Below are 55,984 nucleotides of genomic sequence, written 5' to 3'. Positions count from 1 at the left end.
TCTTCACCAGCGACTCGGGGAGCATCGTCGTCCTGGCGCTGGGGATCGCGGGCATCACCTACGGCGCCCTGCTGGGCGCCTTTGCCCTCGGCATCGTCAACAAGCGCGCCCGGGCCGCGGACGCGAACGTCGCCTTCGTCTGCGCCGCCGCCACGACCACGACCATGTTCGTGCTGGAGAAGTGGGTGCTCGCCGTCGACGGTGTCCCGCAGGTGATCGTGGCCTGGCAGTGGTACCCGCTGGTCGGGGTGGTCGTCACCCTGGTCGTCGGCGGGCTGCTCTCGCTGCGCCACGCCGGTGACGCGCCGCTGGCCTCGAACCCCACGTCGGACGAGCGCTCACGCGTGTGAGGTCCCCACGACCGACGACACGCAGCCCATCGACCGAGACCACCCACCGCGAAAGGACGCACCGACCATGGAGATCGTGATCCTCGACGACCCCGGGGCGATCGCACGACTCGCGGCCGACACCATCGCCGCGCTCCTCCACGAGAAGCCCGCCGCCGTGCTCGGGCTGGCGACCGGCTCGTCACCGCTGTCGCTCTACGACGAGGTCGCAGCCCGCTGTGCGCGGGGCGAGCTGAGCCTCGCCGAGGCGCGGGGGTTCACCCTCGACGAGTACGTCGGCCTGGGCGCCGAGCACCCGGAGCGGTACCGCAACGTCATCGACCGCGAGTTCACCTCACGCGTGGACATCGCCCGCGATGCCGTGCACGGGCCGGACGGCCTGGCCGAGGACGTCCCGGCGGCCTGCGCGGCCTACGAGGAGGCCATCGCGGATGCCGGCGGGGTGGACCTGCAGATCCTCGGGATCGGCACCGACGGGCACATCGGCTTCAACGAGCCGGGATCGTCGTTGGCCTCGCGCACCAGGATCAAGACCCTGACCCGGCAGACCAGGCTCGACAACGCGCGGTTCTTCGGCGGCGACCTCGACGCGGTGCCCACCCACTGCCTCACCCAGGGGTTGGGCACGATCATGGCCGCACGGCACATCGTGCTCATCGCCACCGGGGAGGAGAAGGCCCGGGCCGTGCACGAGCTGGCCGAGGGGCCGGTCAGCGCGTCGTGGCCGGCCACGGTCCTGCAGCACCACCCGCACGTGAGCGTGCTGCTCGACGACGGGGCCGCCAGTCACCTCCGGATGGCCGGCTACTACCGGGAGACGTACGCGGCCAAACCGGGGTGGCAGGGACTGTGACACGGGCACCCCAGATGATCTCCGCCGACTGCATCGTCACCGGGGAACAGGTCCTGAGGCCCGGGTGGGTCGAGGTCGCCGACCACCGGGTCGTCGCCCTCGGCGCCGGCCTCCCACCCCGGGCCGCGGACACCCCGCTCGGCGCCGTGACCGTCGTCCCCGGGTTCGTCGACACCCACGTGCACGGCGGTGGTGGCGGGGCCTTCTCCGACGCCACGCGCGAGGCGACACGTGCGGCCGTCGACCTGCACCGCCACCACGGCACCACCTCGATGGTCGCGTCGTTGGTGGCTGCTCCGCCGGAGGCGCTGCTGCGTCAGGTCGACAGGCTCGCCGGGCACGTGGAGGACGGGCTCGTCCGCGGGGTCCACCTCGAGGGGCCGTGGTTGTCGCCGCAGCGATGTGGTGCGCACGAGCCGTCGGCCCTGCGCGACCCCGACCCCGACGAGCTCGCCGCGCTGCTGGCCGCCGGACGCGGGACCATCCGCATGGTCACCCTCGCCCCGGAGCTGGACGGCGCCACGGCCGCCATCAGGCAGGTCGTCGACGCCGGCGCCGTGGCCGCGGTGGGGCACACCGAGGCCACCTACGACCAGACCCGCCTCGCCGTCGCGGCCGGTGCCACCGTCGCGACCCACCTCTTCAACGCGATGCGCCCGGTGCACCACCGGGAGCCGGGCCCGGTCGTCGCCCTGCTCGAGGACGACAGGGTGACGGTCGAGCTGATCACCGACGGCATCCACCTGCACCCCGCGCTCTACCGCGAGGTGCTGGGCCGAGCCGGCGGCGACCGCGTCTCCCTCGTCACCGACGCCATGGCGGCCTCCGGCATGCCGGACGGTGCCTACGAGCTGGGTGGTCTCGCGGTGCACGTCGTCGAGGGGGCGGCCCGGCTGGTCGGCAGCGACACCCTCGCCGGCAGCACCGCCACGATGGACGCCCTGTTCCGCTTCGCGGTGTCGCAGGCCGGCCCGGACCTCGACACGGCCCTGCTCGCCGCCGTGCGGCAGACCTCCATCGTCCCGTCGAGGGCGCTGCACCTGCCCGAGGCCGGCCTCCGCGTGGGTGCGAGCGCGGACGCCGTCGTCCTCGACGACGGGCTCGCCGTCACCGGCGTCCTGTCCCGGGGGGCGTGGGTCCGCGACCCTGCCGGAGCCGGCTGATCGCGACCGCCACCCTCGGGGGGTGGGCACCGGTCGCCGAACTGGCTATACACGAGGGGACGGCGTCGACCGGCGCCGCGTGACCGGGCCCGCGCGGCCCTGACGTGCAAGGGAGACGACATGAGCCAGTCCGAGACCGAGGGCCCGGCCGACGGCGGTGCCGAGGGCACCCCGGGCGTGCACGACGGCGGCGCCGACGGCGGTGCCGACTCGGGTGCCGAGGGCCCCGCTGACGGCGGCGCCGAGGGCACCCCGGGCGTCCAGGACGGGGGCGCGGACGGTGGGGCCGAGGGTCCCGCCGACGGTGGCGCCGATGGCACCCCGGGCGTCCAGGACGGCGGCGCCGACGGTGGGGCGGACAGCTCCGCCTGATGTCGCACCAGCCCCAGGACGGCAGGCCCCCCACCGCGGGGCCTGCCGTCCCCGCCCGTCCGGCACTGGCCCGCCTGGTCGGTGACGTCGACCGGTTCGCCGAGGCGTCGTGGGCCCGCGAGCCGGTGCTGCGCCACACCGCCGAGGTGGCGGCGGGGGCGGCCGGCTTCGACGACCTGCTCACCACGGGGGCGGTCGACGAGCTGGTCTCCGAGCGCGGCCTGCGCACCCCGTTCCTGCGGGTCGCCAAGGCGGGTTCGACGCTCCCCCACAGCGCCTTCACCGCACCCGGTGGCCTGGGCGCCGGCATCGGCGACCAGGTCAGCGACGACAAGCTGAGCGCGCTCTTCGCCGCCGGCTCCACCCTCGTCCTGCAGGGGCTGCACCGGGTCTGGCCGCCGGTCATCGACTTCTGCCAGCAGCTGGCCGCCGACCTCGGCCACCCGGTGCAGGCCAACGCCTACGTCACGCCACCGCAGAACCAGGGCTTCGACGACCACTACGACGTGCACGACGTCTTCGTGCTGCAGGTCGCGGGGCGCAAGAAGTGGTCGATCCACGCGCCGGTGCTGCCCTCGCCGCTGCGCGACCAGCCGTGGACCGACCACCGCGACGCCGTACGACGCGCCGCCGAGCGGGAGCCGGTCATCGAGGCCGTCCTCGAGCCGGGCGACGTCCTCTACCTGCCCCGCGGCTACCTGCACTCGGCCACCGCGCTGGGCGGCGTCACCGTCCACCTCACCCTCGGCGTGCACAGCTGGACCAGGTACGCCGTCGCGGAGGAGCTCGTGGCCCTGGCCCTGCAGCGGCTCGGCGACGACGAGGAGGCACGCGCCTCCCTGGGGCTGGGCACCTCGCTGACCGGCGAGGAGCTCGACCTCGACCTGGTCGGCAAGCGGCTGCGCGACGCGCTCGAGTCGATCGACGCCGACGAGGTCGCCGAGCGCCTGCGCTCGCGGCGCCGCGACGCCCAGCGCGCGGCCCCCGTCGGCCCCCTCGCCCAGCACGCGCTGGCCACGTCGCTGACCGACGACACCCCGCTGCGGCTGCGTGCCCACCTCGAGGCCACGCACGAGGAAGGCGCCCTGACCACCCGCGCCGGCAGCGTGCCGGTGGCCGGCGTGCCCGACGCCACGCTCGAGAGGCTCGTGGCCGGTGGGGCCGTCACCGCCGCGGACCTGGGCCTCGACCGCGCCCGTCGACTGGTCGAGGCGGGACTGGTCGTCGCCGGATGACGAGCCGTTGCTCCGACGAGGCCGCGGCACGCCACGACCCGATGCTCGGGACCGCGCCCCCGCAGCACGACTGGCTGCTGGTCGAGCACCCCGGGCCGTGGCCGGTCACCGCCCCCTTCGGCGCCGACCTGCCCACCCCGCTGCTGCAGGAGCTGGGGCACCCGCAGCTGCGCACCCTCTTCATCCGACGCCACGGCCGCGACGGCGCCGCGGACCGGCTGACCGGGCCGCGGCGCTGGTACCGGTGCGACGCCGGTGGTCTGCGCACCGGGCTCTGGCAGCGGCCCGAGGACCTGCTGGTCAGCCTGCGCCCGGATGCCGGCGAGACGTACGACGCTCCCCTGCTCCTGGTCTGCACCCACGGGGTCCACGACCTGTGCTGCGCGGTCAAGGGTCGCCCGGTCGCGCGGGCGCTGGCCGAGCGGTGGCCCGAGGCGACGTACGAGTGCAGCCACGTGGGGGGCGACCGCTTCGCCCCCAACCTGCTGCTGCTCCCCGACCTCGCCTGCTACGGCGGCCTGGGCCCCGACGAGGCCGTCACCACCGTCGGGTCGCACCTCGCCGGGCGGGTCGACGCGACCCGGCTGCGCGGCGTCGCCGGCCTGCACCCCGCCGAGCAGGTGGCGCTCGGCACCGTGCTCGAGAGGTGGGGCCCGGCCCCGGTCGGGGCCCCGGCTCCTCGTCTGGTCGAGCAGGTCGGCACCTTCGACGCGGGCCGCTGGACCGTCGACGTCGCCGGGCGGCCCCCGCTCCCGTCACGGGTGCGCGTGGTCGTGGACAGCACCCGCCGCCCGGAGGCTCGCCTGACCTGCCGGGCCGTCCGCCCGACCCGGGCGCTGCAGTGGGACGTCGTGTCGGTGGAGCCCGACCGCGGGTGACGACCGGGTCCGGACGCCCGGGCTACACCACCTGGTCGATGCGCGGCCTCGTCCTGGCTGCCTAGCCTGCGAAGGAGGTGACAGTGACACGAGGAGGGTGAGAAGGATGGAGACCGGCACGACGACCGCGCCGGGGAGCACGCAGCCCGATGCCGACCGCGTCGAGGCGGTCGCGGGCGAGCTGTTCGCCACGCTGACGGCAGGCGCCACCGCGCTCATGCTGAGCCTCGGGCACCGCACGGGCCTCTTCGACACGATGGCGTCGCTGCCGGCCTCGACGAGCGGTCGGGTCGCCGAGGCCGCAGGCCTGCACGAGCGCTACGTGCGCGAGTGGCTCGGCGCGATGACCACCGCGGGGATCGTCGAGCACGACCCGGCCGCGGACACCTACCGTCTCCCCCTCGAGCAGGCCGCACTGCTCACCCGGGCCGCGGGACCGCACAACATGGCTTCCCTCATGCAGTTCATCCCGCTGCTCGCCCAGGTCGAGGACGCCGTGGTCGGCAGCTTCGTCCACGGCGGCGGGGTCGGCTACGAGTCCTACCACCGGTTCCACCAGCTGATGGCCGAGCAGAGCGCGCAGACCAACGACGCCTCCCTCGTCGACACGATCCTGCCCCTGGTGCCCGGGCTGACCGAGCGCCTGGAGTCCGGCATCCGCGTGGCCGACATCGGCTGCGGCCAGGGACACGCCGTCAACCTGATCGCCCGGGCGTTCCCCGACAGCGAGGTCGTCGGCTACGACTTCTCCACCGACGCGGTCGCGGTCGGCCGCGCGGAGGCGGCGTCCTGGGGGCTGACCAACGCGCACTTCGAGGTGCGCGACGTCGCCGACCTCAGCGGCACCGGGACGTTCGACGCGGTCACCGCCTTCGACGCCGTCCACGACCAGGCCCACCCCGGCCGGGTGCTGCGCCAGGTCGCCGAGCACCTCGCCCCCGACGGGGTCTTCCTGATGGTCGACATCCGCGCCTCGAGCGACGTCGACGACAACGTCGAGATCCCGTGGGCGCCGTTCCTCTACGCCGTCTCCACGATGCACTGCATGCCGGTCTCCCTGGCGCTGGGCGGCGACGGGCTGGGCACCGTGTGGGGCACCCAGCTGGCCCAGCAGATGCTCGCGGAGGCCGGGTTCACCGACGTCCGGGTGGAGTCCGTCCCCACGGACTTCATCAACGCCTACTACGTCGCGCGACGCTGACGGGCGCTGGACGACGCTGCACGACGCTGGACGACCGAGCCCGTCAGTGACGGTCCGGCGGGTCATCGGGCCCCGCCTCCGCCTCGGGGCCCGGCCCACGGCGCTCGGCGGCCTGGTCGCGCAGGTCGCGCTCGATGCGCCGCGCCCGGGGCCGCTCGAACAGCAGGATCGCCAGGGCCACGCCCAGCAGCACCACGATGGTCAGCACCAGCTCGAACACGCTCTCCTCCTCGGTGTCGTGCTCCGTCCCCGGTGGGCACCGACCAGCCTAGGCGGCACCACTGCCCCGTCCCCGTGCGAACGGGCTGCGTAGGGTCTGCGCGTGGAGCACGGGGCGCAGGACGCATGAGGACAGCACGACGCCCGCGGGGCGGCGCACGCCCACCGATCCCCAGCGAGATCTGGGTGCTGATCGGTGCAGCGTTCGTGATCGCGATCGGCTTCGGCCTGATCGCGCCGGTGCTGCCGGCGTACGCGCGCACCTTCGACGTCGGCGTGGCAGCCGCGTCGGTGGTCGTCTCGGCGTTCGCGTTCTTCCGGCTGGTCTTCGCCCCGGCCGGCGGCGCGCTGGTCTCGCGGCTGGGCGAGCGCCCGGTCTACCTGACGGGCCTGCTGGTGGTCGCCGCGTCGTCGCTCGCGACCGCCTTCGCCCAGTCCTACTGGCAGCTGCTGGTCTTCCGCGGGCTGGGCGGGCTCGGCTCGACCATGTTCACCGTCTCGGCGATGGCGCTGCTGGTGCGCCTCGCACCGCCCAGCATCCGTGGCCGGGTGTCGTCGGCGTACGCCAGCGCGTTCCTGGTCGGCGGCATGCTCGGCCCGGTCCTCGGCGGGCTGCTGGCCTCGCTCGGGCTGCGCGTGCCCTTCGTGGTGTACGCCGGCGCGCTGGTCGTCGCCGTCGTCGTGGTCGGCACCCGGCTCAGCGGGGCCCGGCTGCGGCCCGCCGCCGACCAGCCGCAGCGCCCGCCGATGCCGGTGCGCGAGGCGATGGCCCACCCCGCCTACCGCGCGGCGCTGGCCTCGGGCTTCGCCAACGGCTGGTGCAACTTCGGGGTGCGGGTGGCGGTGCTCCCCCAGTTCGCGATCACCGTCTACGACCGGCCCTGGGTCGCCGGGGCGGCCCTCGGCGTCGCCGCCGTCGGCACCGCGCTGAGCCTGCAGGTCGCCGGCCGGGTCGCCGACAGCCTGGGCCGCCGACCGCTGGTCATCTTCGGGCTCGCGGTGACCGCGCTGGGCTTCGGCCTCCTCGGCCTGGCCGACGACCTGGTGGTGCTGCTGGTGCTCTCCGCCGTCTCCGGGCTCGGCGCCGGCCTGGTGAACCCCGGGCAGCAGGCGGCCGTGGCCGACGTCGTCGGCAACGAGCGCGGCGGGGGCAAGGTGCTGGCGGCCTTCCAGATGGCGCAGGACTCGGGAGCGATCGTCGGGCCGATCCTGGTCGGGGTGATCGCCGACCAGGCCGGCTTCGGGTGGGCGCTGGCGACCACCGCCCTGGTCAGCCTGGTCGCGCTCCTGCCGTGGCTCGGGGCACCCGAGACGCTGCCGGAGCCGGCGGACGAACCGGCTCGCTGACGCCGCCCGGGGCGTCCTGCTCGACCGGCGCGCGCCCTGTGGACGTCGAGGCGACGGCCTGGACAGGAGGGGCTCAACGCCCGGGGTGCACCTCGTGGGCATGGCGGTGGGGCGCGAGGTAGCGGGCGGGGTCGGGCCGCTCCAGGCCTCCGTCGGCGATCCAGGCGGCGGCGTCGGCGTGACCGTGCTCGATGAGCTCGGCCGCGCGGCTGAAGTCGCCGGGCGAGACCGAGAGCGGGCACGGGGGCGGCAGCAGCCCGACGTCCACGCCCTCGACCGGCTGGGACACCTCGATCACGAGCTGCTGCTCGATCAGCAGCGACAGCGCGTGCACGGCCATCCCGATCGCCGAGCGTGGCGGCTCGTCGATCGCGCAGGGCACCCCGGCCGGCAGCACCACCACGCGGGTGGCGCCGAGCTCGACCGCGTGCGAGACCCCGGCCCGGGTGGCGATGGCCCCGTCGACGAGCCACCGGCCGTCGAGGTGCACCGGGGGCAGCACCCCCGGGATCGCGGCCGTGGCGCGGGCCGCCGCGCGCACCGGGCCCGACGAGAGCAGCACGTCGGAGCCGGTGAGCAGGTCGGTGGCCAGCAGGTGCACGGGGATCCGTGCCTGGCCGAGGTCCTCGATGCCGGCCCGCTCCTCGACCAGGTCGCCCAGCGCCTCGCCGGGGAACAGTCCGCGACGTCGCCCCAGCAGCGCCCCGAGCACCTGCAGCGGGCGGAACGGGAAGACGTCGCGCCGGTGCAGCCCGGTCCACACCCGGGCCAGCTCGTCCAGGGACTCCGGCGACGTGCCCCGCGCACCCACCCAGGTGGCGTTGAGACCACCGGCCGAGGTGCCGATCAGCAGGTCCGGCTCGATCCCGGCAGCGGCCAGCGCCTGGAGCATCCCGACCTGGACCGCGCCCAGGCTGCCGCCGCCCGAGAGCACGAACGCGGTGGTGTGGACGGGCGGGGCGTCGCCGGAGGTCATGCGTCGAGCATGCCCGCCGGGCCGCCCGGCCACACCGCGCTCAGCCCACGGTCCGGATCAGCTTCTTGTTGACGAACTCCTCCATGCCGTAGCGACCCAGCTCGCGTCCGAACCCGGACCGCTTCACGCCACCGAACGGCAGCTCGGCGGCGTCGAGCCCGACCCCGTTGACGAAGACCATGCCCGCCTCGATCCGGTCCGCGACCCGCTGCGCCTGGTCCGGGTCGTCGGAGAACACGTAGGAGCCCAGCCCGTACGGGGTGTCGTTGGCCAGGCGGACCGCGTCGTCCTCGTCGGCGGCCCGGAAGACCATCGCCACCGGGCCGAAGAGCTCCTCCCGGTACGCCGGGTTGTCGGGGGCCACCTCGGTGAGGACCCCCGCCGGGTGGAACGCCCCGGCGCGCTCGCCGGCGCTCGACAGGACGGCCCCGCCGTCGACCGCGGCGCCCACCTGCTGGGCCAGGCGCTCCGCGGCGGTCTCGGAGGACAGCGGCGCGTCGGGCGAGGCCGCGAGCAGCGCCTCGCCGAAGCGGGCGACGAAGTCGTCGTAGAGCTCGTCGACCACGATGAACCGCTTGCCGGCGTTGCACGCCTGGCCGGTGTTCTCCAGCCGGGCCGCCACCGCGGCCTCGACGGTGGCATCGAGGTCGGCGGAGCCGAGCACCACGAACGGGTCGGAGCCCCCGAGCTCGAGGACCACCTTCTTCAGGTGCCGGCCGGCGAGCTCCGCGACCGCCGCACCGGCCCGCTCGGAGCCGGTCAGGGAGACGCCCTGGACCCGCGGGTCGGCGATGATCCCCTCCACCTGCTCGTGGGTGGCGTACACGTTGACGTAGGCGCCGTCGGGGAAACCGGCGTCGCGGAAGACCTGCTGCAGCAGCGCGGCCGAGCGCGGGCACTGGGGTGCGTGCTTGAGCACGATGGTGTTGCCCAGGGCGAGGTTGGGGGCGACGAAGCGGGCGACCTGGTAGGCCGGGAAGTTCCACGGCATGATCCCGAGCAGCACCCCGACGGGCCCGCGGCGCACCAGGGCGGTGCCCTCGCCGGCGCCCAGCTCGATCACCTCGTCCTCGAGGAAGTCCGCAGCGTGGGTGGCGTAGTAGTCGTAGATGTCGGCGGCGAAGTCCACCTCGCCGTCGGCGTCGGCCTGCGGCTTGCCCATCTCCTCGATCATGGTCCGCGCCAGCTCGTCGCGGCGCTCGCGGTGCAGCGTCGCCACCCGGTGCAGCAGTGCTGTCCGGTCGGCCACCGTGGAGGCCCTCCCCCACGACGCGTACGCCGCGGCAGCGGCGTCGACCGCGGCCGCGACCTCGCTGTCGGTGGCTGCCTCGAAGGTCTCCACCAGCTCACCGGTGGCGGGGTTGCGGACGGCGTACTCGATCATGGCTCTCTCCTCGGGGACGGTGCGGTGTGGGGTCGACGGTGGGGTCGACGGTGGGGTCAGCGGCTGGGGTCGACGTCGTTCGACAGCCGCTGGGCGAACCAGACAGGGACGATGGAGACCACGATCAGGACCACGGCCACGACGTTGACCACCGGCGCCTGGTTGGGCCGGAACATGTTGTTGAGGATCCAGATCGGCAGGGTGTTGGCACCGCCACCGGCGGTGAACGTGGTCACGATGATCTCGTCGAAGCTCAGGGCGAAGGCGAGCATCCCGCCGGCCAGCAGCGCCGAGCGCATCTGCGGCAGCGTCACCAGGCGGAAGGTGGTGAAGACGCCGGCGCCGAGGTCGGCGGAGGCCTCCTCGAGGCTGGTGCCCAACCGGCGCAGGCGGGCCTGCACGTTGTTGAAGACGGTGACGATGCAGAAGGTGGCGTGCGCGACCACGATGGTCCACAGCGACAGGTCGATGCCGAGGATCCCCCGGAAGCCGTTGTTGAGCGCGATGCCCGTCACCACGCCCGGGAGGGCGATCGGCAGGATCACCAGCAGGTTGACGGAGTGCTTGCCGAAGAAGGAGTAGCGCTGCAGCGCCATGGCCAGCAGGGTGCCGAGCACCAGGGCGATGGCCGTCGCGATGAGCGCCACCTGCACGCTGGTCAGCAGCGCCTCGCGCGCCCCGGCGCTCTGGCCCGCACGACGCCACCACTCGAAGGTCACCCCGCTCGGCGGCCAGGTCATGGTCTGGCTCGGGTTCACCGAGTTCACCAGCACCACGAACAGCGGCAGGTAGATCAGGGCGAGGACGCCCACGGTGACCCCGGCCAGGGTGCGGCGGGCGGCGAGGCTCAAGTTCATCAGAGGTTCTCCAGGGCACCCGTGCGGCGGATGGCGGCCAGCAGGACCAGCGTCACCACGATGGGGATCATCGCGATGGCGGCCGCCAGGGGCAGGTTGTTGGCGGCGCCCGCGTTGACGAAGACGAGGTTGCCGAGCATCTGGCTGGCCCCGCCCACGATGTTGACGGTGATGTAGTCGCCCATGGTCAGCGAGAAGCTGAAGATGGCCCCGGCCACGATGCCCGGCACGAGCAGCGGCAGCACGATCGTGCGCAGGACCATCCCGGTGGGGGCACCGAGGTCCCCCGCCGCCTCGAGCATGGAGTCGGGCACCCGGTCGAGGGCGGCGAAGACCGGGAGGATGACGTAGGGCAGCCAGATGTAGGACTGGGTGATCACGACGGCGGTCAGCCCGTAGCCCGGCGAGCCGATGCCGCTCCACTCGGCCAGCCCGCCCTCGGACAGCACCACGCGCCAGGAGAAGGCCTTGACCAGGTAGCTGGCCCACAGCGGGGTGAGGACGGCGACGACGAGCATGTTGCGCACCCGCGGTGTCGCGACCTTGGCCATGTAGAAGGCGATGGGCAGCGCGATCGTGACGTCGACGACCGTGACCGCCAGGGCCACGCCCAGGGTGCGGAGGGTGACGTTGCGGTAGACCTCGTTCTCCACCAGGGTCCGGAAGTTCTCCAACGTCCACGACCGGTCGATCTCGCTGGTCAGGCTGTCCACCGACCAGAGCGAGGTGATCAGCAGCGCCGCCAGTGCCAGCACGTAGACCAGCAGCATCCACGCGAGCGGGGCCGAGAGCAGCAGCGCCAGGCGCAGCCAGGGGCGACGGTGCAGGAGCCGGGACCGGTCTCGGTGACGTGGGAGGTGGCGGCCATGCTCAGCCCTTGATCTCCGTCCAGGCCTGGGTCCAGTCGGCGTAGTCGGTGCACTCGACGTCGCGGCCGTCGAGGCAGTCCTTGATCGGCGTGCGCCAGAACCACAGCTGCTCGGCGTACTCCTCGTCACCGGCGTGGAAGATGTCGCAGTGCTCGGGGTTGGTCGTCTCTTCGCAGGCGGCCGGGCTGTTCGGCGCCTCCCCGAAGTACTCGGTCGCCTGGGCGTTGGCCTCGGGGCTGAGGATGTAGTCCATCCAGGCGTAGGAGCAGTTCGGGTTCTCGGCCTGCGAGGACAGCATCCAGGTGTCGTTCCAGGCGGTGGCGCCCTCCTCGGGCAGCGTGACGGCGACGTCCTTGTTCGAGATGTTGTTCTTGATGACCTGCCACGTGGTGCCGACCACCGAGTTGCCGGTCTCGAAGGCCTGGATCTCCTTGAGGTAGTCCGACCAGTACTCCCCGACGTACTCACGCTGCTGCTTGAGCAGCTCCACCGAGGCGTCGAGCTGCTCCTGGTCGAGCGCGTAGGGGTTCTCGATCCCCAGCTCGGGCTGGGTCTTCATCAGGTACAGCGCGGCGTCGGCGATGTAGATCGGCGAGTCGTAGGCGGTCACCTTGCCCGCGTTGCGCTCGAGCTCCTCCTCCTCGAAGACGGCCCCCCACGAGGTCGGGGCGGTGTCGAAGCTCTTCTCGTTGTACATGAGCAGGTTGGCGCCGTAGCCGTGCGGGACCCCGTAGTTGACCCCGTCGAGGGTGTTCCACTCGCTGTCCTTGAGGAAGTCGAAGACCTGGTCGTAGTTGGGCACCAGGTCGGTGTTGACCTCCTGCGCCTCGCCGGAGCTGATGAGGCGCAGCGACAGGTCGCCCGAGGCCGCGATGACGTCGTACTCACCGGACTTGGCGAGGTTCAGCGCCTCGTCGGAGGTGCCGTAGACCTTGCTGGTCACCTGGCACCCGGTCTCCTCCTCGAAGGCCGAGACCCAGTCGACGTCGGGATCGTTGCTCCCGTCCTCGACGTAGCCCGGCCAGGCCAGGATGGAGACCTGCCCCTCCATCTCGCCGAGCTCCTCGACCGCCTCGGTCGTCTTGTCGTCGTCACCGGCACCGCAGGCGGTCAGGACCGTGACCGCCATGAGGGACAGACAGGTCGCGGCGAGACGGCCGCGTCGGAAGTGGGAGTTCATGTGGGGTGTCGCTCTCTGTGAGGGGGTGGGGTGGGGCTCCGCTGCGCGGTCGCAGCGGTGGAGGTCGGGGTCAGGTGGACGTGGAGAGGGGCACGACGTCGGCGCGGGCGAACCGCACGGTCACGGTGTCGCCCCGGTGGCCGCGGGTGTCGAGCGCTCCGGCGGCCTGCTCGAGGACGACGAGCTCGAGGCCCTCCTCGGTGCGCAGGTGCACGCGGTGCCCGGTCCCGAGGTAGATGCTCTCGACCACCGCGGCCTCGAGGCGGACCTCGTCTGCCGAGACGTCGGTGTGCTCGCCCACGGGCGAGAGGTGCAGCCGCTCGGGTCGCACGGCGTGGTCACCACGCACCCCGAGGAGGCGCTGCGAGGTCTCCGTGTCGAGCAGGTTGGTGGTCCCGACGAAGCCCGCGACGTACGCCGACGTGGGGTGCTCGTAGATCTCGCGCGGCGTGCCCAGCTGCTGGATCCGGCCCTGGTCGAAGACCGCGATCCGGTCGCTCAGCGTCAGGGCCTCCTCCTGGTCGTGGGTGACGAAGACGAAGGTGATGCCGAGGTCGCGCTGCAGCTGCTTGAGCTCGACCTGCATCTGCTCGCGCAGCTTCAGGTCGAGGGCGCCGAGCGGCTCGTCGAGCAGCAGCACCCGCGGCTGCAGGACCACGGCCCGCGCGAGGGCGACGCGCTGGCGCTGGCCCCCCGACAGCTGGGCCGGGCTGCGGTCGCCGAGGTGGTCGAGCCGCACGGTCTCCAGCGCCTGCCGGGCCCGCTCCCGTCGGTCGCGCTTGCCCATCTTGCGCACCCGCAGGCCGTAGGCGACGTTGTCGAGCACGCTCATGTGCGGGAAGAGCGCGTAGTCCTGGAAGACCGTGTGCACCTCGCGCTCGAAGGGCGCCGCCCGGGTCACGTCGACGCCGTCGAGCTCCACCGTCCCGGCCGTGACGGACTCGAAGCCCGCGATCAGGCGCAGCACCGTGGTCTTGCCCGAGCCCGACGGCCCGAGCATCGAGAAGAACTCGCCGTCGTCGATGTCGAGGTCGACCCCGTCGACGGCGGCGACCTCACCGAAGGTCTTGCGCAGGCCGCGCAGCGAGATCGCGGGCTGCGTGCCGGCTGCGGACCGCACCTCCGCGGGAGCGCTGGTGGGGACGGTCATCGCAGCTGCCTTTCGTCGAACGCCGAGGAGTTCTCGAAACATATGACTTCATAGTTCATAGTTACAAGAGTTCGGGCAGGATGGACCCGAAATGTCATCGGGCGGAAACACGAGAGGGAGTGCTCGACGTGGCGGTGCCGTTCTACGGGCGTGCGTCGGCGGCGGTCTTCTCGCCGCTGGAGTCGATGAGCCGCTCCGCGCTCGTCGTGCGCCGGCTCACCGACGCCATCGCCCTGGGGCTCCTCCCCGACGCCGAGCAGCTGCCCGGGGAGACCGACCTCGCGAGCATCTTCGGGGTCTCGACCGTCACGGTCCGCGAGGCCCTCTCGGTGCTGCGCGGCGAGGGGCTGATCGAGACGCGGAGGGGGCGCGGGGGCGGCAGCTTCGTCCGGACCCCCGAGGACGGCATCGTCCAGCTCGCCCGGCGACGGCTCGACGGCTTCGCGCTCAGCGAGCTGCGCGACCTCGGTGACGTGTACGCCGCCATCAGCGGCGCGAGCGCAGCCCTCGCCGCCCGGCGCTCGAGCAGCGAGGACGTCGACCGGCTGAGCCGGGTCGCGGAGGTCCTGGCCAGCGCCGAGACCCCCGACGCCCGGCGCCGCGCCGACGCGCAGTTCCACATCGAGATGGCGGCCGCCTCGCAGTCCCCGGGGCTCTACCACGAGGAGGTGCGGCTGCAGGCGGAGTTCGGCACCCTGCTGTGGATCGCCCTCGGCGACGACACCAGCCACGCCCAGCTCGTCGACAGCTGCCGTGCCGTCGTCTCCGCGATCGAGCGTCGCGACCCCCCGGCGGCCCGCGAGGCCGCGGAGGGGCGGGTCGCCGACTCGACCGCGCGCCTGATCGACTACCGACTCCGGGAGCACCGCCCATGACCCAGCAGCCCTCCGCCGCCGAGCTCGCCCAGGTGCGCGCCGCCGTCCAGGACCTCGCCCGGCACGCCTTCGAGCTGACCGGTCGCGTCGCCGCCGAGCTCACCACCGCCCTCGAGACCGAGGCGACCCCGCGCCGCAGCCACCTCGGTGCCGTCGAGCGGCTGGTGCAGCCGGTCCTCGGCGACCCGGCGCACCCGGTGCAGGGCGCCGGCTTCGTCGCGGCCGTCGGCCTGCTCGAGGACGCCGCCTACTGGTTGGAGTGGTTCGCGGCCGACGCCGAGGGGCGGGTCCAGCGGCTGGTCACGCACTCGGAGCCGCAGGGCATCGGTTTCTACGACTACGAGTCGCTCCCCTGGTACGTCGTGCCGCGCGACTCGGGCCACCCGCACGTGACCGGCCCCTACGTCGACTACCTGTGCACCGAGGAGTACACCCTCACCTTCACCACCCCGATCACGACCGGCGGCCGGTTCGCCGGCGTCGTCGGCGCCGACATCGCCGTGCCTCGCGCCGAGCAGCTGCTGCTCCCCCCGCTGTGCGCCGCGCGGGCCCGGCTCGCCGTGGTCAACGACGACGGCCGCATCCTGTCCAGCAACAGCGGCCACCACGTGTGCGGCGACCTGCTGCCCGAGGGCTGGCGGACCTCCGGGTCGGCCCACGCCATCGAGGGCCTCCCGCTGTCGGTCGTCACGATGGCCGACTGAGGCCGCGATCGGCCCTCCCGGCGGCGGACCGGGGCCTCAGGCGTCGCTCGCGGCGCTCCCCCGGGCCGTGGCGGCGTCGGTGATCGGGGTGATCCACGCCTGGTGCGTGGTCGCGTTCTTGGTGATGGCGAGCAGCTCGTCCATGTGCGGCTCGAGACCGGTGACCTTGTCGAGCGGCACGCCGATCACCAGCTGGAAGCCCAGGCCCTTCCAGGCCCGCACCGCCCTCCCGGCGAACTCCGAGTCTGCCTTGACGAAGCCCTCGTCGAGGAAGACCGGCGCGAAGCGCGGCCGCGAGCGCATCTCGTCACCGAGGCGGAAGCGCAGCGCGGAGCCGACGATGAAGGCCACCAGCTCCTGGCTCTCGCCGCCGCTCTTCTCCCCCAGCGTCCGGTACGTCGCGCGCAGCTCGCCGCTGAGGTGGTCGTAGCGCTCGGCGCTGACCTCGACGTGGCGGCGTACGTCGAGCAGCCGGTCGCGGTCGGTGGGGGCCCCGCCGGGGGCCTGCGGGCGCAGCTGCTCCATGAAGCGGCTCAGCTCGGCGAAGCGGCGCTCGAGGTCGGCCTCCTCGAGCGGGGCCGTGGACCCGCTGCCCGCCGACAGCGCCCGCAGGTCCTTCATGAACGACTGCACGTGCACCGGCGAGAGGCGTCGCAGCTTGATCCGCAGCCGGTCGCCGGCGCCGCCGAACTCCAGCCGGCGCAGGATCGCGTTGATCGGCACCAGCCGGTCCTCGATCTCCTCGACCGAGGCGGCCATCGCGCCCACCAGCGGCACCAGGTCCTGCCCGCTCCACTCGGTCAGGCGTCGCCGCCACTCCGAGCGGCGGTCGGCCAGGCCCTTGCCCCGGATCTCCTCGAGGATGCGCTCGTAGTCGGGGTAGGAGTCGGCAGTGGCGCCGAGGTTGGGCGAGTCCCAGCGCGACTTGTACTGGCGGAACACGGCCGCCAGGTCGTCCTCGACCCGCTGCACCTCGGCGGTCGCGTCGGCGACGGCGGCGTGCAGGCGGGCCTCGAGCCGCTTGGCGTTCTCGGCGAACCGGTCGAGGTCGTCGGGGTCGGCGGGGGCGGCGGCCGCGGCGAGCTCGGCGCCCAGCGCGACCTCCTGCTCGTCGGTGAGCCCGGTGCTGCCCGGGCCCTCGGGCCGCGGGGTGGCGTCGAGGCGGTCGTTGACGTGGTCCTCGGCCTCGACGAGCTCGCCGTGCCGCGAGCCCAGCGCCCGCTGCTGCTGCTCGAGGGCGAAGCGCTGCTGGCGGGTGGTGTCGAGGCGCGCGGTCAGGTCGTCGATCTGCTCCTGCAGCACCTGCAGCCGGTCGTCGGCGGTCAGGATCGCCTCGCGGCGCTGCTCGAGCTCGGCGATGCGCCGGTCGCAGCCGGTCACGTCGACGTCGTCGTGGCGCACCATCGCCACGGCGTCGTACGCCGAGCGCTGCTGCTCCAGCACTCCGGCGCGGCGGTCCAGCGCGGCGAGCCGGTCGTCGACCTCGAGCATCTGCCGCTCGAGGCGGGCCAGCTGGGCGTCGACCTCCTCGACGGCCTCCTCGCCGGAGAAGCCGATGATGCTGCGCTGCTCGCCGCGGCCGTGGGCGCCGCGGCGGCCGTTGCGGGTCTGCCCGGCCTCGGTGACCCGGAAGCCGGGGCCGTCGAGCCCCGCCGCGGTCTCCACGCAGTAGGCGTTGCGGGACGGCTCCGCGACGTGCTGCTGCACCCAGCCCGAGAACGGCGAGTCCTTGAAGAGCAGCTTGCCCGCGACCCGCTCGGGGTCGGAGGGGCCCGTGCCGGGCAGGTCGAGCTCGACGCCCTGGAAGGTGAAGCGGGTGCGCAGGCGCAGCCCGTCGATCGCCGAGGAGAAGTGCGCGAGCCGGTCGAGGGGCACCAGCATCGTGCGGGCGGTGCCGCCCAGCACGGTCTCGATGGCGGTGCGCCAGCGCGACTCCTCGGGCGCCACGTCGAGCAGCTCGGCGACGTAGGGCAGCTCCTCGGGCGACATGCCCGCGGCCCGGGCGACCTCGGCGCGCAGCTCGTGCAGGTACGACGGCACCCGGCCGGCGCGGCTCTCGAGCGAGGCCCGCTCGCGCCGCAGCGCGGCCTGCTCCTCCTTCAGCGGCACCAGCTGGTCGCGCACCTCGTCACGCTCGGCGCGCAGCCGGGCACGGGCGTCGTCGCCGGCGGCGAGCTGCTTGCGGGCGTGCAGCTGCAGCGCTGCGAAGCCCTCGGCCGAGTCGAGGGCCGAGTCGAGGTCGGGCGCGTCGTCCTGCCCGACCAGCGGGTAGACCCGCTCCTCGAGCTCGGCCAGCCGCGCGGCCCGCTCCTCGCGGATGGCCCGCTCGTGCTCGACCTGCGCGGCCAGCGCCTGGAGGTCCCCGCCGCCGGCGTCGCGGTGGGCGTCCTTGGCGGCCTCGAGGTCCGCGACCAGCGCGGCCTCGGCCGACCGGGCGCCGGCCAGCGCCTCGGAGGTGGCGGCCCGCTCGTCGCGGTTGCGCTCGACCGCGGCCTCGATCAGGCGCCGGTGGGTGCGCAGCAGCCACAGCCGCAGCGGGGTGTCGCCCGGCGCGGTGACGCCGTAGGAGTCCAGCTGCGCGAGCCGGTGCGCCGCGGCCACGCGGCGCTCCTGCAGGCCGGTGACCGGCTCGAGGAGCGCCAGCTTCTCCTCCTCTGTGCGCATCGCGGCGTGCGCGGCGTCGAGGTCGTCGAAGTGCTCGATGGCGCGGTCGGCGGCGGCGTACGTCGCGGGGCGCTCGAGCACCATGTCCTTGTAGAGCTCGTCGACGCTGCGCACCTGGTTGCCCGCCTGGATGCGCGCCAGCAGCCGCAGCGCCTTGGCGCCGTCGCCACCGGCCCCGATGCCGAGCCGGGCGTGCAGCACCTCGGCGTACTCGGCGTAGGTGCGGTGCACCCGCACCCCGGGGTAGAGCTTCTTGAGGGTGTTGGCGTGGAAGCGCTCCGCGACCGCGACCTCGAGGGAGGCCAGGTCGAGCGGCCCCTCGTGGCTGACCAGCTGCATCTGGACCTCGCTGGAGCGGGTCGCGCGACGCGGCACGTAGTAGGTGCGCAGCGCGGTGAAGGAGCCGCCGCGGTCGTTGACGAACGTCATCGCGACCGCGCCCCAGGTGTCGACGCCGCGCCCGCGCAGCAGCTTCTCGACCGGCCGGCCGGTGCGCGGGTCGTCGACCACGTCGACGGCGCCGCGCAGGTAGGACAGCAGGTTGCGCTGGCCCACGCCGCGCGCGCGGCCGCTGACCGCGTCGTTGGAGGCGCCGTTGAACTTGGTGTCCGAGGGCATCATCAGCGCGGTGTAGGCGTCGAGGATGGTGGACTTCCCGACGCCGGAGGCACCCGAGATCATCGTCGCGTCGCCGCCCAGCGGCACCGTGGTCAGGCCGGCGAAGCCGCCCCAGTTGACCATCTGCAGCAGCCCGGCGCGCCACTGCATCGTGTCGTCGCCGGGGGTGGCGACCAGCTGGTGCTCGAACAGGCCACCGGTGCTCTCGTCGAGCTGCTCGGTCTCGTCGATGGACATGCTCACTGGCCTCCGGTGGTGGCGTTGCTCGGGGCGTCGGGCTCGAAGAGGTCGGAGTCGGGGGTCTCGTCGTCGGCGGCCTGCTCGCCGCTGTTGGCGCGCTGCAGCGACTCGAGCAGCTGCTGGAGCACCTCGAGCGGCAGCAGCGGCTCGACGGCCTCGCTGACCTCGTAGCGGTCGTCGCCGACCGCGCCGATCAGCAGGCCCGCCTTGACGATGCTGGCGACCGCGTTGCGGGCCCGCTTCTCGTCGCCGGACTCGTCGGTGGCGTGGGCGGGGCGGAAGCTGGCGACGTAGTCGACGACGTCCTCGCGGTCCACGTGCACCCGGGTCTCGCCGCCGGCCAGGCCGCTGCGCAGCCGGTCGCGCAGGTGGATCAGCACCAGCGTCTCCTCGCGCGACCAGGCGGCGTCGTAGAGCAGCGTCGGGAAGCGGCTGCCGGTCTCGGAGATCGCCTGGCGCTTCCAGGCCACCTCGCGGGAGCGGTCGACGGCCAGGTCGAGGAACAGGTCGTTGAGGCGCGAGCGCAGCAGCCGCTCGTGCTCCACCAGCACCGCCCAGTCGCGCGGGTGGGTGCGGGCCGAGATGAAGCGCTGCTTGAGCAGGGTCACCAGGGCGTGGCGCTGGCCGAGGTCGAGACCGCCCTCGTCGCCCTCGAAGAGGGAGACCGAGCCTGCCTCGAGGTCCTCCTCGCCCAGCGCCTCGACGTCGCCCGGGTCGTGCTCGAGGTAGGTGCTCATCGGTGGTGCTCGCTCTCGAGGTCGGGGTCGGGCAGCGGGGTGCGCGGCACCGTGAAGGTGCGCGTCGAGCCGTCGGGGCGCACGGCGGCGTACGCCTCGAGGCCCTGGTCGCTGTGCCAGCCGCGGTTGGCGGCCAGGTGCAGCAGGCCGAAGATCTCCACGGGCCGGCGCAGGGCGGGGTCGAGGGAGTCGAAGACCTCGCCCAGCGAGCCCGCCGGCACCAGGTCGGCCAGCGCCTCGTCGAGGCGCCCGCGCAGCACCGAGAGCTGCGGGCCGCCCTGGGCGAGCAGCTCGTCGAGCGAGACCGGGGGCGCGTCGTCGGGGTCGGCGGTGGTGATGCGGTCGGGCAGCACGTCGTCTGCCTGGTCGTGGAAGCGCTCGCGCAGGTGGTCGAGGGTGACCCGGGCCGGCAGCAGGGGCACGTCGTGGGTGGCGCGCGGCCCCGTGGCCGCCATCCAGGTCATCAGCTCGGACTCGACCTGGCGCAGCGTCTGCTCGAGCTGGCGGTCGCGCACGGCGTCGTGGGAGACGATGTACTCCTTGAGGGTCGCGGTGACCCGCGAGCGCTGCGAGAGCACCCGGTCGAGGCCCTCGCGGACCAGGCGCACGGTGCCGCGCAGCTCGGCGCGCTCGGCCTCCCCCAGCAGCCGGTCGGAGAGAGGGTGGTCGAGCAGCGCGCCCAGGTCCTCGCGCAGCCGGGTGACCAGCGCGTCGTCGCGCAGCAGGGCGAAGGCACCCTCGAACGCCCGGCCCTCCTGGGTGGCGGTCATCAGCGCGTCGGCGCGGGCCAGGTAGTCGTCGATCACCTCGCCGGCCGGACGGTCCTCGGCCCGGAAGGCGGCCAGGATCTCGCCACGGATCTGGGTGAAGCGCTCCTCGACGCGCGCGAAGTCGCTGGGCAGCGCCGAGACCAGCGAGAGCAGCTCGGTGAAGCCCTCGAGCATGTAGTCCTCGGTCGGGCTGGGCATCTCGGCGCCGTCGACGAGCCGGTCGCGCTCGGCCTGCAACCGCGCGATCTCGCCGTTGAGGATGCTCACGCGCGCGGTGCGGTCGGGGTTGGCCTCGGCGTTGAAGCGGCGCACCGTGCCCAGGAGGGTGGCGATGCGGTGCTCGCTGAGCGTCGCGCGGTCGCGGGTGAGGTTCTTGACCAGCTGGAGCGCCTGCTGGGCGTGCGAGGTCAGCGTGTAGACCTCCTGGCCGCGCTCGTCGAGCGAGCGCACCAGCCACTGCCCGCGCATCCAGCGGTGGCACAGGTCGCGCACGCTGCCGTTGGGCACCTCGACCTCGCCGGCCTGGCGGATCTGGGCGAGCTGCTCCTCGACCTGCGCGTGCAGCCGGGCGGTGGGCACCGGCCGGTTGTCGCGGCCGAAGACGGCCCGGAAGATCGTGATGACCACCGGCGCCTGGCGCTGGTGCAGCAGGGTCAGCGTGGGCTGGGCGAAGGCGCCCTTGACCCGGGCGAGCTCGCTCGCGATCTCGCTCACTGCCTCGTCCTCCTCGACCTGCCCCGGCCCCGCTCCGGCCCGCTCTAGCCTGCGCACACGACGGGCAAGCATCCCAGAGAGGGGGCCCGGGCGGATCCGGCAGGGTGCCGGGGCGCGGGTACGCGCCGGGTCGGCGCGAAGTTCGCGCCGGGTCGGTGGGAGATATGTGCCGGGTCAGCGGGTGAGGCGGCGTCCGGTGACCTCGTCGGGGTGGATGCGCACCAGGGCGGCGTGCGAGCGGTCGGGCCACGGGTCGGGCCAAGGATCGGGGGCGTGCGAGTCGCTCGCGTGGCGGTCGGCGGCGTACGACACCTCGGCGCGCCCGCGCACCAGCACGCTCCAGCCGGTGCGGGTCCCCGGGTCGCTGCCGTCGACCTCGTAGGCGACCGGGCTGTCGTCGACGTGGGTCACCAACGAGGTCCAGGGGGCGGTGCGCAGCAGCAGGACGCCGTCGGCCACGGCGTGGTTGACCGGGATCAGCACCGGCCCGTCGGCCTCGCACCACGCCAGCCGGCCGACCGCGGCCTCGCCCAGCAGCCGCCAGCACTCCCCCGCGTCCAGCTCCTCCACGCCCGTCCTCCCCAGGTGCCTGGTCGTCCTCAGAAGTCGAACTCGCCCGCGTGCTCCTGCAGCAGCCTCGTGGTCGCCTCCATGTCGATCTCCGCGCCGTACGACGCCCCCTCGACCGCCAGCTCGGCGGGGTCCTCGACCGGGTGGGTCATCATCCAGCGGAAGAGCTGCTCGAAGCCGCCCGGCGAGATCAGCTCGAGCACGCGCGCCTCCTCGTCGCCGGGGTTCCAGAACGTGTGCCACTGCCCGCGCGGCTTGTGCACCAGGTCGCCGGCCTCGGCGAGCACCTCGCGGCCGTCGGTGATCGCGCCGATCCGGCCCCGCACGACGTAGGTGTACTCGTCCTCGCGGGAGTGCCGGTGCATCGGCGCGGCCAACGAGTGCGGCTCGAAGCGGTGCTCCACGAGCGCGAAGCGGCCGCCGGTCTGGTGCGCCTCCAGCAGGAAGCGGTCCCGGACCCGGCCCTCGGGTGAGATGTCGCCGTCCTCGGGGCCGAGCACGACGGGTGCTGCGCCGTCCATGACCGCACGCTACGCCCGGAGGCACCGCCCGGCCATGCCCCATCCGGGGCATCTGCGGCCAGCCCCGGCCAGTGGCCGTCCGCACGTCCCGGGGAGACTCACGGGGTGAGCGAGACGCAGGAGACCGACGTCGTGGTGGTCGGAGCAGGCATCAGCGGGCTGGCCGCCGCCGAGACGCTGGCCGGCGCCGGGTCCGACGTGGTGGTCCTCGAGGCCCGCTCCCGCACCGGTGGCCGGCTGCTGAGCACGCCCGAGGGCCTGGACCTGGGGGCATCGTGGGGCTGGGACGGCGAGGCGCGCGTGCTGGCGCTGGCCCGCCGCCTCGGCGTGGCGACGTACGCCCAGCACCTGGCCGGCGACACGGTCGTGGAGGACCGGGGCGGGGTGCTGCGCCACCCCGGCAACCTCATCGACGTGCCCGCGCACCGCTACGTCGGCGGTGCGGCCGGTCTCACCGACGCCCTGGCCCGTCGGCTGCCGGCCGGCAGCCTGCTGCTCGAGCACCCCGTCGACCGCGTCGTCGTGGGTGCCGAGGGCCGGCTCGAGGTCGGCGCGCGCGGCCGGAGGTGGCGGGCCCGCCACGTGGTGCTCGCGCTGCCCCCGTCGGTCGCGGTCGACACCGTGGACCTGCCCGACCTGCCCGGGGCGGTGGCGCGCCTGGCGGCGACGGTGCCGGTGTGGATGGGCCAGGTCGCGAAGGTCGTGGCTGTCTACGACGAGCCGTTCTGGCGCCACGCCGGGCTGGCCGGCGCCGCGGCCAGCCGGCTCGGGCCGCTCCAGGAGGTGCACGACCTGTCCGGCCCCGGTGGCGACCCCGCGGCGATCTTCGGGTTCGCCCCCGCGGCGCTGCTGGGTCCCGACGCCGAGGCGCAGGTGCGGGCCCAGCTCGGGCGTCTCTTCGGCCCGCGCGGCGCCGAGCCCCGCAGCCTCACCATCGCCGACTGGAGCCGCGAACGGTGGACCAGCCCGGCCGACGCGGCCGCACGGCCGGCCGACCACTCCCGCTACGGCCACCCGCTGCTGAGCGCGCCGGCGCTGGACGGCCGCCTGCACTGGGCCTCGACCGAGACCGCGACGTCGTACGCCGGGCACGTCGAGGGGGCGCTGGCCGCTGCCGGGCGCGCCGTCGACGCCATCACCGGCTGATCAGTCGTCGCCGGCGACGTCGCGGCCGTCGGGGGTGTGCGGGTCCTCGTCGATCGCCTCGACCGCCGGGGTGCGCTCGGGCTCGAGGCCGGGGCGACGGCGGTCGAGGTGGACCCCCGCGATCATGCAGCGCACCGAGCCGCCGGCCAGCTCGATCGTCGGGATCTCCACCGCGACGATCTCGCACGACTCCTCGATGGCCGCGACCTGGTCGGCGCGCAGGCTGCGCCGGGCCCGCGCCGACATCACCATGATGTAGCGGCGCCGGCCGTCGGGCGTGCGGCCGCACAGCTCGACGGCGTTGCCGGCGAACTCGCGCACCTGCTCCTCGGTCAGCTCCACGACCCGGCGCCCGTTGACCGTCAGCCGCTCGCGCACCGCCTCGCGGCGCACCTCGTCGGGGATCATCTCGAGGGCGAAGAGGGCCACGTCGGTGCCGATGCAGGCCATCACGTTGGTGTGGTAGACCGGCACGCCGGCGGAGTCGACGGCGTCGAAGGCCATCGGCTCGTAGCCGAAGTCGGTGCAGAAGCGCTCGAGCACGTGGGTGTCGGCGCGGTGCGAGACCGCGGTGTAGGCGACCCGCGAGACGTGGTCGAGCACCATCGCGCCGGTGCCCTCGAGGAAGATGCCGTCGGGCTCGAGCCCGGAGTAGTCGACGATCGTCTGCACCCGGTAGGACGACTTGAGCATCTCCAGGACGTCGGAGCGCCGCTCGTGGCGCCGGTTGGAGGCGTACATCGGGTAGACCGCGACCTGGCCGCCGGCGTGGGTGGAGAGCCAGTTGTTGGGGAAGACGCTGTCGGGGCGGGTGTGGTCGCTGTCGGCGAAGACGTGCACGCGCACCCCGGCCTCGCGCAGCGTCTCGGCGACCGCGTCCATCTCGGCCAGCGCCGCCGCCGAGGTCTCGGCGTCGCTCTGGCCCGGCGGCACGTCGGCCTGGAAGGCGTTGTCGGCCGCGGTGGCGGGGTTGGGGACGAACTTCTCGGCTCGGACCAGGATGACGGCGGAGGGGGCCTGTGCGCTCACACCCCGGAACCTAGACGACGACGGCGCCGGACACGGAGCCGACGTCCGGAACTCGCGCCGGGTCGGCGGGGAACTCGCGCCGGCTGGGCGGGGAACTCGCGCCGGGTCGGCGGGGAACTCGCGCCGGCTCGGCGGGGAACTGGCGCCGGCTCGCGCTCAGGCCAGCGCCTTGGCGAGGGCCACGACGCCCGTGACGACCAGCCCGGCCAGCACCAGCACCCGGAACCGTTGCGGCGAGAGCCGCTGGAAGACCGCGTCGCCCAGGCGCCAGCCCAGCGGCATCCCGAGCACCCCGGCCCCGGCCGCCACCAGCACCGGCGCCCCGACCTGTCCCAGGGCCACGAAGGCGACCACCGCGACCGCGTCCTGCAGGCAGAAGGTGGCCTGCAGGGTGGCCCGGAAGCGGTGCGGAGGCTCGTCGCGCAGCACCAGCACCAGCGGCGGGCCGTTCATGCCCGTCGAGGTCAGCAGCGCGCCGCTGGTCACGCCTGCGCCCCACTGGGCCCGGCGGCCGGTCGGCAGCCGCACCCCCGCGGCCAGCAGCGCGACGGTGAGCAGCAGCACCACCGCGATCACCGTGGTCAGCACCCGCTCGGAGGCCAGCAGCAGCACCGCCAGCCCGGCCGGCATCCCCAGGGCCCCCGCCGCGGTCAGCCGTCGTACGACGGGCGCGTCGGTGTGGCCGTGCTCGCGGCGCCAGGCACCGCCGGTGAGGACCAGCCCGGCGAGGGTCGCGGCCACGAGTGCGTCGCCGGGGCCGACGACGAAGCTGAGCAGGGGCACCGCGACCAGCGCCGAGCCGAAGCCGCTGGCGGCCTGGGCCAGGGCTGCCAGCGCGAAGATCGCCACGGCCGCGATTGCGACGACGACCAGGGTGCCCACGGGGGCGATCCTGCCCTGGTGGGGGCCCGGCACCGCACTCGACCCGGCGACAGGCGTGCTGCCGCCGGGCCGTGGGTGCGGTCCCCCGTGTCCGGTTGCGGTCCGCTGCTGCGTGGGACCGCGCCCGCTTCCCATCAAGCCACCGGGCACCGGGGCCCGACCACCACCCTCAGGAAGGGTTCTGGCTGGTCAGCGCCGAGCCGGCTCGCCGCCGACGTACGCCGCGAGGTGCCGGCCGGTGAGCGTGCCGGAGTCGGCGACCAGCTGGGCGGGGGAGCCCTCGAAGACGACCCGGCCGCCGTCGTGACCGGCTCCGGGCCCGAGGTCGACGATCCAGTCGGCGTGGGCCATCACGGCCTGGTGGTGCTCGACGACCACGACCGAGCGTCCGTCGTCGACGAGCCGGTCGAGCAGCGCCAGCAGCTGCTCGACGTCGGCCAGGTGCAGGCCGCTGGTGGGCTCGTCGAGCACCAGCACGCCGCTGCTGTCCTTGAGGTGGGTCGCGAGCTTGAGGCGCTGCCGCTCGCCGCCCGAGAGCGTGGGGAGCGGCTGGCCCAGGCGCACGTAGCCGAGCCCGACGTCGACCAGGCGCTGGAGCACGGCGAGGGCCGCCGGGGTGCGCGCCGGCCCCTCGGCGAAGAAGCCGGCCGCCTCGTCGACCGACATCGCCAGGACCTCGGCGATGTCGCGGCCGCCCAGGGTGTGCTCGAGCACCGCGCGGTCGAAGCGGCGGCCCTCGCACTCCTCGCAGGTGGACTCGACGGTCTCCATGATGCCGAGCTCGGTGTAGATCACCCCGGCGCCGTTGCAGGCCCCGCACGCCCCCTCGGAGTTGGAGCTGAACAGCGCCGGCTTGACGCCGTTGGCCTTGGCGAAAGCCTTGCGGACCGGGTCGAGCAGGCCCGTGTACGTCGCCGGGTTGCTGCGCCGCGACCCGCTGATCGGGCCCTGGTCGACGACCACCACGTCGTCGCGCACCGCGACCGAGCCGTGCACCAGCGAGGTCTTGCCGGAGCCCGCCACCCCGGTGACCACGCACAGCACCCCGAGCGGGATGTCGACGTCGACGTCGCGCAGGTTGTGGGTCGCGGCCCCGCGCACCTCGATGACGCCGGTCGCGGTCCGCACGGTGTCCTTGAGCCGGGCCCGGTCGTCGAGGTGGCGCCCGGTGACGGTGCCGCTGGACCGCAGCCCCTCGACGCTGCCCTCGAAGCAGATGGTGCCGCCCTGCGAGCCGGCACCGGGCCCCAGGTCGACGACGTGGTCGGCGACCACGATCGCCTCGGGCTTGTGCTCGACGACCAGCACCGTGTTGCCCTTGTCGCGCAGGCGCAGCAGCAGCCGGTTCATCCGTTCGACGTCGTGGGCGTGCAGGCCGATCGTCGGCTCGTCGAAGACGTAGGTGACGTCGGTCAGCGACGAGCCGAGGTGGCGGATCATCTTGGTGCGCTGGGCCTCCCCGCCCGACAGGGTCCCGGAGGGGCGGTCGAGGGAGAGGTAGCCCAGCCCGATCTCCTCGAAGGAGTCGACGAGGTGGCGCAGGCTGCCGACGAGCGGCGCGACGCCGGGCTCGTCGAGGTCGCGCAGCCACGTGGCCAGGTCGCTGATCTGCATCGCGCAGAGCTCGGCGATGTTGCGGCCGCGGATCCGCGACGACAGCGCCTCGCGGCGCAGCCGGGTGCCGCCGCACTCCGGGCAGGTCTGCTGGGTGGCGGCGCGCTCCACGAAGCGGCGCACGTGGGGCTGCAGCGCCTCGCGGTCCTTGGAGAGCATCGACTTCTGGATCTTGGGGATGAGCCCCTCGAACGTGAGGTTGACCCCGTCGACCTTGATCTTGGTCGGCGGCGCGTGCAGGAGCATGTCGAGCTCCTCGTCGCTGAACCTGGCGATCGGCTTGTCCATCGGCAGGCCCGCCCCGCTGAAGATCCGGCCGTACCAGCCGTCCATGCTGAAGCCGGGCACCGTCAGGGCGCCCTCGGCCAGCGAGCGGGAGTCGTCGTACAGCGCGGTCAGGTCGATGTCGCTGACCCGCCCGGTGCCGTCGCAGCGCGGGCACATGCCGCCCTGGTAGACCGCCTCGCGGACCACGGTGCGCTGCTCGCTCCCGCCCTTCTGCGACTTCATCACACCGCTGGCGGTGCGGGTGGGGACGTTGAACGCGAAGGCCGCCGGCGGGCCGACGTGCGGCTCGCCGATGCGGCTGAAGAGGATGCGCAGCATGGCGTTGGCGTCGGTGACGGTGCCGACTGTCGAGCGCGGGTTGGCGCCCATCCGCTCCTGGTCGACGACGATCGCCGTGGTGAGCCCCTCGAGGACGTCGACGTCGGGGCGCGCCAGGCTCGGCATGAAGCCCTGGAGGAAGGCGCTGTAGGTCTCGTTGATCATCCGCTGCGACTCCGCGGCGATGGTGCCGTGCACCAGCGAGCTCTTGCCCGACCCGGACACGCCGGTGAAGACCGTCAGCCGCCGCTTGGGCACTTCGACGTCGATGTCGCGCAGGTTGTTGACCCGCGCCCCCTGCACCCGGATCAGGTCGTGCCGGTCGGCGGGGTGCTCACCCCCGCGGTCGGTTTGCGCAGCCACCATGGTGGTCACGATAGATCTCGTGAGCACCAACACCAGGGAGATCTCCGCACCGCCGCACGACGTGTGGGCGGTGCTGGCCGACGGCTGGCTCTACCCGCTGTGGGTCGTGGGCGCCTCGCGCATGCGCGAGGTCGACGACGACTGGCCCGCCGTGGGCGCCCGCCTGCACCACTCGGTGGGCAGCTGGCCGCTGCTGCTCGACGACGAGACCGAGGTCGTGGAGTGCCGCCCCGTGGAGCTGCTGCGGGTGCACGCCAAGGCGTGGCCCAGCGGCGAGGCCGGCGTGACGCTGCGCCTCGAGCCGCTCGACGGCGGCACCCGCACCCGGGTCACCATCGAGGAGGACGCCCGCAGCGGCCCGGGCAGGCTGGTGCCCAAGCCGCTGCGCGACGTGCCGCTGGCCTGGCGCAACACCGAGACGCTGCGCCGCCTGGCGTTCATCGCCGAGCGTCGCCACTGACCCGAGCCGAGATCCGACCGCGAGCCGGCGCCACTTCCTCGGCGAGCCGGCGCCACTTCCCCAGCGAGCCGGCGCCACTTCCTCAGCGACCCGGGTGGGCGGTGCGTCAGCAACCGGGCGCGGGCGCCGGACGGTTGCTGGGTCACCGCTGACCCGAGCAGACCCGGGTGCCCGCGCGGCGGAGCTTGCACCGCGGCGACGCCTGGGCGTGGCCCCGCCGCTGCTGAGCCGTCTCACCTCGTGGCCGGGCTCAGCCCAGTGCGACCTCGAGGTCGGCGTCGGTGTGCTCGCGCACCTCGTCCTCGCTCACGCCGGGCGCGAGCTCGACGAGCCGGAAGCCGGTGCCGGTCACGTCGAGGACGCCGAGGTCGGTGATGACCCGGTGCACCACTGCCTTGCCGGTCAGCGGCAGCGAGCACTCGCGCACCAGCTTGGCCGAGCCGTCGCGGGCGGTGTGCTCCATCAGCACGATGACCCGGCGGGCGCCGTGCACCAGGTCCATCGCGCCGCCCATGCCCTTGACCATCGCGCCCGGGACCATCCAGTTGGCCAGGTCGCCGTTGCCGGCGACCTGCATGCCGCCCAGGATCGCGGCGTCGACCTTGCCGCCGCGGATCATCGCGAACGACGTGGCGGAGTCGAAGTACGACGCCCCGCGGCGCAGCGTGACGGTCTCCTTGCCGGCGTTGATCAGGTCGGGGTCCTCGGTGCCGGCCACCGGGTAGGGCCCGACGCCCAGGATCCCGTTCTCCGACTGCAGCACCAGCTCGACGCCGTCGGGCACGTGGTCGGGCACCTTGGTGGGCAGCCCGATGCCGAGGTTGACGTAGGAGCCGTCCTCCAGCTCGGCCGCGGCACGCGCGGCCATGTCGTCCCTGCTCCAGCCCATCAGCTGGCCTCCTTCACGGTGCGCTTCTCGATCCGCTTGTCGGCGGCCTGCTCGGGGGTCAGCTCGACCACCCGCTGCACGAACACGCCGGGGGTGTGCACGTCGGCCGGGTCGATCTCGCCGGGCTCGACGAGGTGCTCGACCTCCGCGATGGTGGTGCGCCCGCACATGGCGGCCGGCGGGTTGAAGTTGCGCGCCGCGTCCTTGTAGACGAGGTTGCCGTGCCGGTCGCCCTTCCAGGCGCGCACCAGCCCGAAGTCGGCGTGGATCGCGTGCTCGAGCACGTGCTCCTGCGGGCCGTCGGGGGTGGGCAGGACCTGGGTCTGCTTGGCCGGCGAGGCGATCGCGACGCTGCCGTCGGCGGCGTAGCGCCAGGGCAGCCCGCCCTCGGCGACCTGGGTGCCGACGCCGGTGCGGGTGAAGAACGCACCGATGCCCGCTCCCCCGGCCCGCATCCGCTCGGCGAGCGTGCCCTGCGGGGTCAGCTCGACCTCGAGCTCGCCCGAGAGGTACTGGCGGGCGAACTCCTTGTTCTCCCCCACGTAGGAGGCGACCATGCGGCGCACGCGCCCGGCGCCGAGCAGGAGCCCCAGGCCCCAGTCGTCGACACCGGCGTTGTTCGAGACCAGCTCGAGCTCGTCGGTGCCTGCCTCGAGGACGGCCTGGATCAGCACCGAGGGGATGCCGCAGAGGCCGAAGCCACCGACCACGAGTGTGGAGCCGGAGGCGATGCCGGCGACGGCCTCCGCCGCCGACCCGAACGTCTTGTCGATCATCTGCTGTTCACCGACCTGTCTGGTTGGAGGGGCGGAGCCAGGGTACGGGCGCGGGGCGGCTCACGTCGCCGTCCACCCGCCGTCCATGACGTGGGAGGTGCCGGTGACCGAGGCGGCGTGCGGGCCGCACAGCCAGGTCACCAGCCCGGCGACCTCCTCGGGCTCGACGAGGCGCTTGACGGGGGTCCGGGCCAGCAGCACCTCGTCGACGACCCGGTCCTCGGGCAGGTCGTGCACCCGCGCCTGGTCGGCGATCTGGCCCTCGACGAGGGGCGTGCGCACGTAGCCGGGGCACACGGTGTTGGAGGTGACGCCCTTGCCGGCGCCCTCGACCGCCAGGACCTTCGACAGGCCCTCGAGGCCGTGCTTGGCCGAGACGTAGGCCGACTTGTAGGCGGAGGCGCGCAGGCCGTGGACGCTGGAGACGTGCACCAGCCGGCCCCAGCCGCGCTCGTACATGCCGGGCAGGGCGCGGCGGGCCAGCAGGAAGGGGGCCCGCAGCATCAGGTCGTGGACCTGCTGGAACTTGGCGGGGTCGAGCTCGTGCACGGGCGCGACGTGCTGGACGCCGGCGTTGTTGACCAGGATGTCGACGTCGAGGTCGAGGCCCTCGATCGCCGCGGGGTCGGTCAGGTCGACGCCGACGGCGCTGCCGCCGACGCGGGCGGCGACCTTGGCTGCGGCGTCCTCGTCGCGGTCGACCACCACGACGTGGGCGCCCTGGGCGGCGAGGGCCTCGACGACGGCGGCGCCGATGCCGCCGGCGCCGCCGGTGACGAGGGCGCGGCGACCCTCCAGGGGCGCGGGCGTGGTGGCGGTCACAGAGCTCATGGCGACACGGTAGGACGACCGGGCCCGTCGGACCATGTGCGAGTCACCCACCGTGCTGCGGTCGGGGTGTGCCTGTCGCACACAGCGGTGGGTGTGGGGCCCGGCGGGCTCAGTCCTGGTCCTGCGGCGAGCGCAGGCGGGCGACCCGGAGCGCCAGCTGCAGGTCGAGAGCCGCGTCGGGCTCGCGCCAGCGCGGCCCCAGGAGGTCGGTGACGCGGTCGAGGCGTTGGGCGACGGTGTTGGGGTGCACGTGCAGCCGCTCGGCGGTGGCCCGCGACCGCCCGCCCTCGGCGAACCAGGCCTCCAGGGTGGCCACCAGCTCGGTGCCGCGACGCTGGTCGTGCTCGAGGACCGGGCCCAGGGAGCGGGTCACGAAGTCCTCCAGGTCGCCGGGTCCGCTGGTGCCGAGCAGCAGCCGGGTCACCCCCAGGGCGGCCGGGTCGGCGCACTCCCCCGTGCGGCCCAGGGCCAGGAGCGCCTCGAGGCAGCGGCGCGCCTCGTCGTACGCCGCCGGCAGGGCGCCGTCGGTGGGGTGCGCCGGGCCCGCTGCGACCCCCAGCGTGACCGGTTCGCCGCAGGTCTCGGCCAGGGCGGCGCGCAGCCGCTGCCCGGTGGTCAGCGGGTCGTCGTGGGCGGGCACCAGCAGGACCGGCCGGCCACGGTGCTCCACGGCCAGCCCGTCGACGGCGCGGGCCAGGCGCGCCGCGGCGCGCACCGCGCGGTGCCGCTCCCCCGCGGGCACCTCGGCCACCGCCACCACGCAGCCGGCGTCGAGGCGCAGCCGCTGGCCCCGCGCGCGCTGGCGCAGACGGGCCGGGTCGGCGTCGCTGCCCTCGAGCAGGTCGGTGAGAAGGGCGCCGCCCAGGCGCTCCTCGGCCTCGTCGACGGACCGGGCGAAGAGCAGCACCAGCCCGGCGACGATCGCGCCGCGTTCCAGGGTGCGGCGCCCGGCCCGGTCGAGGTCGGGGCCGCCGTGCACCAGCACCGTGGCCAGGTGCTCCTGACCGGCCAGCGCCGGCGCCAGGTAGCCGCCGGCCACCGCCACCGAGTGCCCCGAGGCGACCGCCTCGGCGAGGGCGGCGCGGCTGGGCCCCGGCCCCGGAGCGGGGTCGCCGGCCAGCACGTGGCCGTCGGCGTCGAGCACCGCGACCCGGCCACCGCCGAGCACCTCCCCGAGCACGGCGACGACCTCGGCGAGGCTGCTGCGGTGCAGCAGCAGACCGGTGAGCTGGTCGTGCACGCGGGCCGCCTCCTCGACCGCGTCGGCCTGCTCGCGCAGCCGGGTGTTGGCCTCGTCGAGGTCGGCGAAGAGCCGCGCGTTCTCGAGCGCCACAGAGGCGTGGGCGGCGAACGAGGTCAGCAGCGAGACCTCCTCGGGCGGGAACGGGCGCACCGTGCGGTGGGTGGCCATCAGCGCCCCGATCACCCGGCCCTCGAGCACCAGCGGCACCCCCAGGATCGCCCGGATGCCCTCGTTCCCCACCGCGTCGTCGACGAAGCGGCGGTGCACGAAGCGCTCGTCGTGCTGGTAGTCGGAGGTGAAGTAGGGGGCGCCGGTCTGGGCGACCAGGCCCAGCAGACCGGTGCCCAGCGGGAGACGCAGGGTGCGGAACTCGGCCGACAGCGCCCCGTCGGTGACCTTCATGAACGAGGCCCCCTCCGCCTCGTCGTTGAGGGACAGGTAGGTCATGTCGGCCTTGAGCAGCTGGCGCGCGCGCCGCACGATCGCGGCCAGGATGGTGTCGACGTCGCGGATCGCGGTGAGGTCGCCGGCGGTGTCGTAGAGGGCCGAGAGCTCGGCCTCGCGGGAGCGCTGGCGCGCGATCAGCTCGCGCAGGCGCAGCGCGACGTCGTACGCACGCCGGGTCTCGGGGTCGTTGCCGCCCGCCTCGACGAGGCGGTCGAACTCCTCGCGCGGCGCCTCGTCGTAGAGCAGGTCGAGCAGGGTGCGGGCCACCCGTGCATCATGCCGGAGGTTTGACCCCTCGCGGTGGCTGGGTAAAGGACGACTGGGCCTCGGGCCCAGCCTCCACTCGCGCAGCCCGCATCTCGGGCGCGGGCTGCGTCAGAGCCAGGGTCAGAGCCAGGGTCAGGGTCAGCGTCAGAGGACCCCGCCGCCGTTGCCGTTCTTGTCGCAGGTCAGGGTCCGCACCGTCGCAGCGCTGGTCCAGGTCGAGCCCGGCGGACGAACCGTCGTCGCCAGCGTCCAGGTGGTGTCCTCCTTCGCCACCCGCGTGGCGTCGAGCAGCACCACCGGGCCGGTCGCCGTGACCGTCGCGACGCCGGTCGCGCTCAGCGTCCACCCGTAGGTGGGCACGCCGGCTGCGAGGCCCGCGGACGGCGTGGCGGTCGCCGTGATCGTGATGCGCGGACCCTCACCTCCGACCAGGGACCTGCTGCACTGCCAGGTCCCCGTCACGTTCGGTTGCGGCACGGTCCCCGTGGACACCTCCATCGAGCCCCCGACGGTCCGCGAGAACCCCGCGTGGGCGACCTGGGGCGCCACCAGCAGGGTGGCGGCCACGAGCAGCACCGTGACGACGCGCCGTACGCGGTCGAACGCGGACATATCTGCTCTCCTGTCGGGTACTTGTCGGGTGTGCACCGGAACAGGTCCTACTCTGTCGTCACCGGCTCAAGCCCCGACGTGCTTGACCGCAAGGTTTCCGCAAGCCCGTCGAGCCGCCCCCACGGCTCGAAGCCCAGGAGGAACGCGCCATGACCCAGGACGCCCCCGAGCGCCGAGCCCTGGTCGTCGAGGACGACGAGGACATCCGCTCGCTGATCGAGTTCACCCTCGGCACGCAGGGCTTCGCGGTGACCGCGGTCGACTCGGGGCCCAAGGCGATCGAGGTGGTGCGGGCGCAGGAGCCCGACCTGATCACCCTCGACCTGGGCCTGCCCGGCATCGACGGCATCGAGACCTGCCGGCGCCTGCGCGAGCTCACCGACGCCTACGTCGTGATGATCACCGGGCGCGACGACGAGATCGACCGGCTGCTGGGGCTCGAGACCGGCGCCGACGACTTCCTGACCAAGCCGTTCTCGGTGCGCGAGCTCAAGGCCCGCGTGAACGCGCTCTTCCGCCGTCCGCGCCGGGTCGAGCCGCGCGGGCTCGCCGCACCTGCGCTCGCCGCGCCTGGCGACCCCGTCGACGGGGCGACCCCGCCCGAGCCGCCCCCGGCCCCCGCGCCGGCGCTGCCCGACCACGAGCTCCTCGAGCACGGCGTGCTGCGCGTCGACGTCGACGGGCGCCGGGCCTTCCACGGCGACACCGAGCTCACGCTCACCCGCACCGAGTTCGACCTGCTCACCGAGCTGATGCGCACCCCCGCGCGGGTCTGGACCCGCGAGGCGCTGCTGCGCTCGGTCTGGGGCACCGACTGGGCCACCGACACGCACCTGGTCGAGGTGCACGTGGGCAACCTGCGCCGCAAGATCGAGAACGGCCAGAAGGGCCTCAAGCTGATCCGCACGGTGCGGGGCGTCGGCTACCGGATGGAGACGTTGCCCGCCTAGGCCGACGGCCTCACTATCAGAGCGTCCCGGTCAGCGTGCCTCGGCGGCGCGCTGGGTCGCGTCGAAGGTGAGGTTGAGGGTGCCGCTGGCGCCCTGGAGGTTGTTGCCGGCCTCGCCCGGCAGCGTCAGGGTGAGCCGCAGGTTGGCGGAGGCACCGGTGCCGTTGAGGGCGCTCAGCACACCTGCCGGCAGCACCTGACCCGTCATCGTGACGGCACGCTGGCTCAGGACCGTGGTGCTGGTGCCCGAGCAGGTCATCGCCGAGGCGGCTGAGCCGGTGCCGGACTTGACCCAGGGCACGGTGCACTGGTCGACGGTGAGCTTGAGCCCGTTGGCGTCGCTCGCCAGCACCCCACCGCCGCTCACGCTGAGCGTGACCGACCCGAAGGCCTCGCTGCCCGACGCGCGGGTGAGCTGGACGGCGCGCTGGGCGGTGTCGCCCGGGAGCATGCCGCTCGCAGCGACGGCCAGGCCCTGGTTCTGGTCGGCCAGCCCGACAACGATCCGACCCGCTGAGACCGACTCGGTCGCGGAGGTCGTGGAGGTGAAGGAGCCGTAGGTGCCGAGCCCGGCGACCGCCGCCGCTCCGGCCACCAGCGCCACCGAGGCCGCGAGCCGGCTGCCGGCGCCGCTGCGGGCGCGGGTGGCGCGGCGGCGGGGGCTGGGGCGGCGGTGCGATCCGGGGCGGGTCATGAGGTGGCTCCAGGCGAGAGGCGGGGGGGCTGGTGGGAGGAACTCTGCCGCCGCGGCTTCAAGCCGGGCGCAGGGAAGGCCGCGCACGGGCGGTGGGTTTGCTCAAGGAAGACGCAAGGGGCATCGGCGGCGGGCGGTCAGCTGGCGGTGAGTGCCAGGGCCTGGCAGGTCTGCCGCGCGGTGCCGGGCAGGCGTCGTACGGCGCGACGGGCCGCGACGGTGTCGGCGAGGCGCACGTGCTGCTCGACGTCGCCGGCCAGCGACGCGAGGGCGGTGGCGCCCATCGTGGTGGCGGAGGTGCGCAGGCTGAGCACGGCGTCCATCAGGTCGTCGTGGTCGTCGGCCTCGAGGGCTGCGACGACCCGCTCGACCCGGCCGGGGAGCATCCGTCGGTAGGTCCCGACGAGGCGCTGCACGAAGGCGGGGTCACCGAGGTCGGTGCCCAGCTGGGTGATCACAGCGGCGTCGAGGATGCTCATCGGTGGGGCTCCTTCGGCGGTCGCTGGCTGGGTGCTGGGGTGAGGACGTGGGAGGTGTCGTGTGGCCGCCGCTCCCTCCGCGGCGGCCACACGCTGCTCGGCCCTGGTGTCCCCCCTGGGCCGGGCGCTGGGGGTCAGCGGGCCTCGGCGGCGCGCTGGGTGGCGTCGAAGACGAACTTCACGGTGTCGGTCTTGAGCTGGAAGTCGTTGTTCGCGGCCTGGGGCAGGGCCAGGGTGATGCGCAGGTTGGAGACCTTGGTCTCGCCGTTGAGGGTCTCGGTGACCTTGGCCAGGTCGCGGTTCGCAGCGACGACCGGCACCGAGGACAGCACCGAGGTCACCGGCCCGGCGCAGGTCATCCGCTTGGAGTCGGCGGCCTTGACCCACGGGGTGGCGCACTGGTCGATGCTCAGCTGCAGACCGTCCTTGGCGTTCGTGGTCAGGATCGAGGGGGTCGCGGCCGCCGAGGTCGTGCTCAGCGCCACCGACCCGAAGCCCTCGGTGGTGCCGGCACGGGTCAGCTGCACCGCACGCTCCACGGTGTCACCGGGGACCAGGTTGACCGCCGCCATGTCCAGGCCCTGCGCGCCCTGGCCGGCCAGCTCGATCTTCGTCTCGCCCGAGGAGACCGCCTCGGCGGCGTCGGTCGAGGAGGTGAACGAACCGAACGTGCCCAGGCCGGCGACCGCGGTCGCACCGGCGACCAGGGCGACCGAGGCAGCGACGCGGGTCAGGGACTTGCGGGAGGAGGTGTTCGAGGCCATGAGGGGAGTCCTTGTCTGGAGCCGGCCAGCGGGCCGGTCGGGGTGATGAGCAGAACTCTGCGCCCCCCACCTCAAGCCACCACCCGGTAAAGACCCGACGTTGCCTCAAGCAATCCGCAAGACCCCCCACCCACCCACAAGACCCCCCGACCCGGCGCCACTTCCCCACCCACCCGGCGCCACTTCCCCACCGAGCCGGCGCCACTTCCCGCGACCCGGCCCGTTCAATCCAACCGACCCGCCACCCACCACGCCGTACGCCACCCACACCAGGAACTCACGACGGCTCGCGGAGGAACTCACGACGGCTCGCGGGACGGCCCACCGCGAGCCGGCGCCACTTCCCCACCGAGCCGGCGCCACTTCCCGCGAGCCGGCCCGTTCGAACCAACCGACTCGACACCCACCACGCCGTACGCCGCCCGAGCCAGGAACTCACGACGGCTCGCGCAGGAACTCACGCCGACTCGCGGCACAGCCGACCCCGACCCGGCGCCAGTTCCCCACCGAGCCGGCGCCACTTCCCGCGAGCCGGCCCGTTCGAACCAGCCGACTCGCGGCTCACCACGCCGATTCGCGCGGGTGCTCACCGGGTCACGACAGACAGCACCGCCCGGGACCTGGTCGGTCCCGGGCGGTGCTGTGTCGTGGGCGTTCGGCGGGTGCCGCTCAGGCCTCGCCGGCGGGCTCGTCCTCGTCGTCGCTGGACCAGATGCGGCCCAGGCCGAGGAGGAGGACGGCGCCCAGGGCGCCGTACAGGATGACGTCGTTGACCACCGGGGTGCGCAGGGCGCGGATGACCGAGCCGACCTGGGGGATGACGGCCTGCACCTCCCACACGCTGTCGCCCTCGAGGGTCGCGACCCAGGGGTCGACGTTGGGGTTGTTGTCACCCTTGGTGCGGACGGCGACCGAGCCGTCGTCGCCGCGGATGACCTCGGTGACGCGGTGCGTCTCGACGCGGTGGTCCTCGACCGGGATGTGGTAGGTGATCACGTCGCCGACCTCGACCTCGGCGGCGGGCCGCTCGGCGGTCACGACGACGTCGCCGACCATGATGCCGGGCTCCATCGACCCGGTGAGCATGGTGGCGGTGCGGTAGCCCAGCACGTGCGGGCCGACGGCGAAGAACAGGAAGAAGGCCAGGGCGACGACGACCAGCAGGGAGGTCACGACCCGGCCGAGGCCGCGCAGCACCCGCGCCGTACGACGTACGGGCCGCTGCGGCGCCGGGGCCGGGGCCGGGGCGCCGCGGGTGACGCCCGACGTGGCGCCGCGGTGCGGAGCGGGAACGCGCACCGTGGGGCCGGTGGCGCGGTGGCGACCGACGACCAGGGGGACGGCGGGGCTGCTCATCGATCCGGCTCCTGCGAGTGGTGGGGCGGGCGGTGGGGTGAGGGAGGTGGTGCCGTGCGGCCGCCGCTCCCTCCGCGGCGGCCACACGTGGCCGGGCCGGCGAACCGGTCCGACCGATGAGCAGAACTCTGCTCCCCCCACCTCAAGCCACCCGTCAGGAGAACCCCGACGTTGCCTCAAGGAACTCGCAAGACGCGGCCCCTCAGCTCGTGGCGAACCACTGCGACAGCGCCGGGACCCGCCGCAGCACCACCTGGTCGAGGACCAGGACGGCGAGCAGCGAGAGCCCGAAGAGCGGCAGCAGCACCCCGAGGGCCACGACACCGACCAGCAGCGCCGGCGTGGCCCTGAGCGGCATCCGCCCCCGCGGCGCGCCCAGCGCGGCGGCGCCGCGCGGGCGACGGCGCCACCACATCACCGGCCCGGTCACGCTCATGAAGACCACCGCCAGGCACATCGCCGCCGCGCCCCAGAAGGACACCAGGCCCAGGCTGCGGCCCTCGTGCAGCCCGATGCCCTGCGAGACGACCTTCGCCAGCACCGGGTAGTCGTCGTAGCCGTACGCCGCGACCACCTCACCGTCGTACCGGTCGACGTGCAGGGTGCGCTCGTCGGACGGCGCGTCGAAGGCGTAGCCGATCACCGAGTAGACCCCCGGCTCGCTCGGGTCGGCGGCCGGGAGCGCGACGGTGAAGGGGTGGCGCAGCCCCTCGCGGTCGGCCTGGACGACAGCGGTGTCGAGGTTCGCGACCGAGCCCTCACCGTCCCCGGTCGAGGTCGGGACCTCCGAGCCGCCCAGCGCCCACGGGACGTCGGTGGCGTGGCTGTGCGGCAGCGACTCGTCGAGGCGCGAGGTCGGCTCGGAGACCGCTCCCGGGTCGGTCGACCACAGCGACGTGCCCCGGTCGGTGGCCAGCTCCTGCACCTTCGCGCCCCAGAAGCCGGTCCACGGCAGCCCCGAGACGAGCAGGAAGAGCAGCCCGACCCCGGCGACCAGGCCGACGCTCGCGTGCCGCGAGCGCAGCCGGGACCCCGGCTGGCCCTTCTCCCGGGAGCGGCGCCGGGCCTTGCGCCCCTTGACCACCAGGTAGTAGCCGGTCAGCGCCATCACCACCGCCCAGCAGGCGGCCAGCTCGATGAACAGGTCGCCGAGGCTGCCCGTCATCAGCTCGCCGTGCAGGCGCACCGCGACCCCCGAGAGTTTCGTGTCGGGGTCGAGCGCCCCGAGCACCTCGCCGGTGTAGGGGTCGACGTAGGCGTCGCGGGTGCTGCCGTCGTCGAGCGACATCGAGAAGCGGCTGCTGTGGTCGGCCTCGGCTGGCTCGGTCATCGAGACGACCGCGGCGTCGGGGTACGACGCCCGCACCGCCTCCAGCTGGGTCTCCCAGGTCTTGGTGGTGGCCGCCGCCTGGGCGTCGGCCGGCACCTCGACCCGCATCAGGTCGGCGTGCAGCAGCGGCTCGAGCTGGAAGCGGAACAGGTAGATCAGCCCCGTGCCGGCCAGCAGCAGCAGGACGGGGGCGACCAGGAAGCTGGCGAAGAAGTGCCAGCGCCAGGCGGCGCGGAACAGGCCGGTCGCGCGGGCCGGACGGCGCTGCTGCTCAGGTCGTGCGGGGTCGCGCTCGGGCGCGTGGACATCGGTCATGCGGGTGCTCCTCGGGACAGCGCGCACCCTGGGTGCGCGCAGGACGGCCCGACCGGACGGGACCGGTCGGGCGGGGACGTCGTCTCCTGACCGCGTCGGGTCAGGCGAGGAGCGCGGGCGGTCCGCGTCGGGCCAGGGCCCGGGCGAGCACCTGGTGGAACCGCGGCCGGGGCGGCAGCGGCGTACGACGCACGCGAGCGGCGCGGGCCACCGGTCGCGGCACCAGGAGGCCGACGAGGTCACCGAGCCGGGCCGCGACCGCGCGGCAGGCGAGCGCGACGAGGGTCCACAGGGCCCGCTCCCCCACCGCCAGCCAGAGGCCGACGAGCGCGGCGGCGGCCATGTGGGCCACCATCATCGGCGCGTGCGCGGCCAGGTCGTCGAGCAGGCCGCCGAGGGGCAGGCCGAGTGCGAGGTCGTGGCCGGCGGGGACGTGGTCGACGTAGGAGTCCATCAACGAGCCGGTACGACGGCCCTCGACGCTCGGTAGCGCCGAGGACGGCGCGGTGACGGGGCCGGGCGGCGCAGCGCTGGCCCCGGTCTCGCCGTGGTGGCCGCCGGCGAGGCTGAGCACGAGGTGCACCAGTCCCTGGCCGGCGACCAGGAGGGTGACGAGCCGGGTGGTGCTGGCGGGTCGGACCAGGAGCGCCAGGCTCGACGCGGTCGTGGCGACGACCAGCACGGCGAGCGCCGAGATCCCCGGCAGCAGGCCACCGCCGGTCACGTGACCGGCGACCCCCAGGAAGAGCGTGACCGCAGACAGCAGCGCGCCGCGCAGGAGCAGCAGCGCGGGGTCGGTCCCCGGCGGTTCCTGGCGGCGCACGAGCGAATGATGACAGAGCCAGGCCCCGTGCGAGCACGGAACCTGGCTGTGGTGTCCCCCCGGGCCGGATGTCGGCGCCCCGGCCCGGGAGGAGCTCGGGTGGTGGCCCGGGTCAGCGGGCCTCGGCGGCGCGCTGGGTGGCGTCGAAGACGAACTTCACGGTGTCGGTCTTGAGCTGGAAGTCGTTGTTCGCGGCCTGGGGCAGGGCCAGGGTGATGCGCAGGTTGGAGACCTTGGTCTCGCCGTTGAGGGTCTCGGTGACCTTGGCCAGGTCGCGGTTCGCAGCGATCACCGGCACCGAGGACAACACCGAGGTCACCGGCCCGGCGCAGGTCATCCGCTTGGAGTCGGCAGCCTTGACCCACGGGGTGGCGCACTGGTCGATGCTCAGCTGCAGACCGTCCTTGGCGTTCGTGGTCAGGATCGAGGGGGCCGCAGCCGCCGAGGTCGTGCTCAGCGCCACCGACCCGAAGCCCTCGGTGGTCCCGGCCCGGGTCAGCTGCACCGCACGCTCCACGGTGTCACCGGGAACCAGGTTGACCGCCGCCACGTCCAGGCCCTGCGCGCCCTGGCCGGCCAGCTCGATCTTCGTCTCGCCCGAGGAGACCGCCTCGGCGGCGTCGGTCGAGGAGGTGAACGAACCGAACGTGCCCAGACCGGCGACCGCGGTCGCACCGGCGACCAGGGCCACCGAGGCAGCAACGCGGGTCAGGGACTTGCGGGAGGAGGTGTTCGAGGCCATGAGGGGAGTCCTTGTCTGGAGCCGGCCAGCGGGCCGGTCGGGGTGATGAGCAGAACTCTGCGCCCCCCACCTCAAGCCACCACCCGGCAAAGACCCGACGTTGCCTCAAGCAATCCGCAAGACCCCCCACCCACCCACAAGACCCACCGACCCGGCGCCACTTCCCCACCGACCCGGCGCCAGTTCCCCACCCACCCGGCGCCACTTCCCGCGACCCGGCCCGTTCGAACCAACCGACTCGACACCCACCACGCCGTACGCCGCACACACCAGGAACTCACGCCAGCTCGCGGAGGAACTCACGCCGACTCGCGCAGGAACTCACGACGGCTCGCGAGCCGGCCCGTCCGAACCAGCCGGGTGGCGTCAGTTCAGGGGGCGCATGGAGTCGGGTACACCGCCGCCGCGGTGCACCTCCTCGACCAGCTCCTGCAGGGCGGTGAGGGCGACGCGCTGGGGCATCGGGCCGTAGGAGACACGGGCGACGCCGAGCTCCTCGAGGCGGTCGAGGGAGGGGTTGCCGGGCACGCCGATCATGGTCAGGCGCTGGGGGCCGAAGGCGTCGACGAGGGCGACGACCTCCTCCTCGCTCAGCCGGCCGGGCACGAACACGGCCGGCGCGCCCACGTCGAGGAAGGCCTTCCCGCGCTCGATCGCGTCACCGAGCACCGCGCCGCGGTCGCGGTCGCCGGCGCGCAGGAAGGCGTCGGTGCGGGCGTTGAGCACGAAGTCGATGCCCTCGTCGTCGGCGGCGGCCATCACGTCCTCCATCATCGTGGCGGCGTCGACGAGGGGGCGCATCTGGTCCTCGAGGTTGGCGCCGACGATGCCGACCCCGATCGCCTTGCGCACGGTCTCGACGGGGTGGCCGTAGCCGGCCTCGAGGTCGGCGCTGACCGGCAGGTCGGTGGCCGCGGCGATGCGACCGCACGCCTCGATCATCAGGTCCACCGGGATGTGCTCGCCGTCCTCGTAGCCGTAGGAGGCGGCGATCGAGTGGCTGGCCGTGGCCAGCGCGGTGGTGCCGATCCCGTCGGCGACGACGCGGGCGCTGATCACGTCCCACACGTTGACGACGGTGAGCAGCGTCGGGTCACGGTGCAGCCCGAGCAGGTGCGTGGCCTTGTCCTGGAGTGCGCTCATCACGACACCCTAGGGCGCCCACCCGCCGGGGTCGACCACCCGGCGCGGGAGCCGCCCCGGGCCGGCCTCACGAGGCGTGCGGGTGCTCCTGGTGGCGCACCTCGGCGTCCGGTCCGGGGTAGACCAGCGACTCGTGGTCGGTGTCGGACCACCGCACCAGGTACGGCGGCGAGCCGTCGTCGTGGCGCACCTCCACCACCACGCCCTCGCGCTCCTTGGCCCCCACGTGCGCGCTGTGCACGACCAACCGGTCCCCGACCGCTGCGTGCATCGTCCTCACCTCGCCGTCCCGACAGACCGTCGCCACCCTGGTCCGCCAGCGTGGCCACCACCAGCATGGCCACGACCGCGCCCGCGCCTCCACGGACGAAGGTCCCACCCTGCGGGGACGAAGGTCCCGGAGCCGTGCCTACTCCCAGAAGACCCGCTCGACGACGGCGTGCGCCAGCCGGGTCATCCGCAGGTGGTCGTCGACCATCTGCTCGGAAGTGCCCTCGGGGTAGCCCAGGATCGCCGCCACCGCCGCCCGCTCGCGCAGGTCGGAGGGGAGCTGGTCGCTGGGGGTGCCGCGCACCAGCGTCACCGCGTTGCGGGTGCGGCTGACCCGCCGCCACGCCTGGGCCAGCAGCGAGGCGTCCTCGCTGGCCAGCAGACCCGCCTCCTCGGCGGCCGCCAGCGCCGGCAGGGTCCGCGAGGTGCGCAGGCCGGGCACCTGCCCGGCGTAGCGCAGCTGCAGCAGCTGCACGGTCCACTCGATGTCGGCCAGGCCGCCGCGGCCCAGCTTGAGGTGGGTCTTGCGGTCGGCCCCGCGCGGCAGGCGCTCCTGGTCGACGCGGGCCTTGATGCGGCGCACCTCGATCACGTCGTCGTCGCCGAGGCCGCCCTCGGGGTAGCGCAGCGGGTCGATGAGGTCCTCGAAGCGCCGGCGCAGGTCGAGGTCGCCGACGACGGCGTCGGCGCGCAGCAGCGCCTGCGCCTCCCACACCACCGACCACTTCTCGTAGTAGGCGGCGTACGAGTCGAGGGTGCGCACCAGCGCGCCCTGCTTGCCCTCGGGGCGCAGGTCGGCGTCGACCAGCAGCGCGGGGTCGGAGCCAGGCAGCGCGAGCAGCCGGCGCAGCTCGTTGGCCACCGCCTGGGCGTACGTCGCCGCCTCGTGGCCGTCGGCCCCGCCGACGGGCTCGTGGACGAACAGCACGTCGGCGTCGGAGCCGTAGGACAGCTCGAAGCCGCCGTAGCGCCCCATCGCCACCATCGCCATCCGGGTCGGCGCCTGCTCCAGGCCCTTCGAGCGGCGCACCGACTCCCCCACGACCTCGAGGGTCACCTCGAGGGTGGCGTCGGTGAGCCGGGACAGCCCGGCCCCGACGTCCTCGACGTCGGTGAGCCCGAGCAGGTCGCCGGAGGCGATGCGGAACAGCTCGCGCCGGCGCACCGCCCGCACCGCGCGCACCGCCTTTTCGGCGTCGTCGCGGCGAGCCGCGGCCGCCCGCATCTCGGCGGTCAGCGACTCGGCGTCCAGCGGGGCCAGCGACTGCCCAAGCATCCGCACCCCCTGCGGCTCGCGCTCGAGCAGGCTGGTGGCGTAGCGCGAGGTCGAGAGCACCCGCGCGAGACGCTGGGCGACCTGGCCCTCGTCGCGCAGCGTGGTGAGGTACCACGGGGTCTCCCCGAGCGCCTCGGAGATGCGTCGGAAGCCGAAGAGCCCGGCGTCGGGGTCGGGCCCGTCGGCGAACCACTCCAGCAGCACCGGCAGCAACGTGCGCTGGATGTTGGCCGAGCGGGTCACGCCGCTGGTCAGCGCCTCGAGGTGGCGCAGCGCGGCGCGCGGGTCGGCGTACCCCAGCGCGGCGAGGCGGTCGCGCGCGGCGTCGGCCGAGAGCCGGGCCTGGTCGCCGGGCAGCTGGGCCACCGCGGCCAGCAGCGGGCGGTAGAAGAGCTTCTGGTGCAGCCGGCGCACCTCGCGGCGGTGGTGCTCGAGCTCCTTGTGCAGCCCGTCGACGGCGTTCTTGAGGTGGCCCATGCTGCGCCCCAGCCGGCGCAGCGCGTCGGGGTCGTCGGGGATCACGTGGGTGCGCCGCAGCCGGTGCAGCTGCATGCGGTGCTCGAGGGTGCGCAGGAACGCGTAGGCGTCGTGCAGCTGCTCGCCGTCCTCGCGGCCGATGTAGCCGCCGCGGGTTAGGTCGGCCAGGGCGCTGAGGGTCGTGGGGGCGCGGATCGTCTCGTCGGCGCGCCCGTGCACCATCTGCAGCAGCTGGACGGCGAACTCGACGTCGCGCAGCCCGCCGGCTCCGAGCTTGAGCTGGCGCTCGGCCTCCTTGCTCGGGATGTGGTCGAGCACGCGGCGGCGCATCGCCTGGGTGTCCTCGACGAACCCGTCGCGCTCCGCGGCGCTCCAGACCATCGGCGCGACCATGTCGACGTACTCGCGGCCCAGCTCGGCGTCGCCGGCGACCGGGCGGGCCTTGAGCAGCGCCTGGAACTCCCAGGTCTTGGCCCACTTCTCGTAGTAGCCCTGGTGGCTGGCCAAGGTGCGCACCAGCGGGCCCGACTTGCCCTCGGGGCGCAGGTTGGCGTCGACGGGCCAGATCTCGCCCTCGCCGGTCGGCTCGGAGCAGATCCGCATCAGGTGGGCGGCCAGCTGGGAGGCCGCCCGGTTGGCGGCGTGGTCGTCGGCGCCGTCGGCCGGCTCGTAGACGAAGATGACGTCGACGTCGGAGACGTAGTTGAGCTCGTGGGCGCCGCACTTGCCCATCGCCACGACCGCCAGCCGCGCCAGGTCGGCCTTCTCCCCCAGCCGCTGCCGCGCGATGGCCAGCCCCGCCTCCAGGGTCGCGGCCGCGAGGTCGGAGAGCTCGGCGGCCACGTCGTCGACGCCGACCCCGTGGGCCAGGTCGCGTGCGGCCAGGCGCAGCAGCACCCGGCGGTACTCCACGCGCAGCACGTCGACCAGCGCCGCGTCGTCGCCCTCGGCGACCGGCGCGGGCTCGCCCGGGTCGGCCCCGACCGCGCGCAGCATCGCCTCGCGCACGGCGTACGCCGCCGGGCGGCTGCACTCGAGCGTGTCGTCGTCGAGCTCGCGCCACTGGTCGGGGTGGCGCACCAGGTGGTCGCTGAGCGCCTCGCTGGCCCCCAGCACCGCGAGCAGCCGGCTGGCGGTGCCCTCGTCGGCCAGCAGCCGCTCGAGCAGCTCCTCGGCCTCGCCGGGCCCCTCGGGCAGGGCCTCCAGGAGCCGCACCAGACCGGCGACGGCGTGGTCGGGGTCGGCGGTGCGTGCCAGCAGCGGCAACAGCTCGTCGGCGGCGGCACCGACCTCCCCGAGCCGCTCCAGCGACCCCTCGGCGTCGCTGAAGCCGAGCCGCAGGAGCTGGCCCTTGGTGGTCGCCACCCGGCTCACCGGAGCGCTCGCTCCCCGGCCAGCCGCGCGAAGGACAGCGCGAGGGGGCGCCAGGCCTCGTCGAGCTCGGGGCGGGCCACGTCGACGCGGGCGACCTCGGCCGCGGTGTCGACGCCGGGCGCGGGCTTGTCGTCGGAGGCCGCCCAGCGGGCCACCACGGCGGCGTCGACCTCGGGGTGCAGCTGCAAGCCCCAGGCAGCCGGCGCGTGGCGCACCACCTCGGCGTCGCCCTGGGGCGTGCTGGCCAGCAGCAGCGCCCCCGGCGGCAGCGCGGTGACCACGTCGTTGTTCCAGTGCACCCCGCGCCGCGGGGTGGCCAGGGCCCCCACCAGCGGGTCGTCGGCGGCCGCGTCGCTCCACTCGACCGGCACCAGCCCGACCGTGCGACCGCGCGGGTTGACCTCGACCCGACCACCCAGCGCCGAGGCGAGCAGCTGGTGGCCCAGGCAGATGCCCAGGGTCGGCACCTCGGCGCCCACCGCGTCGCGCAGCAGCTGCTTGGTCGGGGCCAGCCAGGGGTGCGCGGACTCCTCCTCGGCGCCCATCGAGCCGCCCAGCACCAGCAGCGCGTCGTACGCCGAGGGGTCGCCGGGCAGCGCGTCCCCGGCGTAGGGCCGGCGCACGTCGAGCTCGCACCCGGCCTCGGTCAGCCACCCGCCGACCAGGGCCGGCGGGCAGTCGTCCTCGTGCTGGACCACCAGCACCCGGGCCACGCGGGGCACGCTCAGAGGACCGGCAGCATGCGGTCGCGCTCGAAGGCCGAGACCTGGCCGCGGTACTCGTCCCACTCGGCGCGCTTGTTGCGCAGGAAGAAGTCGAAGACCTGCTCGCCCAGGGTCTCGGCCAGCAGCTCGGAGTCCTCGGCGACGCTGATCGCGTCGTTGAGGTTCTTGGGCAGCGGCTTGATGCCGAGGCTGGTGCGCTCGCGCTCGGTCAGCGACCACACGTCGTCCTCGGCCTCGCGGGGCAGCTCGTAGCCCTCCTCGATGCCCTTCATGCCCGCGGCCAGGACCGCGGCGTAGGCGAGGTAGGGGTTGCAGGCGGCGTCGATGGTGCGCAGCTCGACGCGCGTCGACTGGCCCTTGAGCGGCTTGTACATCGGCACCCGGATCATCGCCGAGCGGTTGTTGTGGCCCCAGCAGATGTAGGAGGGCGCCTCGCCGCCGAACATCATCCGCTTGTAGGAGTTGACCCACTGGTTGGTGACCACGGAGATCTCGGGGGCGTGGTGCAGGACGCCGGCGATGAAGCGGCGCCCGGTGGTGGAGAGCTGGTACTGCGCGCCGGCCTCGTAGAAGGCGTTCTCGTCGCCCTCGAAGAGGCTCAGGTGGGTGTGCATGCCCGAGCCGGGGTGGGTGGTGAACGGCTTGGGCATGAAGCTGGCCCAGATGCCCTGGCTCAGCGCCACCTCCCGGATCACGGTGCGGAAGGTCATGATGTTGTCGGCCGTGGTCAGCGCGTCGGCGTAGCGCAGGTCGATCTCCTGCTGTCCCGGGCCGGCCTCGTGGTGGCTGAACTCCACCGAGATGCCCATCTGCTCGAGCATCGTGATCGCCTCGCGGCGGAAGTCGGCGCCCTCGGACTGCGCGGTGTGGTCGAAGTAGCCGGTGCGGTCGACCGGCACCGGCTCGTCACCGGCGCCCGGCAGGCCCTTGAAGAGGTAGAACTCGATCTCGGGGTGGGTGTAGAAGGAGAAGCCCTGCTCGGCGGCCTTGCCCAGGGTGCGCTTGAGCACGTGGCGGGGGTCGGCGTACGACGGGGTGCCGTCGGGCATCTCGATGTCGCAGAACATCCGCGCCGTCGAGGGGCCCTCCTCGCGCCACGGCAGGATCTGGAACGTCGACGGGTCGGGCTTGGCCAGCATGTCGGCCTCGAAGACCCGCGCGAAGCCCTCGATCGCGGAGCCGTCGAACCCGATGCCCTCGTCGAAGGCGTTCTCGAGCTCGGCCGGGGCGACCGCCACCGACTTCAACGACCCCAGCACGTCGGTGAACCACAACCGCACGAACCGGACGTCGCGCTCCTCGAGAGCGCGGAGAACGAAGTCTTCCTGCTTGCCCATGGCCAGAGCCTAGTGGTGGGCGCCCCCGGCCGGTCGGAGGGTCTCACCCGGGTCTCACCGGCACACGGTGACGTCCTGCGAGCCGAGGACCCCCTCGTGGGCGCGGCGCATCGGCGAGAGCCACGGCGTCGTGGTCTCCAGGTGCGCCAGGGTGCCGGTCACGGGGCCGTGCACGCCGGGCACCTGCACGCGTCGTACGACGACGGGCAGGGTGACCTTGTCGCGCGAGGTGCCCTCGAAGCAGCCGCTGGCCCGGTTCTTGGTGCGCGCGACGTCGGTGTCGACCCGCTCGCCCGCACCCAGGCCGGCGTAGCGGAAGACGACCGAGGTGTCGTAGCCGGTGTGGCCCTCCCAGGGGGCGCGGACCACGACCTGCATGCCGGGGGTGCGCGAGTGCGGCACCGCGAAGGCGACCTTGCCGTCGCGCACCCGCTTCTCCAGCGAGGCCCACAGCCGCGGCTCGGCCGGGTCGTCGGTGGCGAGGCCGGAGTAGACCTGCACGCGGCAGCCGCGGCAGTCGTCCATGGGGAGCACGACGCGGGTGGTGCCGGCCTGGGGGTCGGACCGGCTGCCGGCCTGGGTGCCGGCGGCGACGCCGCTGGTGAGGCCGGCGGTGAGGCCGGCGGTGACGGTGGTGAGGGTCGCCAGGGTGGCGAGGGTGGAGCGACGCACGGGGTGCCTCCTGCGGGCGGTGGGTGCTGCGGGTGGATGGTCGTCTGCTCTACGCCCGGCGGCGGCGCGCGGTTGCACGGCGTCGCGCCGCCACTGCTGGTCTGGACCACCTGTCGCGGCGCCTGCGTCGTGGTTTGCCGCCGCTCCCCCGCGGGCACCAGACCTGCGGGGGTCGGCGCGCGCTCGCGCGCCCGTGCGGCTCCCGCGCCCGCCCGCCGTCGACAGCGACCAGGAGCCCCGTGAGCGCCACCGTCGACCACGCCGCGCCCTCCGGCGCGGGGCGCTCGGCTGCCACGCTGCTGGCCCCGCACGACCTGGTCGGCGACCCCGCCGTCGTCGCGGCCTGGGGCCGGCTCGCCGCCTCGGCCCGCCACGCCAACCCCTTCCTCGGCCCCGCGGTGCTGCGGCCCGCGCTGCGCCACCTGGCGGGGGGTGACGACGTACGCCTGCTGACCGTGGGGGCGCCCGGGCGTCTCGACCTGCTGCTCCCGGTGGCCGCGCACCAGCGGGTGCGGCGCACGCCGGTGCGGGCGAGCGTCGCCTGGGCGCACACCCACCACTTCCTGGGTACGCCGCTCGTCTCCCCCACGCTCGACCAGCGGGGCTGGCGGGCGGCGCTCGCAGCGGTTGCGACCGCCGGCGACGCCTGGTTCCTGCTGCCCCACACCGACCTCGACGTGGTGCGAGAGGTGGAGTCGGCCGCCGCCGCGTCGGGGCTGCTGACCCGGCGCCTGGAGGAGCAGACCCGTCCGGTCACCCACCGCCGCGAGCGCGACGACTACGCCGAGCGGCGCCTGAGCGGCCGGCGGCGCAAAGAGCTGCGCCGGGTGCGCCGACGGCTCGAGGAGGACCTCGGCGGCGGGCTGGCGCTGGTCGACCTCGCCGACGGCGCCTCGCCGTCGGACCTCGAGGCCGCGCTCGCGCAGTTCCTGGCCCTCGAGGCCTCAGGCTGGAAGGGCGCCGACGGCGGCGCGATCGCCGCGCGACCCGCCGAGCGGGCGTTCTTCCTCGAGGCCTGCCGCGCCCTGGCCGCCGAGGGGCGCCTGGAGCTGCTGGCCCTGCGCGGCCGGACGGGCGGGGCCGCCGCGATGGCGGTGGTGCTGCGCGACGGCGCGACCCAGTTCACCTTCAAGATCGCCTACGACGAGCAACACGCGGCGCGCTCCCCCGGGCTGCTGCTCTACCTCGACCAGCTCTCGCTCTTCCACGCCTCGGGCGCCACGCTCGTCGACACCTGCGCGGCCCCCGACCACCCGATGGCCCGACGCCTGCACGGCGACGACCGGACCCTGGTCACCCTGGCCGTCGGCCTCGGCCCGCGTCGCGGCGCGCCGGCGGTGCGCTGGGCCCAGACCACCACCAGGACCGCCGCGGCCGTGCGCCGCCACCGCCGCCCACCCGCCCCACGAGAGGACCACCCATGAGCGACCTGCTGCACCTCGACGAGCAGTCCGTGCGCGCCCTGCGCACCGCCGGCGAGACCGGCGAGCCGCAGGAGGTGACCCACGCACTGCGCTCGCACGACCTGCTGACCCTCGAGGCGCTGGCCGACCTCGCGGTCTCGCTGCCCGCCGACAGCATCGAGCACAACGTCGGCGCACTGCCCGACGTCGTCGCCGACGGCCGCGCCCCCACCCTCGACCTCGAGCTGCGCGAGATGATCCTGGGCCTGGAGACCAACGGCGCGTGGTGCGTGGTCAAGAACGTCGAGCAGGACCCGCGCTACAGCGCGCTGCTCGACTCCTGCCTCGACGAGATCGAGGACCTGGTCTCCGGGCCGGGGCAGGCCTACCACCGCGAGGGGTTCGTCTTCCTCTCCGCGCCCGGCTCGATGACCCCCTCGCACATCGACCCCGAGCACAACGTGCTGCTGCAGGTGCAGGGCACCAAGACGATGGTCACCGGCCGCTGGGCCAGCCCCGAGGCCCGCGCCGACGAGGCCGAGCGGCTGGTGGGTGGCGGGCACCGCAACCTCGGCCACGACGTCCAGGAGCCGGTCGAGCACCACCTGCAGCCCGGCGACGGCATCTACGTGCCGCCGTACACCCAACACAAGGTCGTCAACGGCCCGGCGCTGTCGATCTCGCTGTCGGTCACCTGGCGCAGCCGCGCGCTCGCCGACGAGGCCCGGGTGCTGCGCGCCAACTCCTACCTGCGCCGCGCCGGGCTCACCCCCACCGCCCCCGGCACCCGCCCCGCCGCCGACCGCGCCAAGGCGACCGCCATCTCCGCGGCCGAGCGCGCCAAGGCCGCCGTACGCCGCCGCTGACCCGGCCCATATCTCTCGCCGACCCGGCGCATACTTCGCGCCGAGCCGGCGCATATCTCTCGCCGAGCCGGCGCAGACCTGCACCCGGCCCGGACCCGGGAGATCTTGGCCGGGTCAGTGCGAGATCTGCGCCGGGTCAGGTGCGGGGGACGTTGGCCTCGATCTCGGCCAGCCAGGCGGTGGGGGCGGCGTCGGAGGGCATCCGCCAGTCACCGCGGGGCGACATGGTGCCGCCGGCGCTGACCTTCGGGCCGTTGGGCAGCGCGGAGCGCTTGAACTGGCTGGCGAAGAAGCGGCGCACGAAGACCTCGAGCCACCCGCGGATCGTGGCCAGGTCGTAGGCGCCGCGCTTGTCCTCCGGGAAGCCCGGCGGCCACTCCCCCGCGTCCGCGTCGCGCCAGGCGTGCCAGGCCAGGAACGCGATCTTGCTGGGCCGGTAGCCACGGCGCAGCACGTGGTAGAGCGTGAAGTCCTGCAGCGAGTAGGGCCCGACGGTGTCCTCGGTGCGCTGCTCGGGCTCGTCCTCGGTGGCCGGGATCAGCTCGGGGGTGATCTCGAGCTCGAGGATCTCGCGCAGCACGTCGTTGGTCTCGGCCTCGAACTGCTCGCTGTCGGCGACCCAGCGGATCAGGTGCTGCACCAGCGTCTTGGGCACCCCGGCGTTGACGTTGTAGTGCGACATCTGGTCGCCGACGCCGTACGTGCACCAGCCCAGCGCCAGCTCCGAGAGGTCACCGGTGCCGACGACGAGACCGCCGCGGTGGTTGGCCAGGCGGAAGAGGTAGTCGTAGCGCAGCCCCGCCTGGACGTTCTCGAAGGTGACGTCGTAGACCTGCTCGCCCTCGGAGTAGGGGTGGTCGAGGTCGTCGAGCATCTGCTCGGCGGCCGGGCGGATGTCGATCTCCTCGAACGAGACCCCCAGCGACCCGCACAGCCGGGTGGCGTAGTCCTTGGTCTCGCTGCCCGTCGCGAAGCCGGGCATCGTGAAGGCGAGGATGTCGCTGCGCGGGCGGCCGGCGCGGTCCATCGCCTTCGCGGCGACGATCAGCGCGTGGGTGGAGTCGAGGCCGCCGCTGACCCCGATGACGACCTTGGGCTGCCAGCGCTCGCTGCTCATCGCCAGCATCCGCTGCTCGAGGCCGTAGACCTGGATGTTGTAGGCCTCGTAGCAGTCCAGCGCGAGCCGCTCGGGGTCGTCGGGCACGAACGGGAAGCGGTCGACCTTCCGCCGCAGCCCGATGTCGCCCGAGGGCGGCGCCAGCTCGAAGCGCACGGTGCGGAAGCCGGCGCTGCGCTCGGCGTGGGTGCGCCGGTTGTCGTCGAAGGTGCCCATCCGCAGCCGCTCCTGGCGCAGGTGGTCGAGGTCGACGTCGGCGACGACGTGGTGGGCGCCGTCGACGAACCGCTCCCCCTCGGCCAGCACCTCGCCGACCTCGTAGATCATCGTCTGCCCGTCCCACGACAGGTCGGTCGACGACTCGCCCTGGCCGGCGGCCGCATAGACGTACGCCGCGTTGCAGCGGTGCGAGGCCGAGCGCACCAGCAGCCGCCGGTCCTCGGCACGGGCCACCGTGATCGGGCTGCCCGAGAGGTTGGCCAGCACCGTGGCCCCCGCCAGGGCGGCCTCGGCCGACGGTGGCACCGGCACCCACATGTCCTCGCAGACCTCGACGTGCAGCACCAGCCCCGGCACGTCCACGGCGTCGAAGAGCAGGTCGGGCCCGAACGGCACCGAGCGGCCGGCCACGGTGACGGTCCCGCCGCGGCGGTCGTCGCCGGGCGCGAAGTGCCGTCGCTCGTAGAACTCGCGGTAGGTCGGCAGGTACGACTTCGGCGACACGCCTAGCACCTCGCCGCGGTGCACCACGACCGCGCAGTTGAGCACCCGGCCGTCGACGACCAGCGGCGCCCCGACCACCAGCACCGGGGCCAGCTCGGCCGAGCCGGCGACCACCGTGGCGACGGCCTCGTCGACGGCGTCGAGCAGCACGTCCTGCAGCAGCAGGTCCTCGATCGAGTAGCCGGAGAGGCACAGCTCGGGGAAGACCGCGACCGCGACCCCGTCGTCGTGGCAGAGCCGGGCCTGCTCGAGCACCCGCTCGGCGTTGGTGGCGGGGTCGGCGATCGCCACCGGCAGCGTGCAGGCCGCGACCCGGGCGAATCCGTGCGCGTAGGCGTTGTAGAAGTCCACGGCACGCAGTGTGTCAGCCGCCCGGCCCGGCCGGGACGACCAGCCGGGTGGTCCCGGCGGGCCGGGCCCGCCCGTCGGCGGGAGGGCTCAGTCGGGGTAGCCGTCGGGGTTCTGCGACTGCCAGCGCCAGGTGTCGGCGCACATCTCGTCGACGGTCCTGACGGTGCGCCACCCGAGCTCGGCGTTGGCCTTCGAGGGGTCGGCGTACGACGCCGCCACGTCGCCGGCACGCCGCGCCACGACCTCGTACGGCAGCTCGCGGCCCACGGCGCGCTCGAAGGCGTGCAGCAGCTCGAGCACGCTGGTGCCGCGTCCGGAGCCGAGGTTCCAGGTGCTGACCGGCTCGGTGGTGCGCCCGAGCGCCTCGAGCGCGGCGACGTGGCCCGCGGCGAGGTCCTCGACGTGGATGTAGTCGCGCACCCCGGTGCCGTCGACGGTGTCGTAGTCGTCGCCGAAGACCTGCAGCTTCTCGCGCCGGCCCACCGCCACCTGGGCGATGTAGGGCATCAGGTTGTTGGGCACGTCGCTGGGGTCCTCCCCGATCGTGCCGGAGGGGTGCGCGCCGACGGGGTTGAAGTAGCGCAGCAGCGCGAAGCGCGACTCGGGGTCGGCGGCGGCGATGTCGGAGAGGATCTGCTCCTGCATCACCTTGGTCCAGCCGTAGGGGTTGGTCGCGAAGGTGGGGCGGTCCTCGGTGGCGCCGGCCTGGTCGGTGCCGTAGACGGTGGCGCTGGAGGAGAAGACCAGCTTGTGCACGCCGTGGCGCTGCATCGCGCGCACCAGCGAGAAGGTCGAGCCGAGGTTGTTCTCGTAGTAGTCGAGCGGCTTGGCCACGCTCTCGCCGACGGCCTTGTAGCCCGCGAAGTGGATGACCGCGTCGATCTCCTCGGTCGCGAAGAGGTGCGCGGTCTTGTCGGCGTCGGTGAGGTCGAAGGCGTGCACGGGGATGTGGCGACCCGACAGCGCCTCCAGCCGGCCCACGACGGTGGGCTTGGCGTTGGAGAAGTCGTCGACGACCAGGATGTCGTGACCGGCCTCGACGAGGGCGAGGACCGTGTGAGAACCGATGTAGCCGGCACCGCCGGAGACCAGGACGCGCATGGGCGCAACCTAACCCGCGCCCTGCCCGGACGCCCAGACCGGCGCCGCCCCCTCACCCTCACCCCTGTGGCGTACGCGGTCGCCGCGCCGTCGCCGCGCCGCCGCCGCGGCGCGGGCGCGTGAGCAGCACCACATCGGCCCCGCCGTGGCCCCGGGCCTAGCCTGGGGGCAGTCCGTGGACTCCAGCAGGGAGCCGCGAGATGCACCACGAGGAGCTCGGCCATGAGCGAAGAGACCGCCCCCTACGGCAGCGGCACCCCCGCGCCCGCCTCCGCCGCGCAGGCCCCCGTCAAGCGGGTGCGCACCCACCACCTGCGCGAGATGAAGCAGCGCGGCGACAAGATCACGATGCTGACGGCGTACGACATGTTCACCGCCGCCACCTTCGACGAGGCCGGCATCGACCTGCTGCTGGTCGGCGACTCCGCCTCCAACAACGTGCTCGGCAACGAGACCAGCCTGCCGGTCACCGTCGACGAGCTGCTGCCGCTGACCCGCGCGGTCGCCGGCGCGGCGCGCCGCGCGATGGTCGTGGGCGACCTGCCCTTCGGCAGCTACCAGGCCTCGCCCGAGCAGGGCTACCTCACCGCGGTGCGGTTCATGAAGGAGGCCGGCGCGCACTGCGTGAAGCTCGAGGGCGGCGTCGAGATGGTGCCGGTGATCGAGAAGCTCACCCGCGGTGGCGTCCCGGTGATGGCCCACATCGGCTTCACCCCGCAGTCCGAGCACACCCTGGGCGGCTATCGGGTGCAGGGCCGCGGCGAGGCGGCCGAGCGGGTGCGCCGCGACGCGCTGGCGGTGCAGGAGGCCGGCGCCTTCGCGGTGGTGATGGAGATGGTGCCCGGCGACGTGGCGGCCCAGATCAGCCGCGAGCTCGACATCCCCACCATCGGCATCGGCGCCGGGGCCGGCTGCGACGGCCAGGTGCTGGTCTGGCAGGACGCCTTCGGGCTGCGCACCGGGCGGATGGCGCGCTTCGTCAAGCAGTACGCCGACGTGCACAGCGTGCTGCTCGAGGGCGCCCGCGCCTACGCCGAGGACGTCAAGGGCGGCACCTTCCCCGGGCCCGAGCACACCTTCTGACCGGCGCCGGGCGCCCAGGGCCTTCTCAGGTTCTCCTCAACCGGGTGCCCGATGCTGGCCGACCACCTCGACCAGGAGCCCCGTTGGACACCCAGACCCTGCTCAACCTCGGCCTCGTGCTGCTCTTCGTCGTGGTGGGGGGTGTCTTCGCCGGCACCGAGATCGCGCTGGTCTCGCTGCGCGAGTCGCAGCTCGACCAGCTCGAGCGCAAGGGTGGGCGCGGCGCCCGCGTGGCCGCGGTCGCGCGCGACCCCAACCGGTTCCTGGCCGCGGTGCAGATCGGCGTCACGGTCGCCGGCTTCTTCTCCGCGGCGTACGGCGCCTCCACGCTCGCGCCCGACTTCGCGCCCGCGCTGGTGGCGCTGGGGCTGCCGACGGGGGCGGCCGACACGGTCTCGCTGATCGCGCTGACCCTGGCGATCGCCTACGCCTCGCTGGTGCTGGGCGAGCTGGTGCCCAAGCGGATGGCGCTGCAGCGCAGCGCGGGGGTGGCGCTGCTGGTGGGCCCGCCCCTCGACCGCTTCGCCACGCTGATGCGACCGGTCGTGTGGTTCCTGTCGGCCTCGACGAACGCGGTGGTGCGGCTGCTCGGCGGCGACCCGCACGCCGCGTCCGAGGAGATGTCCGACGAGGAGCTGCGCTACCTCGTCGACCAGCACGAGGGCCTGGAGCCCGCGGAGCGGCAGATCCTCGTCGACGTCTTCGACGCCGGCGACCGCACCCTGCGCGAGGTGATGCGCCCGCGCGGCGACGTGGTGGTGCTGCGTGCCGGGGCCCGCATCGAGGAGGCGCTCGCCACGGTGCTGGCCCACCCGTTCTCGCGCTACCCGGTCGTGGGCCGCGGCCCCGACGACGTGCGCGGCTTCCTGCACGTGCGCGACCTGCTGGGCGCCGACCCGCAGGCGCGGGTCTCCTCGCTGGCCCGCGAGATCGTCTTCCTGCCCGGCACCAACAAGGTGCTGCCGACGCTGACCTGGCTGCGCGACCACCGCACCCACA

General features: G+C 74.0%; 52 protein-coding genes (2 of these 52 cut by a window edge). 17 read left to right on the top strand and 35 right to left on the bottom strand.

Annotation, left to right across the window (positions count from 1 at the left end; all coding sequences use genetic code 11):
• The 7 genes from OCU29_RS04020 to OCU29_RS03990 all read left to right on the top strand — a co-directional run.
• A protein-coding gene (locus OCU29_RS04020; protein WP_218876348.1) for a sodium:solute symporter crosses the window boundary here: on the top strand, positions 1-350 show its 3' portion. Its footprint begins 1,177 nt before the window's first position; the window shows 350 of its 1,527 coding nt (coding positions 1,178-1,527); its start codon lies off the left edge, out of view; it ends in the stop codon at positions 348-350.
• A 67-nt stretch (positions 351-417) separates the two neighbouring features.
• On the top strand, positions 418-1,203 hold the full coding sequence (gene nagB / locus OCU29_RS04015; protein ID WP_261818868.1) for a glucosamine-6-phosphate deaminase: 786 nt from the start codon (positions 418-420) through the stop codon (positions 1,201-1,203).
• A gap of 14 nt (positions 1,204-1,217) precedes the next feature.
• Positions 1,218-2,366: an N-acetylglucosamine-6-phosphate deacetylase gene (gene nagA / locus OCU29_RS04010; RefSeq protein WP_261818867.1), complete on the top strand. Its 1,149-nt coding sequence runs from the start codon at positions 1,218-1,220 to the stop codon at positions 2,364-2,366.
• 120 nt (positions 2,367-2,486) lie between these two features.
• Positions 2,487-2,738 (top strand): BatC protein, encoded by a 252-nt coding sequence (locus OCU29_RS04005; RefSeq protein ID WP_179616200.1) that lies wholly within the window; start codon positions 2,487-2,489, stop codon positions 2,736-2,738.
• Positions 2,738-3,973: a cupin domain-containing protein gene (locus OCU29_RS04000; protein WP_261818866.1), complete on the top strand. Its 1,236-nt coding sequence runs from the start codon at positions 2,738-2,740 to the stop codon at positions 3,971-3,973. The genes OCU29_RS04005 and OCU29_RS04000 overlap by 1 nt, the downstream gene beginning before the upstream one ends.
• Complete coding sequence (locus OCU29_RS03995) at positions 3,970-4,851, top strand: sucrase ferredoxin (protein WP_261818865.1); 882 nt, start codon at positions 3,970-3,972, stop codon at positions 4,849-4,851. Before OCU29_RS04000 ends, OCU29_RS03995 begins: the two co-directional genes overlap by 4 nt.
• A 106-nt stretch (positions 4,852-4,957) precedes the next feature.
• Positions 4,958-6,052: a class I SAM-dependent methyltransferase gene (locus OCU29_RS03990; protein ID WP_179616197.1), complete on the top strand. Its 1,095-nt coding sequence runs from the start codon at positions 4,958-4,960 to the stop codon at positions 6,050-6,052.
• Positions 6,053-6,095: 43 nt separating this feature from the next.
• Here OCU29_RS03990 and OCU29_RS03985 read toward each other — a convergent pair whose 3' ends face one another.
• Complete coding sequence (locus tag OCU29_RS03985; RefSeq protein ID WP_179616196.1) at positions 6,096-6,272, bottom strand: hypothetical protein; 177 nt, start codon at positions 6,270-6,272, stop codon at positions 6,096-6,098.
• 185 nt (positions 6,273-6,457) lie between these two features.
• Here OCU29_RS03985 and OCU29_RS03980 point away from each other — a divergent pair, with 185 nt between their 5' ends.
• Positions 6,458-7,618 (top strand): MFS transporter, encoded by a 1,161-nt coding sequence (locus OCU29_RS03980; RefSeq protein WP_261818864.1) that lies wholly within the window; start codon positions 6,458-6,460, stop codon positions 7,616-7,618.
• A gap of 73 nt (positions 7,619-7,691) precedes the next feature.
• Here OCU29_RS03980 and OCU29_RS03975 read toward each other — a convergent pair whose 3' ends face one another.
• The 6 genes from OCU29_RS03975 to OCU29_RS03950 form a co-directional block, all read right to left on the bottom strand.
• Positions 7,692-8,594: a patatin-like phospholipase family protein gene (locus OCU29_RS03975; protein WP_261818863.1), complete on the bottom strand. Its 903-nt coding sequence runs from the start codon at positions 8,592-8,594 to the stop codon at positions 7,692-7,694.
• A 40-nt stretch (positions 8,595-8,634) separates the two neighbouring features.
• The gene (locus OCU29_RS03970; protein WP_179616189.1) at positions 8,635-9,978 is read right to left on the bottom strand and encodes an NAD-dependent succinate-semialdehyde dehydrogenase; all 1,344 of its coding nucleotides are present in this window, start codon (positions 9,976-9,978) and stop codon (positions 8,635-8,637) included.
• 56 nt (positions 9,979-10,034) lie between these two features.
• A complete protein-coding gene (locus OCU29_RS03965) occupies positions 10,035-10,835 on the bottom strand; it encodes an ABC transporter permease (protein WP_179616188.1) in 801 nt (266 codons plus the stop codon).
• Positions 10,835-11,605 carry an ABC transporter permease gene (locus OCU29_RS03960; protein WP_261818862.1) on the bottom strand — a complete coding sequence of 257 codons (771 nt, stop codon included), beginning with the start codon at positions 11,603-11,605 and terminating at the stop codon, positions 10,835-10,837. Before OCU29_RS03960 ends, OCU29_RS03965 begins: the two co-directional genes overlap by 1 nt.
• Positions 11,606-11,705: 100 nt before the next feature.
• Entirely contained in the window at positions 11,706-12,833 is a 1,128-nt protein-coding gene (locus OCU29_RS03955; RefSeq protein WP_261818861.1) for an extracellular solute-binding protein, read from the bottom strand.
• Between the two features lie 121 nt (positions 12,834-12,954).
• The gene (locus tag OCU29_RS03950) at positions 12,955-14,034 is read right to left on the bottom strand and encodes an ABC transporter ATP-binding protein (protein WP_261818860.1); all 1,080 of its coding nucleotides are present in this window, start codon (positions 14,032-14,034) and stop codon (positions 12,955-12,957) included.
• A 119-nt stretch (positions 14,035-14,153) separates the two neighbouring features.
• On the opposite strand from OCU29_RS03950, the gene OCU29_RS03945 reads away from it, so the two are divergent.
• Both OCU29_RS03945 and OCU29_RS03940 read left to right on the top strand, forming a co-directional pair.
• Positions 14,154-14,909, top strand: coding sequence for a FadR/GntR family transcriptional regulator (locus OCU29_RS03945; RefSeq protein WP_218876346.1), 756 nt, complete (start codon positions 14,154-14,156; stop codon positions 14,907-14,909).
• Positions 14,906-15,613: a cache domain-containing protein gene (locus OCU29_RS03940; RefSeq protein ID WP_179616183.1), complete on the top strand. Its 708-nt coding sequence runs from the start codon at positions 14,906-14,908 to the stop codon at positions 15,611-15,613. Before OCU29_RS03945 ends, OCU29_RS03940 begins: the two co-directional genes overlap by 4 nt.
• A 36-nt stretch (positions 15,614-15,649) precedes the next feature.
• Here the strand turns inward: OCU29_RS03940 and OCU29_RS03935 are convergent, their stop codons facing one another.
• The 5 genes from OCU29_RS03935 to OCU29_RS03915 form a co-directional block, all read right to left on the bottom strand.
• Complete coding sequence (locus OCU29_RS03935) at positions 15,650-19,132, bottom strand: ATP-binding protein (protein WP_261818859.1); 3,483 nt, start codon at positions 19,130-19,132, stop codon at positions 15,650-15,652.
• Positions 19,133-19,134: 2 nt separating this feature from the next.
• The gene (locus OCU29_RS03930) at positions 19,135-19,872 is read right to left on the bottom strand and encodes a DUF4194 domain-containing protein (protein ID WP_179616181.1); all 738 of its coding nucleotides are present in this window, start codon (positions 19,870-19,872) and stop codon (positions 19,135-19,137) included.
• Entirely contained in the window at positions 19,869-21,356 is a 1,488-nt protein-coding gene (locus OCU29_RS03925; RefSeq protein ID WP_261818858.1) for a DUF3375 domain-containing protein, read from the bottom strand. The genes OCU29_RS03930 and OCU29_RS03925 overlap by 4 nt, the downstream gene beginning before the upstream one ends.
• A 174-nt stretch (positions 21,357-21,530) precedes the next feature.
• Positions 21,531-21,926, bottom strand: coding sequence for a pyridoxamine 5'-phosphate oxidase family protein (locus OCU29_RS03920; RefSeq protein ID WP_261818857.1), 396 nt, complete (start codon positions 21,924-21,926; stop codon positions 21,531-21,533).
• A gap of 29 nt (positions 21,927-21,955) precedes the next feature.
• Positions 21,956-22,447 carry a cupin domain-containing protein gene (locus OCU29_RS03915; RefSeq protein WP_261818856.1) on the bottom strand — a complete coding sequence of 164 codons (492 nt, stop codon included), beginning with the start codon at positions 22,445-22,447 and terminating at the stop codon, positions 21,956-21,958.
• A 105-nt stretch (positions 22,448-22,552) separates the two neighbouring features.
• Between OCU29_RS03915 and OCU29_RS03910 the strand changes: the two genes are divergently transcribed.
• Complete coding sequence (locus tag OCU29_RS03910; protein WP_261818855.1) at positions 22,553-23,593, top strand: FAD-dependent oxidoreductase; 1,041 nt, start codon at positions 22,553-22,555, stop codon at positions 23,591-23,593.
• Here the strand turns inward: OCU29_RS03910 and ctlX are convergent, their stop codons facing one another.
• The 3 genes from ctlX to OCU29_RS03895 form a co-directional block, all read right to left on the bottom strand.
• Entirely contained in the window at positions 23,594-24,622 is a 1,029-nt protein-coding gene (gene ctlX, locus OCU29_RS03905) for a citrulline utilization hydrolase CtlX (RefSeq protein WP_261818854.1), read from the bottom strand.
• Positions 24,623-24,778: 156 nt separating this feature from the next.
• A complete protein-coding gene (locus OCU29_RS03900; RefSeq protein ID WP_261818853.1) occupies positions 24,779-25,504 on the bottom strand; it encodes a sulfite exporter TauE/SafE family protein in 726 nt (241 codons plus the stop codon).
• Between the two features lie 189 nt (positions 25,505-25,693).
• A complete protein-coding gene (locus OCU29_RS03895; RefSeq protein ID WP_261818852.1) occupies positions 25,694-28,090 on the bottom strand; it encodes an excinuclease ABC subunit UvrA in 2,397 nt (798 codons plus the stop codon).
• Positions 28,091-28,109: 19 nt separating this feature from the next.
• On the opposite strand from OCU29_RS03895, the gene OCU29_RS03890 reads away from it, so the two are divergent.
• A complete protein-coding gene (locus OCU29_RS03890; protein WP_261818851.1) occupies positions 28,110-28,550 on the top strand; it encodes an SRPBCC family protein in 441 nt (146 codons plus the stop codon).
• A gap of 250 nt (positions 28,551-28,800) precedes the next feature.
• Here the strand turns inward: OCU29_RS03890 and OCU29_RS03885 are convergent, their stop codons facing one another.
• The 5 genes from OCU29_RS03885 to OCU29_RS03865 form a co-directional block, all read right to left on the bottom strand.
• Complete coding sequence (locus tag OCU29_RS03885; RefSeq protein WP_179616172.1) at positions 28,801-29,439, bottom strand: 3-oxoacid CoA-transferase subunit B; 639 nt, start codon at positions 29,437-29,439, stop codon at positions 28,801-28,803.
• Positions 29,439-30,215: a CoA transferase subunit A gene (locus OCU29_RS03880; protein WP_368858944.1), complete on the bottom strand. Its 777-nt coding sequence runs from the start codon at positions 30,213-30,215 to the stop codon at positions 29,439-29,441. The genes OCU29_RS03885 and OCU29_RS03880 overlap by 1 nt, the downstream gene beginning before the upstream one ends.
• Before the next feature lie 60 nt (positions 30,216-30,275).
• A complete protein-coding gene (locus OCU29_RS03875) occupies positions 30,276-31,046 on the bottom strand; it encodes a 3-hydroxybutyrate dehydrogenase (RefSeq protein WP_261818850.1) in 771 nt (256 codons plus the stop codon).
• 109 nt (positions 31,047-31,155) lie between these two features.
• A complete protein-coding gene (locus OCU29_RS03870) occupies positions 31,156-33,003 on the bottom strand; it encodes a GAF domain-containing protein (RefSeq protein ID WP_261818849.1) in 1,848 nt (615 codons plus the stop codon).
• Between the two features lie 144 nt (positions 33,004-33,147).
• Positions 33,148-33,615 carry a hypothetical protein gene (locus OCU29_RS03865; RefSeq protein ID WP_261818848.1) on the bottom strand — a complete coding sequence of 156 codons (468 nt, stop codon included), beginning with the start codon at positions 33,613-33,615 and terminating at the stop codon, positions 33,148-33,150.
• Between the two features lie 149 nt (positions 33,616-33,764).
• Between OCU29_RS03865 and OCU29_RS03860 the strand changes: the two genes are divergently transcribed.
• Complete coding sequence (locus OCU29_RS03860; RefSeq protein ID WP_179616168.1) at positions 33,765-34,565, top strand: response regulator transcription factor; 801 nt, start codon at positions 33,765-33,767, stop codon at positions 34,563-34,565.
• A gap of 30 nt (positions 34,566-34,595) precedes the next feature.
• On the opposite strand, the gene OCU29_RS03855 is transcribed toward OCU29_RS03860, so the two are convergent.
• The 13 genes from OCU29_RS03855 to OCU29_RS03795 form a co-directional block, all read right to left on the bottom strand.
• Positions 34,596-35,258: a hypothetical protein gene (locus tag OCU29_RS03855; protein WP_261818847.1), complete on the bottom strand. Its 663-nt coding sequence runs from the start codon at positions 35,256-35,258 to the stop codon at positions 34,596-34,598.
• A gap of 137 nt (positions 35,259-35,395) precedes the next feature.
• Complete coding sequence (locus tag OCU29_RS03850) at positions 35,396-35,737, bottom strand: Hpt domain-containing protein (RefSeq protein ID WP_261818846.1); 342 nt, start codon at positions 35,735-35,737, stop codon at positions 35,396-35,398.
• Positions 35,738-35,871: 134 nt separating this feature from the next.
• The gene (locus OCU29_RS03845) at positions 35,872-36,501 is read right to left on the bottom strand and encodes a hypothetical protein (protein WP_261818845.1); all 630 of its coding nucleotides are present in this window, start codon (positions 36,499-36,501) and stop codon (positions 35,872-35,874) included.
• Between the two features lie 669 nt (positions 36,502-37,170).
• The gene (locus tag OCU29_RS03840) at positions 37,171-37,857 is read right to left on the bottom strand and encodes a signal peptidase I (RefSeq protein ID WP_261818844.1); all 687 of its coding nucleotides are present in this window, start codon (positions 37,855-37,857) and stop codon (positions 37,171-37,173) included.
• A gap of 202 nt (positions 37,858-38,059) precedes the next feature.
• On the bottom strand, positions 38,060-39,502 hold the full coding sequence (locus tag OCU29_RS03835; RefSeq protein WP_261818843.1) for a PepSY domain-containing protein: 1,443 nt from the start codon (positions 39,500-39,502) through the stop codon (positions 38,060-38,062).
• Positions 39,503-39,602: 100 nt separating this feature from the next.
• The gene (locus OCU29_RS03830) at positions 39,603-40,325 is read right to left on the bottom strand and encodes a hypothetical protein (protein WP_261818842.1); all 723 of its coding nucleotides are present in this window, start codon (positions 40,323-40,325) and stop codon (positions 39,603-39,605) included.
• 112 nt (positions 40,326-40,437) lie between these two features.
• The gene (locus OCU29_RS03825) at positions 40,438-41,067 is read right to left on the bottom strand and encodes a hypothetical protein (protein WP_179616165.1); all 630 of its coding nucleotides are present in this window, start codon (positions 41,065-41,067) and stop codon (positions 40,438-40,440) included.
• A 366-nt stretch (positions 41,068-41,433) separates the two neighbouring features.
• Complete coding sequence (locus OCU29_RS03820) at positions 41,434-42,210, bottom strand: isocitrate lyase/phosphoenolpyruvate mutase family protein (protein WP_261818841.1); 777 nt, start codon at positions 42,208-42,210, stop codon at positions 41,434-41,436.
• 67 nt (positions 42,211-42,277) lie between these two features.
• Positions 42,278-42,481 carry a DUF1918 domain-containing protein gene (locus OCU29_RS03815; protein WP_261818840.1) on the bottom strand — a complete coding sequence of 68 codons (204 nt, stop codon included), beginning with the start codon at positions 42,479-42,481 and terminating at the stop codon, positions 42,278-42,280.
• A 138-nt stretch (positions 42,482-42,619) separates the two neighbouring features.
• On the bottom strand, positions 42,620-45,607 hold the full coding sequence (locus OCU29_RS03810) for a bifunctional [glutamine synthetase] adenylyltransferase/[glutamine synthetase]-adenylyl-L-tyrosine phosphorylase (RefSeq protein ID WP_261818839.1): 2,988 nt from the start codon (positions 45,605-45,607) through the stop codon (positions 42,620-42,622).
• Positions 45,604-46,320 carry a type 1 glutamine amidotransferase gene (locus tag OCU29_RS03805; RefSeq protein ID WP_261818838.1) on the bottom strand — a complete coding sequence of 239 codons (717 nt, stop codon included), beginning with the start codon at positions 46,318-46,320 and terminating at the stop codon, positions 45,604-45,606. Before OCU29_RS03805 ends, OCU29_RS03810 begins: the two co-directional genes overlap by 4 nt.
• Before the next feature lie 11 nt (positions 46,321-46,331).
• A complete protein-coding gene (gene glnA / locus OCU29_RS03800; RefSeq protein ID WP_179616157.1) occupies positions 46,332-47,669 on the bottom strand; it encodes a type I glutamate--ammonia ligase in 1,338 nt (445 codons plus the stop codon).
• A gap of 54 nt (positions 47,670-47,723) precedes the next feature.
• On the bottom strand, positions 47,724-48,341 hold the full coding sequence (locus tag OCU29_RS03795) for a hypothetical protein (RefSeq protein ID WP_261818837.1): 618 nt from the start codon (positions 48,339-48,341) through the stop codon (positions 47,724-47,726).
• Positions 48,342-48,580: 239 nt separating this feature from the next.
• Here OCU29_RS03795 and OCU29_RS03790 point away from each other — a divergent pair, with 239 nt between their 5' ends.
• Both OCU29_RS03790 and OCU29_RS03785 read left to right on the top strand, forming a co-directional pair.
• Positions 48,581-49,765: a GNAT family N-acetyltransferase gene (locus OCU29_RS03790; protein WP_261818836.1), complete on the top strand. Its 1,185-nt coding sequence runs from the start codon at positions 48,581-48,583 to the stop codon at positions 49,763-49,765.
• Complete coding sequence (locus OCU29_RS03785; RefSeq protein WP_261818835.1) at positions 49,762-50,610, top strand: cupin domain-containing protein; 849 nt, start codon at positions 49,762-49,764, stop codon at positions 50,608-50,610. The genes OCU29_RS03790 and OCU29_RS03785 overlap by 4 nt, the downstream gene beginning before the upstream one ends.
• Before the next feature lie 136 nt (positions 50,611-50,746).
• Here the strand turns inward: OCU29_RS03785 and OCU29_RS03780 are convergent, their stop codons facing one another.
• Positions 50,747-52,801: an NAD(+) synthase gene (locus OCU29_RS03780; protein ID WP_261818834.1), complete on the bottom strand. Its 2,055-nt coding sequence runs from the start codon at positions 52,799-52,801 to the stop codon at positions 50,747-50,749.
• An 87-nt stretch (positions 52,802-52,888) separates the two neighbouring features.
• Entirely contained in the window at positions 52,889-53,902 is a 1,014-nt protein-coding gene (galE, locus tag OCU29_RS03775) for a UDP-glucose 4-epimerase GalE (RefSeq protein ID WP_261818833.1), read from the bottom strand.
• Between the two features lie 222 nt (positions 53,903-54,124).
• Here galE and panB point away from each other — a divergent pair, with 222 nt between their 5' ends.
• Together panB and OCU29_RS03765 are read left to right on the top strand one after the other, a co-directional pair.
• On the top strand, positions 54,125-54,985 hold the full coding sequence (gene panB, locus OCU29_RS03770) for a 3-methyl-2-oxobutanoate hydroxymethyltransferase (RefSeq protein ID WP_261818832.1): 861 nt from the start codon (positions 54,125-54,127) through the stop codon (positions 54,983-54,985).
• A gap of 83 nt (positions 54,986-55,068) precedes the next feature.
• Positions 55,069-55,984: the 5' portion of a hemolysin family protein gene (locus OCU29_RS03765; RefSeq protein WP_261818831.1), read on the top strand. The gene runs 374 nt beyond the window's last position; 916 of the gene's 1,290 nt are visible here — the first part of the coding sequence; it begins with the start codon at positions 55,069-55,071; its stop codon lies off the right edge, out of view.

It is taken from the genome of Nocardioides sp. OK12 (genome assembly GCF_024341885.1).
Classification (GTDB): Bacteria; Actinomycetota; Actinomycetes; order Propionibacteriales; family Nocardioidaceae; genus Nocardioides; species Nocardioides marinisabuli.
Note: the sequence above shows the minus strand (reverse complement) of the source record. Positions and strands in the feature narration are given on the sequence as shown.

Excerpts from the sequence above, each read along its gene's own strand:
- nagB (WP_261818868.1), top strand. The coding sequence starts at position 418 with ATGGAGATCGTGATCCTCGACGACCCCGGGGCGATCGCACGACTCGCG.
- nagA (WP_261818867.1), top strand. The coding sequence starts at position 1,218 with ATGATCTCCGCCGACTGCATCGTCACCGGGGAACAGGTCCTGAGGCCC.
- OCU29_RS04005 (WP_179616200.1), top strand. The coding sequence starts at position 2,487 with ATGAGCCAGTCCGAGACCGAGGGCCCGGCCGACGGCGGTGCCGAGGGC.
- OCU29_RS04000 (WP_261818866.1), top strand. The coding sequence starts at position 2,738 with ATGTCGCACCAGCCCCAGGACGGCAGGCCCCCCACCGCGGGGCCTGCC.
- OCU29_RS03995 (WP_261818865.1), top strand. The coding sequence starts at position 3,970 with ATGACGAGCCGTTGCTCCGACGAGGCCGCGGCACGCCACGACCCGATG.
- OCU29_RS03990 (WP_179616197.1), top strand. The coding sequence starts at position 4,958 with ATGGAGACCGGCACGACGACCGCGCCGGGGAGCACGCAGCCCGATGCC.
- OCU29_RS03975 (WP_261818863.1), bottom strand. The coding sequence starts at position 8,594 with ATGACCTCCGGCGACGCCCCGCCCGTCCACACCACCGCGTTCGTGCTC.
- OCU29_RS03970 (WP_179616189.1), bottom strand. The coding sequence starts at position 9,978 with ATGATCGAGTACGCCGTCCGCAACCCCGCCACCGGTGAGCTGGTGGAG.
- OCU29_RS03965 (WP_179616188.1), bottom strand. The coding sequence starts at position 10,835 with ATGAACTTGAGCCTCGCCGCCCGCCGCACCCTGGCCGGGGTCACCGTG.
- OCU29_RS03960 (WP_261818862.1), bottom strand. The coding sequence starts at position 11,605 with ATGCTGCTGGTCTACGTGCTGGCACTGGCGGCGCTGCTGATCACCTCG.
- OCU29_RS03955 (WP_261818861.1), bottom strand. The coding sequence starts at position 12,833 with ATGGCGGTCACGGTCCTGACCGCCTGCGGTGCCGGTGACGACGACAAG.
- OCU29_RS03950 (WP_261818860.1), bottom strand. The coding sequence starts at position 14,034 with ATGACCGTCCCCACCAGCGCTCCCGCGGAGGTGCGGTCCGCAGCCGGC.
- OCU29_RS03940 (WP_179616183.1), top strand. The coding sequence starts at position 14,906 with ATGACCCAGCAGCCCTCCGCCGCCGAGCTCGCCCAGGTGCGCGCCGCC.
- OCU29_RS03935 (WP_261818859.1), bottom strand. The coding sequence starts at position 19,132 with ATGTCCATCGACGAGACCGAGCAGCTCGACGAGAGCACCGGTGGCCTG.
- OCU29_RS03930 (WP_179616181.1), bottom strand. The coding sequence starts at position 19,872 with ATGAGCACCTACCTCGAGCACGACCCGGGCGACGTCGAGGCGCTGGGC.
- OCU29_RS03915 (WP_261818856.1), bottom strand. The coding sequence starts at position 22,447 with ATGGACGGCGCAGCACCCGTCGTGCTCGGCCCCGAGGACGGCGACATC.
- OCU29_RS03895 (WP_261818852.1), bottom strand. The coding sequence starts at position 28,090 with ATGGTGGCTGCGCAAACCGACCGCGGGGGTGAGCACCCCGCCGACCGG.
- OCU29_RS03885 (WP_179616172.1), bottom strand. The coding sequence starts at position 29,439 with ATGGGCTGGAGCAGGGACGACATGGCCGCGCGTGCCGCGGCCGAGCTG.
- OCU29_RS03880 (WP_368858944.1), bottom strand. The coding sequence starts at position 30,215 with ATGATCGACAAGACGTTCGGGTCGGCGGCGGAGGCCGTCGCCGGCATC.
- OCU29_RS03875 (WP_261818850.1), bottom strand. The coding sequence starts at position 31,046 with ATGAGCTCTGTGACCGCCACCACGCCCGCGCCCCTGGAGGGTCGCCGC.
- OCU29_RS03865 (WP_261818848.1), bottom strand. The coding sequence starts at position 33,615 with ATGTCCGCGTTCGACCGCGTACGGCGCGTCGTCACGGTGCTGCTCGTG.
- OCU29_RS03860 (WP_179616168.1), top strand. The coding sequence starts at position 33,765 with ATGACCCAGGACGCCCCCGAGCGCCGAGCCCTGGTCGTCGAGGACGAC.
- OCU29_RS03855 (WP_261818847.1), bottom strand. The coding sequence starts at position 35,258 with ATGACCCGCCCCGGATCGCACCGCCGCCCCAGCCCCCGCCGCCGCGCC.
- OCU29_RS03850 (WP_261818846.1), bottom strand. The coding sequence starts at position 35,737 with ATGAGCATCCTCGACGCCGCTGTGATCACCCAGCTGGGCACCGACCTC.
- OCU29_RS03845 (WP_261818845.1), bottom strand. The coding sequence starts at position 36,501 with ATGGCCTCGAACACCTCCTCCCGCAAGTCCCTGACCCGCGTCGCTGCC.
- OCU29_RS03840 (WP_261818844.1), bottom strand. The coding sequence starts at position 37,857 with ATGAGCAGCCCCGCCGTCCCCCTGGTCGTCGGTCGCCACCGCGCCACC.
- OCU29_RS03835 (WP_261818843.1), bottom strand. The coding sequence starts at position 39,502 with ATGACCGATGTCCACGCGCCCGAGCGCGACCCCGCACGACCTGAGCAG.
- OCU29_RS03825 (WP_179616165.1), bottom strand. The coding sequence starts at position 41,067 with ATGGCCTCGAACACCTCCTCCCGCAAGTCCCTGACCCGCGTTGCTGCC.
- OCU29_RS03820 (WP_261818841.1), bottom strand. The coding sequence starts at position 42,210 with ATGAGCGCACTCCAGGACAAGGCCACGCACCTGCTCGGGCTGCACCGT.
- OCU29_RS03815 (WP_261818840.1), bottom strand. The coding sequence starts at position 42,481 with ATGCACGCAGCGGTCGGGGACCGGTTGGTCGTGCACAGCGCGCACGTG.
- glnA (WP_179616157.1), bottom strand. The coding sequence starts at position 47,669 with ATGGGCAAGCAGGAAGACTTCGTTCTCCGCGCTCTCGAGGAGCGCGAC.
- OCU29_RS03785 (WP_261818835.1), top strand. The coding sequence starts at position 49,762 with ATGAGCGACCTGCTGCACCTCGACGAGCAGTCCGTGCGCGCCCTGCGC.
- galE (WP_261818833.1), bottom strand. The coding sequence starts at position 53,902 with ATGCGCGTCCTGGTCTCCGGCGGTGCCGGCTACATCGGTTCTCACACG.
- panB (WP_261818832.1), top strand. The coding sequence starts at position 54,125 with ATGAGCGAAGAGACCGCCCCCTACGGCAGCGGCACCCCCGCGCCCGCC.